This is a genomic window from Xenorhabdus stockiae, from assembly GCF_002632825.1.
In the GTDB taxonomy this organism is placed as follows: Bacteria; Pseudomonadota; Gammaproteobacteria; order Enterobacterales; family Enterobacteriaceae; genus Xenorhabdus; species Xenorhabdus stockiae.
In genome coordinates this window covers 60,726-114,885 of record NZ_NJAJ01000015.1, presented here as the reverse complement: position 1 = coordinate 114,885, position 54,160 = coordinate 60,726, and the positions used below count along the sequence as shown (strand labels likewise).

The 54,160-nt window shown below is 43.2% G+C and carries 52 protein-coding genes (1 of these 52 running past the window's edge); 45 read left to right on the top strand and 7 right to left on the bottom strand.

Annotation, left to right across the window (positions count from 1 at the left end):
- The first annotated feature begins 109 nt into the window (after nt 1–109).
- A complete protein-coding gene (locus Xsto_RS09685) occupies nt 110–625 on the top strand; it encodes a GNAT family N-acetyltransferase (RefSeq protein ID WP_099124931.1) in 516 nt (171 codons plus the stop codon).
- A 124-nt stretch (nt 626–749) separates the two neighbouring features.
- On the opposite strand, the gene Xsto_RS09680 is transcribed toward Xsto_RS09685, so the two are convergent.
- Complete coding sequence (locus tag Xsto_RS09680) at nt 750–1,796, bottom strand: hypothetical protein (RefSeq protein ID WP_099124930.1); 1,047 nt, start codon at nt 1,794–1,796, stop codon at nt 750–752.
- Between the two features lie 338 nt (nt 1,797–2,134).
- Entirely contained in the window at nt 2,135–3,043 is a 909-nt protein-coding gene (locus Xsto_RS09675) for an alpha/beta fold hydrolase (protein ID WP_099124929.1), read from the bottom strand.
- Nucleotides 3,044–3,508: 465 nt separating this feature from the next.
- Between Xsto_RS09675 and yhfZ the strand changes: the two genes are divergently transcribed.
- The 10 genes from yhfZ (at nt 3,509) to Xsto_RS09625 (ending at nt 13,240) form a co-directional block, all read left to right on the top strand.
- Nucleotides 3,509–4,417 carry a GntR family transcriptional regulator YhfZ gene (gene yhfZ, locus Xsto_RS09670; protein ID WP_099120378.1) on the top strand — a complete coding sequence of 303 codons (909 nt, stop codon included), beginning with the start codon at nt 3,509–3,511 and terminating at the stop codon, nt 4,415–4,417.
- Nucleotides 4,418–4,503: 86 nt separating this feature from the next.
- A complete protein-coding gene (locus tag Xsto_RS09665) occupies nt 4,504–4,866 on the top strand; it encodes a PRD domain-containing protein (protein ID WP_099109546.1) in 363 nt (120 codons plus the stop codon).
- A gap of 102 nt (nt 4,867–4,968) precedes the next feature.
- Nucleotides 4,969–6,141, top strand: coding sequence for a YhfX family PLP-dependent enzyme (locus Xsto_RS09660; protein ID WP_099124928.1), 1,173 nt, complete (start codon nt 4,969–4,971; stop codon nt 6,139–6,141).
- Nucleotides 6,142–6,292: 151 nt separating this feature from the next.
- Nucleotides 6,293–7,243, top strand: a complete 951-nt coding sequence (locus Xsto_RS09655; protein WP_099124927.1) for a phosphotriesterase-related protein — start codon at nt 6,293–6,295, stop codon at nt 7,241–7,243.
- A 45-nt stretch (nt 7,244–7,288) separates the two neighbouring features.
- Nucleotides 7,289–7,651: a DUF2620 domain-containing protein gene (locus tag Xsto_RS09650; protein ID WP_099109549.1), complete on the top strand. Its 363-nt coding sequence runs from the start codon at nt 7,289–7,291 to the stop codon at nt 7,649–7,651.
- A 10-nt stretch (nt 7,652–7,661) separates the two neighbouring features.
- Nucleotides 7,662–9,032: a YhfT family protein gene (locus Xsto_RS09645; protein ID WP_099109550.1), complete on the top strand. Its 1,371-nt coding sequence runs from the start codon at nt 7,662–7,664 to the stop codon at nt 9,030–9,032.
- Between the two features lie 18 nt (nt 9,033–9,050).
- Nucleotides 9,051–10,145, top strand: coding sequence for an aminotransferase class V-fold PLP-dependent enzyme (locus Xsto_RS09640; protein WP_099124926.1), 1,095 nt, complete (start codon nt 9,051–9,053; stop codon nt 10,143–10,145).
- A gap of 138 nt (nt 10,146–10,283) precedes the next feature.
- Nucleotides 10,284–11,669, top strand: coding sequence for a pyridoxal phosphate-dependent decarboxylase family protein (locus tag Xsto_RS09635; protein WP_099124925.1), 1,386 nt, complete (start codon nt 10,284–10,286; stop codon nt 11,667–11,669).
- Nucleotides 11,670–11,793: 124 nt separating this feature from the next.
- Nucleotides 11,794–12,330, top strand: a complete 537-nt coding sequence (gene abiEi, locus Xsto_RS09630) for a type IV toxin-antitoxin system AbiEi family antitoxin (protein ID WP_099109553.1) — start codon at nt 11,794–11,796, stop codon at nt 12,328–12,330.
- Nucleotides 12,320–13,240: a nucleotidyl transferase AbiEii/AbiGii toxin family protein gene (locus tag Xsto_RS09625; RefSeq protein WP_099124924.1), complete on the top strand. Its 921-nt coding sequence runs from the start codon at nt 12,320–12,322 to the stop codon at nt 13,238–13,240. The genes abiEi and Xsto_RS09625 overlap by 11 nt, the downstream gene beginning before the upstream one ends.
- A gap of 79 nt (nt 13,241–13,319) precedes the next feature.
- Here the strand turns inward: Xsto_RS09625 and paaZ are convergent, their stop codons facing one another.
- Nucleotides 13,320–15,383 (bottom strand): phenylacetic acid degradation bifunctional protein PaaZ, encoded by a 2,064-nt coding sequence (paaZ, locus tag Xsto_RS09620; protein ID WP_099124923.1) that lies wholly within the window; start codon nt 15,381–15,383, stop codon nt 13,320–13,322.
- A gap of 327 nt (nt 15,384–15,710) precedes the next feature.
- Here paaZ and paaA point away from each other — a divergent pair, with 327 nt between their 5' ends.
- The 13 genes from paaA to paaY all read left to right on the top strand — a co-directional run bounded on the left by paaA (nt 15,711) and on the right by paaY (nt 27,735).
- Nucleotides 15,711–16,664 (top strand): 1,2-phenylacetyl-CoA epoxidase subunit PaaA, encoded by a 954-nt coding sequence (paaA, locus tag Xsto_RS09615; protein ID WP_099109555.1) that lies wholly within the window; start codon nt 15,711–15,713, stop codon nt 16,662–16,664.
- A gap of 39 nt (nt 16,665–16,703) precedes the next feature.
- Nucleotides 16,704–16,991 carry a 1,2-phenylacetyl-CoA epoxidase subunit PaaB gene (gene paaB / locus Xsto_RS09610; protein ID WP_099109556.1) on the top strand — a complete coding sequence of 96 codons (288 nt, stop codon included), beginning with the start codon at nt 16,704–16,706 and terminating at the stop codon, nt 16,989–16,991.
- Between the two features lie 16 nt (nt 16,992–17,007).
- Nucleotides 17,008–17,811, top strand: a complete 804-nt coding sequence (gene paaC / locus Xsto_RS09605; RefSeq protein WP_099109578.1) for a 1,2-phenylacetyl-CoA epoxidase subunit PaaC — start codon at nt 17,008–17,010, stop codon at nt 17,809–17,811.
- Nucleotides 17,812–17,987: 176 nt separating this feature from the next.
- Nucleotides 17,988–18,539 carry a 1,2-phenylacetyl-CoA epoxidase subunit PaaD gene (gene paaD, locus Xsto_RS09600; protein WP_099124922.1) on the top strand — a complete coding sequence of 184 codons (552 nt, stop codon included), beginning with the start codon at nt 17,988–17,990 and terminating at the stop codon, nt 18,537–18,539.
- A gap of 11 nt (nt 18,540–18,550) precedes the next feature.
- On the top strand, nt 18,551–19,666 hold the full coding sequence (gene paaE, locus Xsto_RS09595; protein WP_099124921.1) for a 1,2-phenylacetyl-CoA epoxidase subunit PaaE: 1,116 nt from the start codon (nt 18,551–18,553) through the stop codon (nt 19,664–19,666).
- A gap of 55 nt (nt 19,667–19,721) precedes the next feature.
- The gene (gene paaF, locus Xsto_RS09590) at nt 19,722–20,495 is read left to right on the top strand and encodes a 2,3-dehydroadipyl-CoA hydratase PaaF (protein WP_099109559.1); all 774 of its coding nucleotides are present in this window, start codon (nt 19,722–19,724) and stop codon (nt 20,493–20,495) included.
- Nucleotides 20,496–20,498: 3 nt separating this feature from the next.
- Nucleotides 20,499–21,302, top strand: coding sequence for a 2-(1,2-epoxy-1,2-dihydrophenyl)acetyl-CoA isomerase PaaG (gene paaG / locus Xsto_RS09585; RefSeq protein ID WP_099109560.1), 804 nt, complete (start codon nt 20,499–20,501; stop codon nt 21,300–21,302).
- Between the two features lie 110 nt (nt 21,303–21,412).
- Nucleotides 21,413–22,990, top strand: coding sequence for a 3-hydroxyacyl-CoA dehydrogenase (locus Xsto_RS09580; protein ID WP_244590369.1), 1,578 nt, complete (start codon nt 21,413–21,415; stop codon nt 22,988–22,990).
- Nucleotides 22,983–23,474: a hydroxyphenylacetyl-CoA thioesterase PaaI gene (paaI, locus tag Xsto_RS09575; protein WP_099124920.1), complete on the top strand. Its 492-nt coding sequence runs from the start codon at nt 22,983–22,985 to the stop codon at nt 23,472–23,474. Before Xsto_RS09580 ends, paaI begins: the two co-directional genes overlap by 8 nt.
- A complete protein-coding gene (pcaF, locus tag Xsto_RS09570; RefSeq protein ID WP_099124919.1) occupies nt 23,471–24,685 on the top strand; it encodes a 3-oxoadipyl-CoA thiolase in 1,215 nt (404 codons plus the stop codon). The genes paaI and pcaF overlap by 4 nt, the downstream gene beginning before the upstream one ends.
- A 65-nt stretch (nt 24,686–24,750) precedes the next feature.
- Nucleotides 24,751–26,094, top strand: coding sequence for a phenylacetate--CoA ligase PaaK (gene paaK, locus Xsto_RS09565; protein WP_099124918.1), 1,344 nt, complete (start codon nt 24,751–24,753; stop codon nt 26,092–26,094).
- A gap of 80 nt (nt 26,095–26,174) precedes the next feature.
- The gene (paaX, locus tag Xsto_RS09560; RefSeq protein ID WP_099124917.1) at nt 26,175–27,107 is read left to right on the top strand and encodes a phenylacetic acid degradation operon negative regulatory protein PaaX; all 933 of its coding nucleotides are present in this window, start codon (nt 26,175–26,177) and stop codon (nt 27,105–27,107) included.
- A 31-nt stretch (nt 27,108–27,138) separates the two neighbouring features.
- On the top strand, nt 27,139–27,735 hold the full coding sequence (gene paaY / locus Xsto_RS09555) for a phenylacetic acid degradation protein PaaY (RefSeq protein ID WP_099124916.1): 597 nt from the start codon (nt 27,139–27,141) through the stop codon (nt 27,733–27,735).
- Between the two features lie 40 nt (nt 27,736–27,775).
- Here paaY and Xsto_RS09550 read toward each other — a convergent pair whose 3' ends face one another.
- From Xsto_RS09550 to Xsto_RS09540, 3 genes are all read right to left on the bottom strand, one after another.
- Entirely contained in the window at nt 27,776–28,315 is a 540-nt protein-coding gene (locus Xsto_RS09550) for a hypothetical protein (RefSeq protein WP_099124915.1), read from the bottom strand.
- A gap of 10 nt (nt 28,316–28,325) precedes the next feature.
- Nucleotides 28,326–29,168 (bottom strand): hypothetical protein, encoded by an 843-nt coding sequence (locus tag Xsto_RS09545; protein WP_099124914.1) that lies wholly within the window; start codon nt 29,166–29,168, stop codon nt 28,326–28,328.
- Nucleotides 29,169–29,392: 224 nt separating this feature from the next.
- Nucleotides 29,393–29,668, bottom strand: a complete 276-nt coding sequence (locus Xsto_RS09540; protein WP_099109568.1) for a PAAR domain-containing protein — start codon at nt 29,666–29,668, stop codon at nt 29,393–29,395.
- Between the two features lie 359 nt (nt 29,669–30,027).
- Here Xsto_RS09540 and Xsto_RS09535 point away from each other — a divergent pair, with 359 nt between their 5' ends.
- Both Xsto_RS09535 and Xsto_RS09530 read left to right on the top strand, forming a co-directional pair.
- Complete coding sequence (locus tag Xsto_RS09535; RefSeq protein WP_099109569.1) at nt 30,028–30,570, top strand: dihydrofolate reductase family protein; 543 nt, start codon at nt 30,028–30,030, stop codon at nt 30,568–30,570.
- A 340-nt stretch (nt 30,571–30,910) separates the two neighbouring features.
- Nucleotides 30,911–32,089 carry a M20 metallopeptidase family protein gene (locus Xsto_RS09530; RefSeq protein WP_099124913.1) on the top strand — a complete coding sequence of 393 codons (1,179 nt, stop codon included), beginning with the start codon at nt 30,911–30,913 and terminating at the stop codon, nt 32,087–32,089.
- A gap of 64 nt (nt 32,090–32,153) precedes the next feature.
- On the opposite strand, the gene Xsto_RS09525 is transcribed toward Xsto_RS09530, so the two are convergent.
- Nucleotides 32,154–33,041, bottom strand: coding sequence for a LysR substrate-binding domain-containing protein (locus Xsto_RS09525; protein ID WP_099124912.1), 888 nt, complete (start codon nt 33,039–33,041; stop codon nt 32,154–32,156).
- 118 nt (nt 33,042–33,159) lie between these two features.
- Here Xsto_RS09525 and Xsto_RS09520 point away from each other — a divergent pair, with 118 nt between their 5' ends.
- The 19 genes from Xsto_RS09520 to Xsto_RS09430 all read left to right on the top strand — a co-directional run.
- Nucleotides 33,160–33,558, top strand: a complete 399-nt coding sequence (locus Xsto_RS09520; protein WP_241537989.1) for a VOC family protein — start codon at nt 33,160–33,162, stop codon at nt 33,556–33,558.
- Between the two features lie 174 nt (nt 33,559–33,732).
- The gene (locus tag Xsto_RS09515) at nt 33,733–34,161 is read left to right on the top strand and encodes a hypothetical protein (protein WP_099124911.1); all 429 of its coding nucleotides are present in this window, start codon (nt 33,733–33,735) and stop codon (nt 34,159–34,161) included.
- 405 nt (nt 34,162–34,566) lie between these two features.
- The gene (gene treB / locus Xsto_RS09510; RefSeq protein WP_099124910.1) at nt 34,567–36,003 is read left to right on the top strand and encodes a PTS trehalose transporter subunit IIBC; all 1,437 of its coding nucleotides are present in this window, start codon (nt 34,567–34,569) and stop codon (nt 36,001–36,003) included.
- Nucleotides 36,004–36,030: 27 nt separating this feature from the next.
- A complete protein-coding gene (treC, locus tag Xsto_RS09505; RefSeq protein ID WP_099124909.1) occupies nt 36,031–37,695 on the top strand; it encodes an alpha,alpha-phosphotrehalase in 1,665 nt (554 codons plus the stop codon).
- Nucleotides 37,696–38,014: 319 nt separating this feature from the next.
- On the top strand, nt 38,015–38,578 hold the full coding sequence (locus Xsto_RS09500) for a hypothetical protein (protein ID WP_099111001.1): 564 nt from the start codon (nt 38,015–38,017) through the stop codon (nt 38,576–38,578).
- A 41-nt stretch (nt 38,579–38,619) separates the two neighbouring features.
- Entirely contained in the window at nt 38,620–39,189 is a 570-nt protein-coding gene (locus Xsto_RS09495; RefSeq protein WP_099124908.1) for a hypothetical protein, read from the top strand.
- A 151-nt stretch (nt 39,190–39,340) separates the two neighbouring features.
- Nucleotides 39,341–39,820, top strand: a complete 480-nt coding sequence (locus tag Xsto_RS09490; protein ID WP_099111003.1) for a hypothetical protein — start codon at nt 39,341–39,343, stop codon at nt 39,818–39,820.
- Nucleotides 39,820–40,146: a lysozyme inhibitor LprI family protein gene (locus Xsto_RS09485; protein ID WP_099124907.1), complete on the top strand. Its 327-nt coding sequence runs from the start codon at nt 39,820–39,822 to the stop codon at nt 40,144–40,146. The genes Xsto_RS09490 and Xsto_RS09485 overlap by 1 nt, the downstream gene beginning before the upstream one ends.
- Nucleotides 40,147–40,420: 274 nt before the next feature.
- Complete coding sequence (gene prlC / locus Xsto_RS09480; RefSeq protein WP_099124906.1) at nt 40,421–42,463, top strand: oligopeptidase A; 2,043 nt, start codon at nt 40,421–40,423, stop codon at nt 42,461–42,463.
- Nucleotides 42,464–42,733: 270 nt separating this feature from the next.
- Nucleotides 42,734–43,009 (top strand): helix-turn-helix domain-containing protein, encoded by a 276-nt coding sequence (locus Xsto_RS09475; protein WP_099124905.1) that lies wholly within the window; start codon nt 42,734–42,736, stop codon nt 43,007–43,009.
- Nucleotides 43,002–44,246 (top strand): type II toxin-antitoxin system HipA family toxin, encoded by a 1,245-nt coding sequence (locus tag Xsto_RS09470; protein WP_099124904.1) that lies wholly within the window; start codon nt 43,002–43,004, stop codon nt 44,244–44,246. Before Xsto_RS09475 ends, Xsto_RS09470 begins: the two co-directional genes overlap by 8 nt.
- Before the next feature lie 126 nt (nt 44,247–44,372).
- Nucleotides 44,373–46,415: an oligopeptidase A gene (prlC, locus tag Xsto_RS09465; RefSeq protein WP_099124903.1), complete on the top strand. Its 2,043-nt coding sequence runs from the start codon at nt 44,373–44,375 to the stop codon at nt 46,413–46,415.
- Nucleotides 46,416–46,432: 17 nt separating this feature from the next.
- Nucleotides 46,433–47,176, top strand: coding sequence for a 16S rRNA (guanine(1516)-N(2))-methyltransferase RsmJ (gene rsmJ / locus Xsto_RS09460; protein WP_099124902.1), 744 nt, complete (start codon nt 46,433–46,435; stop codon nt 47,174–47,176).
- 207 nt (nt 47,177–47,383) lie between these two features.
- Nucleotides 47,384–47,539: a XyeA family cyclophane-containing RiPP triceptide gene (gene xyeA / locus Xsto_RS09455; RefSeq protein WP_099111011.1), complete on the top strand. Its 156-nt coding sequence runs from the start codon at nt 47,384–47,386 to the stop codon at nt 47,537–47,539.
- A gap of 62 nt (nt 47,540–47,601) precedes the next feature.
- Nucleotides 47,602–48,780 (top strand): cyclophane-forming radical SAM/SPASM peptide maturase XyeB, encoded by a 1,179-nt coding sequence (gene xyeB, locus Xsto_RS09450; RefSeq protein WP_099124901.1) that lies wholly within the window; start codon nt 47,602–47,604, stop codon nt 48,778–48,780.
- Between the two features lie 18 nt (nt 48,781–48,798).
- Nucleotides 48,799–49,713: a retropepsin-like aspartic protease gene (locus Xsto_RS09445; RefSeq protein WP_099124900.1), complete on the top strand. Its 915-nt coding sequence runs from the start codon at nt 48,799–48,801 to the stop codon at nt 49,711–49,713.
- 202 nt (nt 49,714–49,915) lie between these two features.
- Entirely contained in the window at nt 49,916–50,959 is a 1,044-nt protein-coding gene (locus Xsto_RS09440) for an HlyD family secretion protein (protein WP_244590368.1), read from the top strand.
- Nucleotides 50,931–53,096, top strand: coding sequence for a peptidase domain-containing ABC transporter (locus Xsto_RS09435; RefSeq protein WP_099124898.1), 2,166 nt, complete (start codon nt 50,931–50,933; stop codon nt 53,094–53,096). The genes Xsto_RS09440 and Xsto_RS09435 overlap by 29 nt, the downstream gene beginning before the upstream one ends.
- Nucleotides 53,097–53,466: 370 nt before the next feature.
- Nucleotides 53,467–54,160, top strand: partial view of a lipase family protein gene (locus tag Xsto_RS09430; RefSeq protein WP_099124897.1) — the 5' portion only. Its footprint extends 197 nt past the window's final position; only the first 694 of its 891 coding nucleotides appear in the window; the start codon lies at nt 53,467–53,469; the stop codon falls past the right edge of the window.

Sequence of the window (54,160 nt, the reverse complement as noted above, 5' to 3'; positions counted from 1 at the left end):
AACTGCTCAGTAATGTGAAAAAATTCTTGAAAAAATCTGCAAATAGACTCTTTCAGAGAAAGTAAATCGAGTGTCTCACTATTATGAAAAGTTATTTAGGAGATAATTTATGTTAACCATTCGGGAAGCCACAATAAAAGAACCCCAACAATTATCCCAAATGCTTGAAGAAAGTTACCGTTTTCATTTTTCTTATTTATGGAAAGATAAAGATGAGTTAGAGGAATATATTGCCGAAGAAAGTTCCCCAGAAAGCATAGCGAATTCGCTCAATACCCCCAATCATAAATGGTTTATTGCCGAGACTAACCGTCCTATTGGATTTATAAAAATAGTTGTAAATAAAACTATTCCGGATAGTGAATTAACAGGACTATATTTACATAAACTCTATCTGCTGCCACACCTGACCGGGCAAAATTATGGTCAGAAAATGTTTGACCATGTTGAAAAATTAGGACAAGAACAAGGCCAAAAATGGCTTTGGCTGGAAGTGCTGGAAAGTAACAAGCAGGCGAAAAAATTCTATGAAAAAAATGAGATGAAATGGTACAGGGATATTATATTCACCAGTACTAAACAGCAAAGCACACTGCATATTATGATTAAAGAAATTTCTCGCTAAAAACCCCTTCCTTCACCTTCTAACTGCAAATTGATTGACTAAGCTTACTTACTTTCAGTCAAATAGCATAAAAAAGGTGAAGGATATATTATATATAAACACATATGATTAACTTGATGAATTATTATTTTTGCCTTTTAAAAATATCACTTGGGTAATACTCAATATTAAAAACACCAGATTGCGTCCCATACTCACTCCCAATTTTTTGTGATGAAGCTATCTGTGTAGTACCCGTTTCGCCAAGAAATTTTCTCTTAACATGCCTGTATTCTGAATCTGTAATAGGGCTATACAATGAGCCATTTGAAAATGTTTTTTGTTCTTTCCACAGTTTGGGCCGATTAATTTCCAGATCAATTCTATTTCTTTTTTCTGGCTGAGATAAACGATTATTATTAGTCAAATAATCCATGAGAAATATCCATCCACTAATAGGAGAATCTGGTTTTTCTGATTCTACCTTAATCCACTCCAACGATAATTTAACTAACTTCCTAATCATTCTCGTCTGAAGGGATACCGAAAGCAAATTATTGGTGTGTAAATTTAAACCACCATATTCAACTTCAGTATTATTTCTATTTTTACTCCTCTCTATCTCTGCTAATTTACTTAATAAATTACTATCACTTTTTTTATATCCCTGTCTATTCCCTTCCCTATGCTGGCTCATAAAACGACTAATTGATTCCATTTTATCATTATCAAAATTTATTTCATTATAAAACCTGTTATCTTTACTAAAGCTAAATATTGAATTTTTATTCAACATTTCAGTAAGATATTTTTTCATTCCTGCATTACTATTTTTTTCTAAATTAATATGTTTATCTAATCTGCGATAGATTGATAATTCTTCCGTATTTTTAAATAAAAAATGCACCCACGATATCAACAAGTACTCGGCAATTTCCGGGAATTTTCTCAGATTTGGATCACGCAAAAATAATGGCTTACACATATCAGAAGTTATATAAGAGGATCGACTAATAAGCGATTGTAACCTCATTGGAAATTCTTCACCATCTTGACGCGTAATCCCTAATACATTATTTAAAGCATCAATTGTTAAATAAATATTATCATCCCGTTTTTCTTTTCTTAAATATGATATAAGTACACGACGGGCATCACCTTCTCCATAAACAAATATTACATTCTTATTCATATAATTAACTCCTATATTAATCTATCACGATGGTTAAACACTTATCCGTTACGAAAGAAACCCGTCCTGATATCTATCGTTAGTAAAACTTGATCCCTTACTTTCCCAAAATATATTTGATTCTGATTTATCGCATTGAGCATGAATAATATGTCCAATCTCATCGACAATAGATGCAACTACTTTAATTGACAATTCAGGAGGAAAGGAAGACCGATGTGATGATTTCATTTTTTCATATACGATATCTGGTACACCAAGTGGACCAAATTTGCCAAAAGATGTCCGGTGATCAATCGGTTTACTCGACCCTCCTCTCCTCATAGAAAGTGTATATTTTATTCTGTTTCTTCCACATCATTCAGAAACGGAATAATTTCCTCAGTCATAGCCTGCATAAACGATGGTGGAAAAGTGTGCCCCATTTGCTGCACTGGTAAGAACTTAGCCCCGCTAATACGTCTGGCGGTATCTTCTCCACAGGCCATCGGAATTAAAGGATCATCCTCACCATGTACAACCAGTGCAGGGCAACTAATCCGGCTCAAAAGCTCAGCCCGGTCAGAATCTGCAATTATCGCCAAAATCTGCCGGATGAAACTTTTGGGATAATAGCCGCCACGACTAAGAGCCATTCTCAGATGCTGAGTCTGTTCATCAATATTTAGTGGTTCAGAAGGAGAAGCAATAAGCCGGATAATTCTCAGTTGATGGGCCACCAGCTCTTCTATACGGGTATCGGTGGGTTTAGATAACAACGCTGCCATTACCTCCGGCTTTGGCAAAGGAAGCCCCTGAGCACCACTCGAACTCATGATGCTCACCAGACTTTTTACCCGCTCCGGGTAGGTTGCCACCAGTCTCTGGGCAATCATGCCTCCCATTGAAGCACCGATAATATGGGCCTGAGGGATATTCAGCGCATCAAGCACCCCCAGAGCATCATCAGCCATATCCTGCATACTATAAGAAGCGCGAACAGGTAAGCCCAGACGAAACCGGATTTTCTGCCACAATAAAGAGCGCTGTGGGATATGATCAAATCTCTGGCTCAGCCCCGCATCACGATTATCATGCCGAATTACCCGAAACCCGGCCGCAACTAACAGGTTTACTATGTCATCAGGCCAGTCAATAAGCTGCATTCCCAGACCCATGATAAGCAACACAACCGGTCGCTTCTCACCATTAGCTCCTTCACCGCTATCTTCTATTTCAATTGGGACATCATTTGCTATAACTTTCATAAGAAATAACCTCATGATATATCAATGAAAAATAAATAATTGGCCTGATAAATATACTACCCTGTCTTTTATTGCAGCAGGATAGAATAAAATTTAATAGTAATGAAATAAAAAAAGATAAAACTGTTTAGTTGATGACTCTATATTGAGGTAAAGAACAAAATACCATCAAATTGTTTCATACTGTGACAAATAGTGTAGCAAAAATCACCATACAGACAGAAAAATACAGCAGACATAAGGGTAGGAATCAGGCTATTTCCCTATATTCTCCCATGATGCTTATTTTTATATCTTCAGGCCAAAATAATGATATATCTTCAAAATATTGATAATATTAGTTTTTATCATTTTTTAAATTTTCATTTATTCTGTAATTGTGATATTACTCCCTTTTCTTTAATTCGCTGGTTGCGGTTTATGTTCAAATTTATGAAGATAAATAAGAATGGATAAAAACTTGTAATGATGAGTCAAACATTCATTAAAAAAGAGGGGATTGCGCAATCATTTCTGGCTCGTTATCTCCTCTCAGAACAATGTGGCAATCGCCTGAAAACCATAGAGTTACTGGCAAAAGAGTGTGGGTTGTCCGTGGGTTTAATGCAGGCAGCATTAAAATCTCTCGAGCAATCGCAGGCGGTTGGAATTAAGCGTCGTGGTAGGAATGGCAGCTTTCTCTCGCAGATTAACCATAAATTACTATTGGAATATGCCGATATCGGCAATGTAGTCTGCGCAATGCCCCTTCCCTATACCCGTGCCTATGAGGGTCTGGCCAGTGGTTTAAAAGCATTGTGTGCAGGTGTTCCTTTTTACTTTGCACATATGCGTGGCTCAGATATCCGCATTGAGTGCTTACTGAATGGCGTCTATGACTTAGCAGTAACATCAAGACTCGCCGCAGAGCAGCATCCAGATAATAAAGATATATATATTGCGCTATCACTAGGGACCCAAAGTTACACAGACAGACATCGGTTAATCTTTCGCCAGGGGGAAATGGAAACTATCCGCCGCGTAGGGTTAGACAGCACCTCAGCTGACCAGAAAATAATGACAAAGCAGTATTTTGCAGGAAAAGAAATCGAACTGGTCGAGGTCTCTTATCATGAATGTCTGAATCAAATCATGAAAGGCCACATTGATGCGGCTATCTGGAACGTTGGACAAGGCCATGAGCTGATTGCACAAGGCCTGATGACCCAACTTCCCGATGACGGTGAGTGTTTTATCAAAGCCTCCGAAGCGGTTATCCTTGCCCGCAAGGATAATATCCCTATCCAGCAACTCTTACATACCATGGTTGACAGAGAAGCACTACTAACCCATCAGCAAAACGTGGTATCAGGCATAATCGAACCCATTTACTGAACCTTAATTAGCCCCAAATAAGGTCTCAGCCAAAAACAGACTCAGACCAAACATAATCAATTAAATCTGACGTGTAACAAAAAGCGATGGTAGAACAACGGCTAACTATCCTGTTGCAAGGTGGTGTCATCGATCAGGATATCTACGATAATATGCTTGATGTCGTGCATATTCTGGAGGAGTTCTGGCTGATCCCAGTCCGCCATCCACAAGGTGAAATGGCGCTTACTCACATGGCAAGTGCTTTTATGCGATCACGTCGTGGAGAGATTGTTTCCCCTATAGAAAAAGACATTCTGGACAAAATAAAACAATCCGGGAATTATTCGCGGTTACTCAAAATTCATCATTCCCTGTTGGAAAAATTTACTCTTACCCTACACCCCAATGAGGAAGGCTATCTGTTAATAAATTTATATGGTTTAATACTTGCAACAACAAGTTACTGATTTTTACACATCATAAATATTCAAAAAAATGAAGATTAAGAAACTTCAAGCGTTTTTATTTTTCGCACACACGTACTGCTTTGCAGCTACAAAGAGAAACCTATGTTTATTAATGCGTTAAAAAAACAGAATCCTGAACTAATAGAAGTAGCAAAAAACCTTTGGCAACAAGGTACGATCCTACCAGATACTTACGTCATTGATGTCGATCAGGTATTAAAGAATGGTCAACATTTACTGCAAACAGCAGAGCAATATGGTATCGAACTCTACCTGATGACCAAACAGTTTGGCCGCAATCCGTGGCTGACCAAGAAACTGATTGAACTTGGCTATCCCGGTGTGGTTGCGGTGGATTTCAAAGAAGCCTACAGCCTGAGTCAACATGGTATTCCTCTATGCCACATTGGCCACTTAGTACAGACACCCGCTCATTTGATAGAAACCATGCTCCGGTGTGATCCTAAAATTATCACTGTATTTTCGTTGGAGAAAGCTCAGGCCATATCGGATGCAGCCGAAAAGCTGGGGCGTATCCAGCCCATCATGCTGAAAATCTTTGCTAAGCGCGATATGGCTTTTACCTGTCAGGAATCAGGTTTCCTCTTTGAAGAACTAGATTCGGCTATTGATGCTTTAAAACAGATGGCGGGTATTAAACTATGTGGTCTGACTCATTTTCCCTGTCTGGCATGGAATGCTCAGTATCAGACCACGTTACCGACCGTTAATTTGCAGACGCTGATCAGAGCACGAAATAAACTCAAGCAACGCGGCATTTCTCTCTCTCAAATCAATGCCCCCTCGGCAACTAGCTGCAACACAATTCCCCTGTTATCAAAATATGGTGCGACTCATTTAGAACCGGGTCATGCCCTGACCGGAACAATCCCTGCAAATAGTATTGGCCGGGAGCCTGAACAGATCGCGATGGCTTATGTCACGGAAATATCTCATCACTATGAGGACAAAAGTTATTGTTATGGTGGAGGCTACTACCAACGCAGCCACATGAAGCATGCTCTGGTTTTTCCAGAACACAACAGTTCATACAAAACAGCACGGATATTACGGTTAGGTGAACCCTGTATTGATTACCACTTCTCTCTGTATGGATTGCACCCTATTGGTAGCCCGGTGATCATGTGCTTCCGGACTCAGATTTTCGTCACCCGCAGTGATGTCGCCCTGATCTCAGGTATTCAGTCAGGAAATCCAAAGCTTGAAGGCATTTATGACAGTCAGGGCAACTGGAAAAACAACGGTTACTCTTAATAATTACTCAACATAGGTATTACATTTAATATTATCTTTCCCTCAAATAATGTTATTTTCGCTCTAGTCAATTTACCGCATGATGCTGCGCGACTATTTATTTACGGAAATAATTTTTACGGAATAGTTATGCTTTATTTATGGAATAGTTATGGAATGCCAGAAAAAGATCAGGAATACACCCATACATTCCGCTCTGTATTCCCCATCCAAGATTGATACATCAGGCTACACCTATGTTCATGAGCACTTGCATATTGATCTGTCCGAAGCCAAAGGTACCCTTGACTGTCGTCTCGATCAGTATGAACTGATTGTTGATGAACTTCGCCATCTGCATGCGCTTGGTCTGCGCAATATTGTGGAGGTGACCAACCGTTACATGGGGCGCAATGCCTCCTTTTTACTGAATCTGGTGCGTGATACCCACATCAATATCATTGCCTCGACAGGCTATTACAAACGGCCATTCTTCCCCGATCATTTCAGCACATTAAGCATTCAGGACATTGCTGAAGAGATGATTACTGAAATTGAGACAGGCATTGACGGTACGGCATTAAAAGCCGGTATTATTGCCGAAATTGGCTCCAGCCTTGGGGAAATTACCGAAGATGAGCAAAAGGTCTTTGCCGCAGCCGCTCTCGCACATCATGCTACCGGATGCCCCATATCCACCCACACCACCTTAAGTACAATGGGACGTGAGCAACTGGCGCTCCTCAAGGGATTTGGTGTTTCTCCTGAATCTGTGGCGATTGGTCATTGTGATCTGAAAGACAATCTGGACACGATTATTCCCCTGCTTGAAGAAGGTGCCTGGGTACAATTCGATACCATTGGTAAAAACAATTACTATCCTGACAGCAGGCGCATTGCAATGTTACAGGTGCTTGCCAGCCGAGGGCTACTCGACAGAGTCATGCTCTCTCAGGATATAACCCGCCGTTCTCACCTGAAAAGCAACGGAGGAATTGGTTTCGATTACTTACTCACGGTATTCGTTCCGATGTTGCTGGCTGCCGGCTTTACCCAAACACAGATAGACCGAATGTTACGCGATAACCCTGCCCAATTCTTCCGGCACCGCTTTTCCAAATAACTAAGCAATAATTCGACAGAAAATAAGAAAGAGAGGGATAACAGCATGAAATTTGTCGTTGGTGGACAAATAGAAAAAGAAAAAATTGCCGAATGTATCCGGCAACTGGCCGGAGACAAAGCCGCCTCCGTCGTCATTATGAATGACATTGAAGCCTCTATGGCGATTAAAAATGGCGATGCCGATTATTATTTTGGTGCCTGTAATACGGGCGGCGGCGGGGCGCTGGCTATCGCGATTGCCCTTATCGGTCTGGATCTCTGCGCCACCATTGGTATGCCGGGAAAAATCTTATCCGACGATGAGATTATTGCTCATGTAAAAACAGGCAAAAAAGCATTTGGCTTTACGGGGCAGGATATCGACATTGTTCTTCCGGTGATCATTAACACGATCATTTCTCAATAAGGAGCCTGCCATGCAACATTTTCATGAGTTCCTGATGAGACTGATGGAAGTCGATCCTTTTAAAGCGGGATTACTGGCTTCAATTGGTGCGATTGCCGCCATGATGGCAAACCGTGGTATCGCCGTTTTCCATGATGGCCTGCGTCCGCTGCTCCCTGAATATCTGGAAGGACGAATGAGCCGTAAGGCACTGGCAGCAACAAGTTTTGCCCTGAGCATTGGTCTGGTCGTCGGGTTTGGTATCCCCTTCTCGCTGACAGCACCTATCGTGCTGGTTCACAGCCTGTTGCTCGGTACCGATATGATTGGGATCTGGTGTGCCAACAGCCGCAGAGGATTCATGGCTTCCGGTATCATTGGAGCCTTATACGCCATTGCCTTACTGGCCGGATTACGTTCCGTTGTTGAGCTGTTTGCGATGCTGCCGGTTAATTTCACCGATGACCTGAAAAAAGTCGGTGATCCGATTGTCGCCTGCTTTGCTCTGTTCCCTGCGATGGTCGTCGGCTATCAATATGGCTACCGCAAAGGGCTTTTAGTCATGCTCACCGCTTTAGTCGGCTATGTAGCGACGAAAGCCGCTGGCCCGCTCAGTTTTGGAGGACTAATCGAAAAGCCGGTCAGTGTCGATCCGAATGGTGCGGCTTTGTTGCTGTCGATGATTGCCATGTTCTACTTCGCCATGCGTGAACGTCCGGATAATGCCCCATCCGCCAATCAATCCTCCGCAGCACCAAAAGGCGCTAATGAAATGTTAGTCGGGCTGTTCTCAACCCGCATCGAACGTATTCAGAAAAACAAATGGCTACTAATCCTTTGTGGCGGCCTGACTGCAAGTGCAGCGACCATGTCTTTCAGCCTGCTGGCAGAAGGGCCGGTATCCCTGCAATTGATGGCGCAGGATGAGCAGACGAGTGCCCTGCTGGTGGCGCTGGCACGTGCCATCGGGTTTGTCCCGCTGGTCGGTACAACGGCAATCGCTACTGGTGTCTACAGCCCCAACGGGATGAAATTCGTGTTTGTGGCAGGTCTGGCAACCAGCAATCCGTGGCTGGCCTTTGTCGCCGGTGGCCTGACGATGTTTATCGAAATCCAGCTACTGGCAAAAATTGCTATCTGGCTGGATAAATATCCCGGCGTCAAAGCGTGTAGCGGCCATATTCGTACCGCGATCACCAAAATGCTCGAAGTCGCCCTGTTGGTTGGTGGTATGATCGCTTCCAACGCCATTCTGCCGGGTATGGGCTTTATGATTGTTGCGGGGATTTATCTGCTTAACCGCACGTCTAAACGTCCTTTGGTTGAAATGGCAATCGGCCCGATCGCAACCATTGCCGTAGGTATTCTTGCTAACGTACTCTATTTAGTCGGAATAAATTAACAGGAACAAAGTGAGAGAATGAAAACAGCACCGTTACAAAGCATGACGATGGCACAGGCCCAGAAGCAGCAGTTTAAGCTGGTGGATATCATCTGTCGTCACTTTCCCGGCGCTGATTTTCTCTCACAGGGAGATCTGGGTTTAGTCCCGGGTCTCCAGCAACCCAGAATGACGCACCGTATTGAATCTGTTCTCGCCGAATATTTTAACGCAGAAGCGGCAGCTTTTGTGAATGGTGCCGGAACCGGTGCCTTGCGGGCCGGGCTGGGAGCAATACTTCGTCCTTGTGAGACATTACTTGTCCATGACGCACCGATTTATCCCACGACTAAAACATCAATTGAACAAATGGGTCTTCATGTCGTTTATGCAGATTTCAACTGCACAAAGCAGCTTGAAACTGCCATACAACAGCATAAGCCCACAGCTTGTCTTATCCAGCATACACGGCAGAAAATTGATGATCGTTATTCTTTGAAAGAGGTTATTTCCATCCTGAACAAGCATCACATTCCTTCACTGGTAGATGACAACTACGCAGCCATGAAAGTCCCCCACATCGGCTGTGAATATGGCGCAACGCTTTCTACTTTTTCCTGCTTTAAATTACTTGGGCCACAGGGAGTAGGCTTAGTTATCGGTAAGCAGACAATCATCGAGAAACTGCGTCACAACATGTACTCCGGCGGTTGTCAGATTCAGGGCTATCAGGCGATGGAAGCACTACGTGGGCTGGTATTTGCACCGGTCATGCACGCAGTACAGTCTGAAGTAAATGAAGAATTAGTGCTTCGGCTGAATCAGGGGGAAATACCTCAGGTAAAACAGGCTATGATTGCCAATGCCCAGTCCAAAGTAGTTTTAGTCGAATTCCATGAACCCATCGCGGATACGGTACTGAACATCGCGCATACATTGGGCGCATTACCTTATCCCGTTGGGGCAGAGTCAAAATTTGAAATTCCGCCCCTCTTTTACCGAATTTCCGGCACATTCCGCCAGACCGATCCCACGCTGGAGAAACGTATGATCCGCATCAATCCCAATCGTAGCGGAGCCGAAACCATCATGCGTATCTTGCAGGCAAGTTGTCGGAAACAGACATCCGGCTGATATTCTGCCAGTCAGGACTAACAACCAGCCATCAAATATTTTCCCTTCTGGATCAGCCATCACTCTTCCCATAGAATCAATGATAGCTATCCAATTGAATAAATTACATAAATGATAATAAACAGGGAAAATATTTTGATGGAAGAACCGATTCGGGAAACCTCTCTTGCTGCGGTTAAAACAGCCAGCAAAATCGCATACCAATATGTCAGTGAAATTCGAAATCAACGTGTCTATCCCGATTCTGATGCTTTACTGGGCCTGCAACATTTTGACAGGCCATTACCTCAGAATGGCACTGATTGTCAGGAAGTACTGGCCCAACTTCAAAAATACGGCTCACCGGCCACAGTTGCCAGCACGGGCGGACGCTATTTCGGGCTGGTTGTCGGCGGCTCAACACCGGCTGCGATGGGAGCTAATATTGTTTCCAGTGCCTGGGATCAAATAGCGTTGATGGAGTCCTCTTCTCCCGTTGCTCATCAATTAGAAAAAATTGCCGGGCGCTGGGTATTGGAGCTTTTGAATTTACCCTCAGATGCATTCGTTGGTTTCGTCTCCGGCACCACGATGGCACATGTCAGCGCATTAGGTGCTGCGCGCCAGTACCTGTTTCAAAAACAGGGCTATGATCTGGCAGAACATGGTTTACAGAATGCCCCACCGTTGAAAGTTGTTCTGTCCGAAGAATCCCACGTTTCGGTTTTAAAGGCACTGAGGTTACTCGGCTTCGGTCGTTCACAGTTCATTTTTGTACCCTGTGATAATCAGGGGCGCATCATTGTCAGCGCTGTACCTGAACTTTCAGATAATATGATTCTGGTATTACAGGCCGGTAATGTGAATTCCGGCAGTTCTGATCCTTTCCAGTCCCTGATTCCACAGGCCAAAAAAGCAGGCTGTTGGGTGCATGTCGATGGTGCTTTTGGTCTCTGGGCACGGGCATCAAAAGAAAAATCTGAATTAGCCGAAGGTGTTGAAGGCGCAGATTCATGGGCGGTAGATGCGCACAAATGGCTGAACACGCCCTATGACTGTGGCATGTGTATTGTACGCAACAAACAGGCACTCAGAGATGTTATGACAACCTCTGCCGCCTACGTTGAGACTCAGGAGGAGTGGCAGGCAAAAGATATGTTGCCGGAATTCTCCCGCAAAGCCAGAGCTGTAGAGGTGTGGGCAGCTATTTCTGAGCTGGGTGCTCAAGGGATTGAAGCATTAATTGATCGCTGCTGTCTGTATGCAGAAATGCTGGCTGATGGTCTGAAATCACTGGGTTTCACTATTCTTAATGATGTTGTTCTAAATCAGGTAGTGGCCTGTTTGCCTGATATCACTTTGCAGCGCAGGATGCTGCAACTGGTTCAGCAATCCGGTGAATGTTGGTTCGGGCAGACGACATGGCAGGGTCAGGAAGCCATAAGGCTCAGTGTCAGCTCGTGGGCAACCACAGAAGCCGATATTCAGCGTAGCCTGAAAGCAATTGCAGCCGCAATTGATGAGGCAAATAAAGACATCAAATAAATAAGAATACCTCTATCAAGTGTACACAAAGAACACATATATGTGATATTTGTGTATACTTAATTAAGTATATTATGTATACATAAACCTCATTCAAAAGTGATATAAATGTAGACTTAATACCATGAATCACATGACTGCTATTCAATATCTGAATAAATTTGATCAGCAAGGTCGCTACGTCTTTACCACTAAAGATCTCGCTAAAGTTTTTTCAGAAGATAGTAAAAGAGCCTTTGAAGCCGGTCTGAATCGCCTCGTGAAGCACGGGGTGTTATTACGAGCCTGTAAAGGCATTTATGTATTCGCACTGTCACAACATAATGGGCTAGATACGCTGGAATTAATCGCCAGAGCGATGAGGCGAGGTGAGTACAGCTATGTCAGCCTAGAATCTGCATTATCTGAATACGGTGCTATTTCCCAAATCCCGATTGATCGACTGACTGTAATGACAACTGGCCGTGAAGGGACTTATAGAACACCTTTCGGCACCATTGAATTCACACACACTAAAAGATCCGTACCCGATATTATTAACAACATTAAAGAAATTGGTAGACCACTCCGCCTGGCCAGTAAACAAACAGCTTACCGGGATCTAAAACGAGTCGGCAGAAACACTCATTTAGTTGAGAAGGAGGTTATCAATGAAGATTAATCGTACTGATTTCTCACAACTGGTTGACATCGCAATGCAAAATGATCAGGTGACACACATGAGACCTGTTGTCGAAAAAGAACTTCTTCACTATGACATCTTATTTTGTCTTGAGCAGGGCGGGTTACTGGATGAGCTTGTTTTTCAGGGAGGGACATCCTTACGACTCTGCTACGGAGGCAGCCGCTTTAGTGAAGACTTGGACTTTGCTGGTGGAAAAGATTTCTCATCCAGTCAATTAAAGGACATGAAACAGTGTATTGAAGATTACATTGGAAAACGATATGGCTTAGAAGTAACGGTAAAAGAACCGGATATCTTGAAGCAACAGCCCGAGTATTCTGAACTGAAAATCAATAAGTGGCAGATTTCTATCATTACATCTCCCGGCAGAAAAGACTTACCCAAACAACGCATTAAGATTGAAGTTGCCAATATTCCTGCTTACACCCGAAATATTTTGCCATTACGTAACAACTACCCTTCTCTGCCGGATGGTTACAATGACACATTGATACATGTAGAAACCTTAGATGAAATCATGGCGGATAAATTGATTTCATTACCTGCTACCAGAAATTATGTTCGCTATCGTGATATTTGGGATTTAGTTTGGTTACAACAACAAAATGCCAGATTAGATGCTGATTTGGTGATGAAAAAAATCGCTGACTACAAGCTAATAAACTTTACTACGTTATTAGAGCAGCGCCTCCAGTCCTTACCTGAAATCATCACAGGTAAAGCATTTATCGCCGAAATGGAGCGCTTTCTGCCCAGTGATACCTTTGCACGTACTTTGGGAAATAAGAAATTTATCCCTTACTTAATTTCAAACTTAAAAGAGTTATTTCAAAAACTGCAAATATCACTCTCCGGCAATGATAACCACCCCAAATTCAGAATGTAAAAAATAGCCTGAGGGATACCACTTATATTGCTTTTCACCTCAGGCACTTTCTTATTCAGAAAAGGTTAACAAACGCGGATTAAACATAATCCCTCAACTGCCGTTCCACCAGCGTGAGAATGCTGTAAAGCGCGACAGGCTGTTGCTCCTGATTTAAAACCTGCACATCCCACATAACGACACCATGTGGTTTATCATCCGGCGTTTTCTGCACTTTCTTGATCTTCTTCTTACAGGTCAGCCGAACCTGAATAGTATCGCCAATCTTCACTGGTTCAATAAAGCGTAGGTTTTCCATGCCATAGTTCGCCAATACCGGCCCAACGGGTGCATCGACGAATAAGCCGGCGGCGGCAGAAACTACAAAATAGCCATGTGCTACACGCTCACCGAACAGGGATTCAGCCGCGCCAATTTTATCCATATGAGCATAGAAATGATCACCGCTCAGGCAGGCAAAATTAACGATATCCGCTTCCGTCACCGTCCGGCGGGCGGTTAGCAGACTTTCACCGATTTCAATTTGTTCGAAATATTTGCGGAACGGGTGGACAGGATCTTCCTTCACTTTTGCGCCACGTACCCACTCACGGCCAATTGCTGTCAGCATACTCGGGCTGGCCTGAATTGCCGTGCGCTGCATATAGTGTTTCACAGCACGTAATCCGCCAAGCTCCTCACCACCACCTGCGCGTCCCGGCCCGCCATGTACCAGCATGGGTAACGGAGAACCATGCCCGGTTGATTCGGCAGAAGCCGCTTCATCCAGAATCAGCATACGGCCATGAGCGCAGGCGGTTGCACGGATGACCTGCATCGCAATCTGCTCATCTGACGTAACCAGCGAACCCACCAGACTTCCCTGCCCCATTAAAGCCAGCTCAATCGCCTGTTCAGTCTCCTGATATGTCATCAAGGTGGAAACCGGGCCGAAAGCTTCTGTTTCATGTACAACCTGATTGGTCATCGGATCTGCGCAATAAAGCAGAGTTGGCGGGTAAAATGCCCCATTACTGTTCGTCTTATCCGCCAGTTGCAGTTTAGCTAAAGAGCCACCATGCAGTAATTCACAACCACTTTGTAGCAGTAAATCCACTTTGGACTGAACTTCATCGCGCTGTTCAAGGCTGATTAATGACCCCATACGGACATCCGGTAAAGCCGGATCGCCTACCACAACACCGGACAAACGTTTAATCAACGCCTGCTGAACCGACTCAAGCTGGCTTTCCGGTACAATAATACGCCGGATAGCAGTACACTTTTGCCCGGCCTTTACCGTCATTTCACGGACAACTTCCTTAATGAATACGCCAAATTCTGGCATATCCGGCGTCACATCATCCCCCAGAATACAACAGTTGAGAGAGTCAGCTTCCATCGTAAACGGAATGGATTTTTCAATCAGGCGAGGGTGAGACTTCAATTTATGTCCGGTCTGGGCTGAGCCGGTAAAAGTCACCGCATCCTGATAGTCGAGATGATCAAACAGATCGCCGATTCCGCCACAGATCAATTGCAATGCGCCTTCCGGAACCAAACCACTGTCGAGGATCAGTTTCACCATTGCCTGTGTTAACTGTGCTGAAGCGGTAGCGGGTTTAATAATGGCCGGCATGCCCGCCATCCAGGTCGGTGCCAGTTTTTCCAGCATCCCCCAGCAAGGGAAGTTAAATGCATTAATGTGCAGAGCAACACCGGGGCGGGAAGTCAGAACATGACGAGCGACAAACTGGGACTGTTTGGAAAGTGGGATCATCTCATCTTCCGGCCACAACACATCATCCGGTAGCTCACGTCCTGCCAGACCCGCATAGGAAAATAGCGTTGCAATGCCCCCTTCAATATCTACCCAGCCATCCGAGCGGGTCGCTCCGGTTTCTGCCGAGATAGCATATAAAGCTTCTTTATTGGCAAGCAGATGCTTTGCAACGGCTTTCATCATCTGGGCACGCTGCTGGAATGTCATGGCTGAGAGTGCTTTTCCACCTTTTTCTCTGGCATATCTAAGGCTATCAGCCAGTGGCAGATCATCTGAACAAACCTGATACAGCGCTGCACCACTTACTGCATGATGAATAGTTCTGGCGTTACCATTTCCATAAACCCACTCACCACAAATATAACTGGTCAATTGTTGCATTTTTTTCTCCGCCGATATCATTAATGAATCACCATTAAAACAATATGCAATATTTATGTATCACATAATCCAGACAAAAAACCACCCAAAAAATTAACAAAAGCGAACATTTTCTGGGCTCTACATATCAATCCCCTTACTTATCCATAACAATAAAAATTAATTACAACTTTTTGAAAAATAAATAACATAAATTGTGATGCGCTCAACAAATATACAAATAAAACGTTTGATATTTTTGTTATCAGTTTGTAGATTTAAGGTTGCATTAAGTGATTCGTTTTTACTATATATTTTAAAAAATAAGAATCATATGTGGAGCGTTATATGACAACTGATCAACCAGATCATCAACGACAGGCGCATTTTGACGCCAAGATCGAGGCAGATATCACCATTGAAGCTAAGGATTGGATGCCCGATGCCTATCGCCAAAACCTGATACGTCAGATCGGTCAACACGCACACTCGGAAGTTGTCGGCATGTTACCGGAAGCCAACTGGATCACCCGTGCTCCAACTCTGCGGCGCAAGGCTGTATTACTGGCAAAAGTGCAGGATGAGGCAGGCCACGGGCTTTATCTCTACAGCGCCGCAGAAACACTGGGCTGTACTCGTCAGGACATCTATCAGAAATTGCTGGATGGAACGATGAAATATTCGTCAATTTTCAACTATCCCACCTTGAGCTGGGCAGACATTGGCGTAATTGGCTGGCTGGTGGACGGTGCTGCGATAGTCAATCAGGTCGCTCTGTGTCGTGCCTCTTACGGCCCTTATGCCCGCGCTATGGTGAAAATCTGTAAAGAAGAGAGCTTCCACCAACGTCAGGGATATGAAGCGGTTACCGTGCTGGCAAAAGGGAGTGAAACTCAGCGGGCCATGCTACAGGATGCCATTAATCGGTTCTGGTGGCCGACGTTGATGATGTTCGGCCCTAATGACAGTGATTCCCCCAACAGCGCCCAGAGTATGGCCTGGAAAATTAAACGGTTTAGTAACGATGAGCTGAGACAGAAATTCATCGATAACACCGTTCCCCAATTAGAGGCACTGGGTATGACAGCCCCTGATCCTGAACTGGCCTGGGATGAAACAACAGGGCATTACCGTATTGGTGACATCAACTGGGACGAATTCAATCAGGTGATCAAAGGCTACGGCATATGTAACCACGAACGTCTGGAGGCCAAACGTCGGGCATGGGAAAACGGAAGTTGGGTACGTGAGGCAGCTTCCAGCCATGCCAGAAAAATGGCTGCCAAAAAACAGGCTGCTTAGTCCACTGTATTTAATAACTGATGAAAACGGAGGCAAGATATGAACAATACCGATTGGCCACTGTATGAAGTCTTTGTTCGCAGTAAGCAGGGGCTGGCTCATCGTCATGTCGGCAGCCTCCATGCAGCGGATGATCAGATGGCGCTGGAAAATGCGCGTGATGCTTATACCCGGCGCAATGAAGGCTGCTCTATCTGGGTGGTGAAATCCATCTACTTGGTTGCATCACAACCGGAAGATCGCAGTGCTTTTTTTGAACCGTCGGAAGATAAGATTTACCGTCATCCGACGTTCTACACGATCCCTGACGGCATCAAGAATATGTAAGGGGGAAAATATGAACATGCCTCATACCGCTTCCCTCGATCATAACCTTCTCAATCATAATCTTTTCAACTACGTACTGCGTCTCGGAGACAGCCCGCTGATTCTGGCGCAGCGCCTGTGCGAATGGTGTGGTCACGCGCCAGAACTGGAAATTGATTTGGCTCTGGCTAACATCGGTCTCGATTTGCTGGGTCAGGCACGCCATTTTCTCAGCTATGCAGCCACACTTGACGGAACTGATGCTGAAAAAAATAGAGAAAGTGATGAAGACCGGTTGGCTTTTGGTCGTGATGAGCGGGAGTTCCGCAATCTTCTGCTGGTGGAGCAACCTAATGGCGGCTTTAACGATACGCTGGTGCGCCAGTTTTTTATCGATGCCTATCACGTCTTACTTCATCAGGCATTAAGGCAGAGCCGTGATACTCAATTAGCCGCTATCAGCAATAAGTCATTAAAAGAGGTGGAATATCACCTGCGTTTCAGCCGTGGCTGGATGATCCGTCTGGGGGATGGCACAGAACAGAGCCACGAGAAAATGCAGCAGTCTGTCAATCAGCTGTGGCGCTTTACCGGCGAACTTTTCCATTGCGATGAAGTAGAGCAGCAACTTGCTGAGGCGGGCATTGCGGTTGATCCCCGGACACTGCATGAACCCTGGCAGCAAATGGTCAAAGACACCTTTGCTCAGGCCACGCTGGAAATACCGCAGGAACCCCCTTACCGGCAGGGCGGCAAGCAAGGGCGGCATACAGAACATCTCGGATACATACTGGCAGAAATGCAGTTTTTACAGCGGGCATATCCAGACAATAACTGGTGACCGCAGCCAACAAAGAGGCAGCTCGAAAGACGATATGTATATACCCAATGGATTTCGAGTTGCATCGCGGCGGCAAGGAAACTCATCCCCTGGAGCATAGCTAACTATGTGACCGGGGTGAGTGACCGCAGCCAACAAAGAGGCAGCTCGAAAGACGAAGGGTATAGGAGGGTAGGATGGAACAGCAACTTAGTTCCTTACAATCAATAGCGTTGCAATCAATAGCATTGCAGCAACCCGAAATCCACCAGATCTGGCAGTGTCTGCATCAGATTGCCGATCCAGAACTGCCGACGTTATCGATTACCGACCTCGGTATGATACGAGAAGTCACCGCTTTCCAGAAGGAGCAGAACGGTCAGAAGGGGTGGCAAGTGGTATTCACTCCCACTTATTCAGGCTGCCCGGCCACGGATTTTCTCATTCATGAAATCCGGACAACACTGGCTCATGCCGGTTTTTCCCCTGTACATATTGACGTAAGCCTGAGCCCGGCATGGACGACTGACTGGATGAATGCCGATGCCAGACAGCGTCTGCGGGAATCCGGTATCGCGCCACCACAGGGAGCGGCCTGCGAAAAACCCGCAGACACCGAATCCATTACCTGCCCGCGTTGTGGCAGTCATCAGACAGAAAAAATCAGTGAGTTTGGTTCCACCGCGTGCAAAGCACTTTATCGCTGTCAGCACTGTCTGGAACCTTTCGATTATTTCAAATGTATTTAAGGGAGCAGCAGATGGCTATTCTTCCTCATCCCGGTTCTCAACAAAAGCAGTCTCACCGGACACAGTTTCATCGCTTACGCATTGCTGCTATTGAGCAGGAAACGTCAGATTCTGTAGCGGTCACACTGCACATTCCCGATGAACTGAAAGAATATTTCCACTATCAGCCGGGTCAGCATCTGACACTCAAGGCAGAGGTTAACGGGGAAGAACTGCGCCGTTGCTACTCCATCTGTAGCTCACCACTGGATGACACACTACAAATTGGTGTCAAGGCTATCTATCAGGGGCGATTCTCTACTTTTATTAATCAACAATTGAAAGTTGGGGATGAGCTGGATGTCATGCAGCCACAAGGTAATTTTGGTCATCACCCTGATACCAGCAAACCGGGAAATTATCTGGCGATTGCGGCCGGTTCGGGCATTACGCCTATCCTGTCGATTATCAAAAGCACACTGGCTCTGGAGCCAGAGAGCACTGTTACGCTGATTTATGGCAACAGTACCAGCCGCTCTGTGATGTTCAGGGAAGCACTGGCTGATCTCAAAAACCGCTACCTGCAACATTTTCAGGTCATGTATCTATTCAGTCAGGAAACCACTGACAGCCCGCTGCTCAACGGTCGTATCAATACCGAAAACCTGCTGCGGATCGGCAAAATACTCCTTAATTTTTCCCAGTTTGATCACGCTTTTCTTTGTGGGCCTGCAACGATGCTGGATGATGCCAAATCAGCACTTGAGCAGGCCGGCATGGCGCCTGAACACATCCATAGTGAACGTTTCAATACCGGTAATCATCCACTCTACACTGCTTCCCGTCCTGCCAATCTGGCCGGACGCAATGAAACAAGTGTCGAAATTCATTTAGATGGTCGCACTCTGAATATTGTGATGAATGCTGAGGATAACAGCATTCTTGATGCGGCCCTGCGTCAGGGCGCAGATTTGCCCTACGCCTGTAAAGGTGGTGTTTGTGCCACCTGTAAATGCCGGCTCAAATCCGGTGAAGTGGATATGGGGGTGAACTACAGCCTTGAACCGGATCAACTGGCCGCCGGTTATATTTTAAGCTGCCAGTCATGGCCGAAAGGCGATGGTGTTGTTGTTGATTTTGATGTCTGAAATCTCTCATTAATCAGAAATATTCCAGAGATAAGAGTGCAAATCAGGAGATACCATGAATCAGGAATGGGTTTTAAGTCTTCAACAACAGCGGGTACGCACACTGACCCTCAACCGCCCAGAAGTACGTAATGCCCTCAGCAATGACTGTCTGGAACTGCTCGTACAACATCTGGAACAGGCAGATGCCGATGCCGGAACCGGTGTCATCATCATTACCGGCTCACTACGCTGCTTCGCCGCCGGGGCAGACCTTAAAGAACTACAGCAACAAACCGTTGCCAGCGCAATAACTGATCGTCGCCCCCAACTCTGGCAGCGGCTGAACAATATCAGCAAACCGATGATAGCCGCCGTTAATGGTTATGCCCTCGGCGCGGGCTGTGAACTGGCACTGGCCTGCGATCTGGTGATTTGTGGTGAAAACGCCAGCTTTGGGCTGCCGGAAATCACGCTGGGGTTAATGCCGGGAGCGGGAGGAACACAACGGCTTATCCGCAGTGTAGGCAAAGCTCTTGCCAGCCAGATGATATTAACCGGCGAAGCCATTAACGCTCATCAGGCGCAACAGGCAGGGTTAGTGAGTGAAATTTGCATCGATAACCTGACGTTGAAACGTGCACAACAGATAGCAGACCGCATCAGTGAATTTTCGCCGCTGGCTCTGCGGGCGGCTAAGGCTGCGCTCAAGACTGCATACGAAACCAGCCTGTCACAAGGGCTGTCCGCTGAACGACAACACTTTGTTGCCTTAGCAGGTACAGCCGATCGTCAGGAAGGTATTTCAGCCTTCCTTGAAAAACGTAAACCAACATTTAAAGGATGCTAGTAGATGGAAAATGAAAATATACCCACGATACTCACTGAAGTGAAAGCAGGTGTCCTTAGCATTAAACTCAATCGTCCTAGGCTGATAAACAGCATCAACGAGGAAATGCACCTGCAACTCAGTGAAGCTCTGAAAATTGCAGAACAGGATGAATCGGTGCGCTGTGTACTGATTTCAGGAACCGGACGTGGTTTCTGTGCTGGTCAGGATTTAAATGATCGTAGTTCTGTTATCAACGTAGGTGGCGTTCCTGATCTCGGCTATTCCCTTGAAACTTACTATAACCCGCTAATCCGCCGTCTGACCACCCTGCCCAAGCCGGTGATTTGCGCTGTTCATGGCGTGGCAGCGGGAGCGGGTCTTTCCCTTGCTTTGGCGGGTGACATTGTGCTCGCCTCCCGCAATACAACCTTTATTCAGGCTTTCTGTCGTATTGGCCTGACACCGGATGCAGGCGGTAGCTGGTTCCTGCCCCATAAAATTGGTCATGCCCGCGCGATGGGAATGGCAATGCTGGGAGACAAAATCAGTGCTGAACAGGCACTGGAGTGGGGCATGATCTGGCAGGTCTTTGAACCTAAAGAACTGGAAGAAAAAGCATGGGAAATCGCCCAACGTCTGGCAACTCAGCCGACAGTCTCCCTTGCGTGCATCAAAAAATCCACTTACGCCGCCGCAACCAACACGTTGGATCAGCAGCTTGAGCTTGAGCGCGATCTACAACGCCAGTGTGGGCATACAGAAGATTTTCAGGAAGGCATTCGTGCGTTTATGGAAAAGCGCGAACCACAGTTTAAAGGAAAATAAATATGAATATGCCAATACATCATCGCCCGACATTCAGTGATTCAACAGATAACGAATCAATTAATGAATCAATACCAGAAGGCCCAATCGCTGTTATTGGCGCGGGAACGATGGGTATCGGCATTGCTCAGGTTGCAGCACTAGCAGGACATTCCGTCCTGCTATTTGACGCTAATGATGAAGCCGCACAACGGGCGCTGGATACACTCCATATCCGCCTGCATCAGCGTGTCGCAGCAGGTAAAGCCGATGCAGACAAAACTCAGGCGCTATTGCAACGCATCACTCTGGTTGACTCATTACAGGCATTAGCTCCCTGTATACTGGTGATTGAAGCGATTATCGAGCAGCTGGAAGCCAAACAAAAACTATTCCACCAGCTGGAATCCCTGTGTTCAGAACAAACCATTTTTGCCAGTAATACCTCATCGCTGTCGATTACGGCTATTGCCCGTGTTCTGAGTAAACCTCAACGCATGGCCGGGCTGCATTTTTTCAACCCTGCTCCGCTAATGAAACTAGTGGAAATCGTGCAAGGGCTGGAAACCTGCCCACAAATTATCGCAACGCTTAAATACCTCATGATCAACTGGCAAAAACAGCCAGTCATTTGCCGCTCTACACCCGGTTTTATCGTCAACCGCATTGCGCGGCCTTTTTACGCCGAAGCCCTGCGTGCACTGGAAGAGCAGATCGCATCACCTGCGACACTGGATGCCGTCATAAAGGATGCCGGCGGCTTTGCTATGGGGCCATTACAGCTGACTGATTTAATCGGACATGACGTTAATTACGCTGTTACTGAATCCCTGTTTCACGCGTTCTACGGTGATCCCCGCTTTCAGCCATCATTACGCCAAAAAGAACTGGTGGAAGCTAATCATCTGGGGCGTAAAAGTGGCCGGGGGTTTTATCTCTATTCCGACACCAATAATGCAGAAAAAAATAGCACAGATAAAAAACCGCAATTACTTCCTGAGATTGAAGAAATACAAGCCGCTGAGCCGATCACATCAGCACAAATAAATGCGAGCGGAGACTGGTCTGCCCTGCCGCATTTTGCCGCTCTGTTACAGGAAAAATTACAGGAAAACGGGGTATTCTGCGGGGAAAAATACAATATCCCATTATCTTCACCTGCATTACAGATTGATGATGTTCTATTTATGCTGGCAACCGGAAAAACCAGCTCCCAACTGGCTGATGAAATTCAGGCTCCGGTCGTACAGTTTGATCTGTCTGCCAATCATCATGCAGCTCCGATAATCACAATAAGTGCAGCCAGCCAGAACACTCAACAACAAACGGCAAAAGTCGCCCGTTTTCTCCATTCTCTCGGCAAGCAGGTCATTTTACTGCCGGATTATCCGGCCATGCTGACGATGCGGACTGTGGCAATGCTGTGCAACGAAGCGCTGGATGCGCTTAATAAAGGCATTGCCAGCGCGGAAGATATCGATCTGGCAATGTGCCGTGGTGTGAATTATCCCATCGGGCCACTGGCATGGGGAACTCAGCTCGGCTGGCAGCATATTTTCAATACACTGGAAAACTTACAGCAGTTTTACGGGGAAACCCGTTATCGTCCGTCTCCCCTGCTTCGGCAGCTGGCGGCGGGCCATGTCACATTACAGTCTCCATCTCTCCGGCAACATGAATATCAACATAAGAAGAAAGATCATGCCTAATAAAACGAATACTTCCCCGAAGCAACTTGCCCGAAACTGTATTGAGACCATGTATACCAAAGATGCCTGCGCTAATCATATGGGAATGCAGATTGACTATATCGACATCGGGATTGCTCAGTTAAGCATGACCATTGTACCTACCATGCTTAACGGTCATAAGACCTGTCATGGTGGCATTATATTCAGTCTGGCAGATACCGCATTTGCCTATGCCTGCAACAGTGAGGGAATTGCGGCTGTCGCTTCCGGCTGTAATATCGATTTCATCCATCCGGTTTTTAATGGTGACCGGCTTACTGCTAACGCGTCAGTGCAGCATCAGGGCAAAACTAACGGGTTATATGATGTCAAAATTACCAATCAGAATGGCAAAACGGTGGCCTTTTTCCGTGGTCACTCTCACCGTCTGGGTCATTCTGTTTTAGAAGAACCCGCCAAAACAACGACTCCTACTAAAGCAATCAGGAAAGAAAAATCATGACCCATGCATTTATTTGTGACGGAGTGCGTACACCTATCGGCCGTTATGGGGGAGCCCTCGCCAACCTGCGCCCTGATGATCTGGCCGCTCTGCCGCTACGGGCATTGCTGGCACGTTATCCCGGACTGGACGGGCAAACGATTGATGATGTCATTCTCGGTTGTGCAAATCAGGCCGGTGAAGATAACCGCAATGTCGCTCGCATGGCGACATTGCTGGCTGGCCTGCCATATTCCGTTCCCGGCACAACTCTCAACCGATTGTGTGGCTCCGGTCTGGATGCACTGGCTTTTGCTGCCCGCAGTATCAAAGCAGATGAAGCTCAGCTGATACTGGCTGGTGGTGTGGAATCCATGACCCGTGCCCCATTAGTGATGGGAAAAGCGGAAACGGCTTTCAGCCGTCAGGCTCAGATATTTGATACCACAATTGGCTGGCGTTTCATTAATCCGCTGATACAGAAACAATTTGGTACAGATTCGATGCCGGAAACCGCAGAAAATGTTGCGGCCCTATTTGAAATCAGCCGGGATGCTCAGGATGCTTTCGCGCTGCGCAGCCAGCAACGTACCGCTAAAGCGCAGCAACAAGGCATTCTGGCCGAAGAGATCACCCCTGTTACCCTGCCTGATCGCCGGAAAAAAGGGGAAGACACGCTTATTTCACAGGATGAACATCCCCGCCCTGAAACAACATTAGCGCAATTACAAAAGCTGAAAACACCATTCCGGACTGAAGGCACCGTCACTGCCGGTAATGCTTCCGGCGTCAATGACGGAGCCGCCGCCCTGATTATCGCTTCAGAAGCCGCAGCATTAAAACACGGGTTGATACCTAAAGCGCGTATTGTGGCAACCGCAACCAGCGGTGTTGAACCGCGCATTATGGGGATTGGGCCACTGTCAGCCACGAGCAAAGTGTTAGCACTCACCGGGCTGAGTCTGAATCAGATGGATGTGATCGAACTGAACGAAGCCTTCGCAGCTCAGTCACTGGCCGTGATGCGCCAATGGGGATTACCGGATGATGCAGAACATGTGAACCCGAATGGCGGTGCGATAGCACTGGGGCATCCGCTGGGAATGAGTGGTGCCCGGCTTGCACTGACAGCAACGCTTGAACTGGAACGGCGGGCCGGACGCTATGCCTTATGCACTATGTGCATCGGCGTTGGGCAGGGAATTGCCATGATTATTGAACGTATTTCATAACCAACACCTGCATATAACAATAAAAACAGCCTGATACAGTTAAACCAACAAAAAGGGCGGGAATTATGAGCAACAACGTACAGCACCTCAACTCAAGCTTCACTCCACATCCCGAGGCCAATCTCGATTCTGTTGAATTTGCTTCACGCGACGAAATTCAGGCGCGACAGTTTAAGCAGATGAAATGGACATTGCATCATGCCTATAACAACGTGCCAATGTATCGCCGTAAATTTGATGCGATTGGTATTCACCCCAATGATTTCCGGCAGCTTGAAGACATCGCTAAATTTCCTTTCACCACCAAACAGGATCTGAGGGATAACTACCCTTTTGATACCTTTGCCGTTCCGATGGAAAAAATTGTGCGTATTCATGCTTCATCCGGAACGACAGGGCGTCCGACCGTTGTTGGCTATACTCAGCAAGATATCGACAACTGGTCTGATCTGATCGCCCGTAGCCTGCGTTTTGCCGGAGCAACAGCCAAAGACAAAATACATGTCGCTTACGGTTACGGCCTGTTCACTGGCGGTCTGGGAGCACATTATGGCGCTGAGCGTCTGGGGGCTGCCGTGATCCCGATGTCTGGCGGGCAGACAGAAAAACAGGCACAGCTGATCTGCGACTTTAAACCCGATGTCATTATGATGACACCCTCTTACTGCCTGACACTATTGGATGTATTGGAACAGCAAATGGGAGGCGATGCCAGACAATGCTCTCTGCGGGTCGGTATTTTCGGGGCTGAACCGTGGACTGAAGGGCTTCGGCATGAAATTGAAACTCGTATGGGTATCAAGGCGCTGGATATTTATGGTTTGTCCGAAATCATGGGGCCGGGTGTCGCCATGGAATCACTGGAATATGCCGATGGCTCGACTATTTGGGAAGACCATTTTTATCCGGAAGTGATCGACCCTGACAACCTGAATGTATTACCGGACGGCGAGAATGGTGAGCTGGTTTTTACCACACTCACCAAAGAAGCCATGCCGATGATCCGCTACCGTACCCGCGACCTGACACGCCTGTTACCGGGAACCGCCCGCAATATGCGGCGCATGGACAGGATTACCGGACGTTCCGACGACATGCTCATCATCCGTGGCATCAATGTCTTTCCATCACAGGTAGAAGAACAGATCACGCGTTTCAGCGAGTTGTCGCCACATTATCAACTGGAAGTGAACCGCGTTGGGAATTATGACAGCCTGTCCGTCAAGGTCGAACTGAAAGATCCAGCGCAACTGAGTATCCAGCAACGCTGCGATATCTGCCACCAATTACGCCATCACATCAAGGCCATGATAGGGATCAGCACCGAAGTCAGTATCGTTAACTGCGGGGATATTCCACGTTCCGAAGGCAAAGCGGTTCGGGTTCTTGACCACCGTCAGCAGAAATAATATTCCAACAATACAATAACGACTGGGATACCTGTTTATGCTACTGTCATGACTCATTTGCGCTCAGACAATAACAAAATATGACACACAAACTCGACGATTTTATTCGACATGCCCTTGATGCCCAGCCGATTAGCGGAACATCGCTGATCATTTCCCTGTATGGCGATGCGCTCAGCCATCGGGGAGGTGAAGTCTGGCTGGGTAGTCTCAGCCTTCTGCTGGAACCACTGGGGTTCAGTGACCGTTTTGTCCGGACATCTGTATTTCGTTTACAAAAAGAGGGTTGGCTGGAGGTAGAGAAAATAGGTCGTCGCAGTTATTACCGCATCACTGAGCGGGGCATGAACCAATTCCGTCATGCAGAAAGTAAAATTTATCTCAGAGAACAACCGGCATGGGATGGCAAATGGGATTTATTGCTGTTGGAAGAAACCGGTAAAGAGGAGCGTACCCGCCTGAAAAAAGAGCTGAACTGGTTTGGGTTTGGTCAACTCAACAGCACATTAATGGCAGCCCCCAGCAGTTCACAAAGTGATATTCCGGCCCTGCTCGGAGAACTCAACGCCAGTGATTCCGTGATCTACTTCCGGGCAGATTATCCTTATCCCCGCTCCGAACAGAGCCTGAAAGAACGGGTATCAGCCAGCTGGTCGCTGGAGCAGGTTGCTGAGCACTATCATGAATTTATCATCACATTCCGGCCCTTGATGAAACTCTTGCAAGATTGTAATGCAGACGAACTGACACCAGAGCGCTGTTTCCAGTTACGCCTTCTGCTTATCCACTTTTACCGCCGTGTTGTACTGCGTGATCCACTATTACCGAATGCACTGTTGCCTGCACAGTGGGAAGGCCAAATCGCCCGGAATTTATGCATCAACATCTACCAGCGTATTGGCCCTGCCGCAACACGATACATTGGTCAACAATGTGAAACCACCATAGGTAAATTGCCCCAGCCTGCTGCTGCGTACTATCGTCGTTTTGGCGGATTACACAGCGGTTCTTAGTAACGTCTGACAATTGTTTGAGGAAATACTTATGCCTGTATATCAACTTGATGGTTTAACTCCGGTTATTGATCCCAGTAGTTATGTTCACCCTACCGCTGTTCTGGTCGGTGACGTCATTATTGGCAGGCAGGTTTATATCGGCCCGAATGCCAGCCTGCGTGGTGATTTCGGTCGGCTGGTGGTGATGGATGGTTCGAATATTCAGGATAATTGCGTCATGCACGGTTATCCTCAACAGGACACAGTGGTTGAAGAAAACGGTCATATCGGGCATGGGGCGATACTGCATGGATGCCAAATCCGGCGCAATGTTTTGGTTGGCATGAATTCAGTTGTGATGGATGGCGCGGAAATTGGTGAAAACTGTATCGTGGGAGCAATGGCCTTTATCAAGGCAGAAGCAATTTTTGCCGCCAATCAGCTGATCGTCGGCACCCCCGCCCGCGCTTTGCGTACTTTGACCGAGCAGGAACTGGAATGGAAGCGGATCAGCACTCGGGAATATCAAGATTTAGTAACACGTTGTAAAAATACATTGAGGCAGGTAGAACCGTTGACTGAAATAGAACCGGGACGTAAGCGGATGGTCTTTAGTGACGATTTTGTGCCTAAGAATCAATTGTAAAATGGTTCCTACTGCTCGCTGGCTGCGAGCAGCCTCAATACTATTTAATATCAACCACCTCAGAAGGTTTTATCGTTATTTTTTGACCATGTAACTCACAATCTTCCATCATCTGAATAACACCTTCTTTTGCCCATAAAGCCTGCGCGCCTTCGGCTTCTTTGTAAGGGACAACTGAATCTTTCATATCAATGAATGGCTTACTAAATAAAATTGCCTTATAATTATAGTTATCTCCACTATCTGGTATAACCCAATCAATCAGATAATTAGCATTTTCCCAAAAAATAATAACGCTTTCAAATTCATCATGTCCTTTTGTTTTATGAAATTGATAACCAATTAAACAGTATTTATTATCTTCATTTCTCATATCAAAAGAGTTAATAAGATAACTCAATGATGGAAGATAATATTTTTCGTATTTTTTTATTTTTAATGGGTTAAATCTATTGTCTGGGTTTTTATAATATATTCCCCAACCACCCGTTTTTTCCCAAGTATTGAAATCCAATTCATCTTGATTTGAAAAAACTGATAAAGAAAAAAACATCATGAAAGTAAAGATAAAACATTTCATATTAAATTCCTTACTTAAGGTAACCTTCTGATAATTTGTAAAAATCCTGTCCCTGCAATGAAAACATTTTTATGAAGTTTTTACCAGGAGAAGTACGGTTTGCTGTTCTCCATGCAATAACTTCTGTATTAGAAACCTTATTACTTTTTGCTATGCTGATAGCATTTATAATTAATCTACGATAAGCTAAAAAATTATCGTGAGTTCCATCATTTGCAGTAACTAACATACCATTAATTCTATTTTTTATACCTGATTCAATGTTGGGATATTGACTAAAACCTTTTATTGTTCTAGGGCCTGAAATTAATCCAATTAATTTATTTCCGTGTTTTGGAACATCAAGCTCATGTGATTTAGGAGACTTAACTCTGTTTAATAATACATCATGCATATACTGCATAGTGTCTTTAGCTTCTTTTTCATCATACTTTCCACCGATTGTATCTGGTGATGTTGTTTCTGCCAACAACACCATCAGCATTGCTCTCTGCTCAGCAGTAAGATCAGCGGGGATCGATATTTTAGGTACGATATTAATCGTTAAATGTGGAAAGCAATCTTCAGCAACACCCTGAGCAAAATTAGGACAGAAATCAATATTTGTATCAACCGCCTTAACTTTACTTACTCCTATATTAATCGCCGTTATTTGCAATGTTTGCTCTCTCATCTGAGGATTATCACGCTGAAAAATAGTTACCAAACCATTCTCTGACAGAAACTTAAGGTGCTTTCTGGTATTGAGGTTTAAGCCATCAATCTTTAATGTCAGTGTATTACCCGGAGTCAGATGAAACTCAGTTCCGAGAAGCGCTTTTCCGTTATTCCGTGTAACAATAAATCTAGACATAATTTGTTATCCTTTCTATTTTGGTTAAATCCGTTTTCTGCCCTATCTTATTCAATAAGAGTAATCCTATAAACAAATTAAACAACAATCCAATAAGACACCTCTTATTTTTGGTCATATCTTTTATATTTTAAAAGCTAATTGTCAATAACATAAATTATTTATTTAATCTCTTAAATGCCATCGGAGATATTTGCAATGGCATAATTAGTTACAAACCGTCATTATTTAGCATAGGAATCAGGAATAGACTGAATCAAGCCAGCCTGACAAGGGCAACTACTCTGGCTATCCAGCGTTCCTGCCATTCTTTGCTGATAATTGATAAAACCACTGACACCGCCGATAATCCGGTATTTACCGGCAAATCTGCCACAACTGACCTCTGAACCTTCAAGAGCAGACGGCTTACCGTAAAAAGTGACTGTACTACTGCCCGTTAAAATTGCACCACCACATGTTGTTTTATCCCCAACAACTAAGAAGTATCCAATAGCCATCATTTATCCTTAACGTGAATTTAATGTGATTGATTAATCAATATATTATCGATAAAAACTGGATGATTAAAGCAACCATACTGCATGGTTACAAATCAATTTATTCATCCTGCTTTATTTAAAATTTGTAGTAGTTGTGACAGTTAATACATAAAAAATTATAGACAAACTCTTTATTTCAAAACTTTATGTGACCAACATCAATTTTAAACATGCTGTTCTAAAATATTACTTTAAAAAGCTAATCCATTTTCGATTCCCCTGATAGAGTTATTAATAATGTAACAAAAAAAATTATCTCAACACCAACTGGGTTTTCCAAATATTCATAAATCCTAAAAAGTAAAATGAGGAAAGATATGTCAAAGCTCATTTATTATGTTGCTGCAACAATGGATGGTTATATCGCTACAGAGAATCATGAGTTAGGCTGGCTGGAGACATTTGCTCTCAGCGATGATGCCACACCTTATGAAACCTTTTATCAGGGTATCGGAGCAGCCATTATAGGGGCTGGAACTTATGAATGGATTATGAAGAATACGGCTGGTCACTGGCCATATCAGAATATCCCTTCTTTTATTCTCTCCTCCAGAAATTTACCCGTTCCGGCAGAAATTAATGCCGTTGTCACTCATGATCCTGCCAGTGAAATTGCCGCCAAAGCGCGGGCTGCCGCTAAGGATAAAGACGTATGGATTATTGGTGGTGGAGAAACGGCAGCATTCTTTGCCGATGCCGGAGAATTACAACAACTGTTTATTACCACGGTACCGGTGTTTTTGGGCTCAGGTATCCGAGTCTTGCCAGTCAACCATTTGATTGAGGCTGTTCCTAATAAACAGCGTCTCTTAAGCAGCGGCGCCATTGAAACTATTATGGATATCAAACCAACAGCATAAACTGAATGATATTTTGCCCCATTACAGGAAGCCGATCTTTTATAAGTTCAGGGTCGGTTATACTCTCAGCATTAAAGATCCTTTATTGCCCCCATCTGGATCAATACGATCTCTCTTACAATCAGTGATCGTGTCGATGCACTGTTGTTCCCGCTCTATATCCTAAAATGTAGTGTCTCATCCATCACATACGACAACCCCCCTAGATCTGACGATAAGAAAAAGAAACCGAGAAAAAATATTATGGCAAATGACCATGCTTTTCATGATAGTTTCTATTTATTACCTTTTTTCGATACTTCTTTCATGACTCAAATAAATTCAGCGTAAAAGGGGTTAGATAATGAATAAATATAATGTCAGCGATACGCTATTTTCATTAGAACAATTCAGCAAAAAGACTCGTCAGGATCTCCATAAAATTCCTGAACTATCCGGTCGTGAGTTTAAAACGTCAAAATATTGCCTTGATTTAATGAGATTCTTTGGTTACACCATCAAAAACTATTCAGATTATACTGGTTTTACTGCCGATTTAATTATTGATCCAGCCAAACCTCTGCTTGCATTTCGTACCGATATGGATGCACTCGCAATGCCCGATCTGACCAATAATGACCACAGCTCTGTTCATGAAGGCTGTGCGCATAACTGTGGTCATGACATCCATATGACAGTTGCACTGACTGCCGCCAATTACCTGTCACAGCATCAGCATGAGATGAACGTCAACGTGCGCTTTATCTTCCAGATGGCAGAGGAAGATATGCGCATTCCGGGCGCAGATAAAATGGTTGAGCTGGGGTGTATGGACGGTGTCAGTGAAGTCTATGCCTTGCATAACGATGGTGCTGAGGATACAGGCACTATCGCTCTGACAAGCGGCACCCTTACCTCGTGGGGGACGACATGGACTCTGGATGTCTACGGTATTTCTGCCCACGGCTCAGCACCACAAAAAGGGCTGGATGCCATTCGGGAGATGTGTCGCATTATTGATTATATGGACTATATTGTCGCGAAAAAGACAGATCCGTTCAGCCCGGCAGTACTCACTTGCGGCATGATTAACGGCGGAACCATTCCCAATGCCATCGCAGCCCATGCTCAGGCACAAGGAACCATTCGGACGATGGATAAGGAAACTGACCAAATCCTCAAAAATGGTATTCAGGAAATTATTGCCCGCAGCGAAGCGGGCGGTTTCAGAACTACAGTAAGCTACGCAACTTACCCAGCAGTGGAAAACCATCCTTACGCTTACCAGCGTATCATCGAAGCGGCCGGCAAATTCCTGCCCTCAGAAAATATAATCGCTAACATCCGCCCAGCAACAGGCAGTGAGGATTTCAGTTACATGATTAACACCACCAAAGATCGCAGAGGTGCCATGTTTTTCCTCGGTAGCGGAAATAAAGAAAAAGGAATAGACAACTTCCCGCATTCCAATCCTTATTTTATTGACGATGACTGCCTGCTGGTTGGAGCACAAATATTTATTAATCTTGTTACGCATTAATAATATCTGGCGTCCGGTAGGGAATATCGGACGCGATAACATTGAAATAAGTATATTTAACCCATTATTTTAATTTCATTTTTCCCATAAGCCATTGACAGAAATATTCAATTACTCTGGTATGTTTGCTATTCTTATTCCCCATTACATAGTACATAGCACCCGGTAGTTTATTAACAAAAGGCACTTCCAATACATTAGCCCGTAGCTCCCTCTGAATCATTAAGCGACTAGTAATGATTGCTCCTTCGCCCGCTATTGCAGCTTGTATAGAATGAGTTTCATCAGTGAATCGTGCTCCATGAACAATTTCCAATTGTTTGGGACCAAAACAGGAACGCCAGATATCCCAGTCTGGAGATGGTTGTGGAATACGACGGCCATCAGTATGAATCAAAGGTACATTATGAAGATCTTCCAGTGATTTTATTTTGAAAGTTGGGCTAGCGGCCAAAACAAACTCATCCTCCAAAATTATATGGATATTTAAAGTATCTCTGGGTGGATAACCATAGCGAATAGCCATATCGATTCCGGTAGCGTCTAAATCAACAGGACAATCATCTGCATGTAGCCGCAGATCAATATCTGGAAATTGATGACGTATTTCAGCCAGATGAGGAATCAACCAACAAGTAATAAATGCTGTAGTCGTAGTTAGGGTAAAAGGTGAAGAGCTATGTAACAACCTCATTTCATTAATAGCAGATTGGAGTAATAAAAATACCTGACTCGTGGCTTTTTGTAATATTTTTCCTTCCTCAGTCAAAGCAACATAACGTGGCGAACGTTTAAGAACACATATCGCTAACTGCTCCTCAAGCAGCCGTATTTGATGACTAATAGCTGTAGGAGATACATTTAATTCTTCCGCTGCTAATTTAAAACTTTTTAAACGAGCAACAGCATCAAAAGCACGTAGAGTTCCCAAAGGTGGTAATCGTCTTTGCATATTAAGTTATTATCATCTTTTGCTGAAAATAATGACCTTGATGGTATCAGATTTATAATGATATTTTCTTATCTATTCGAAAATATCAATGATAAAAATTCATGTTTGGCGGAAATATATGATGATAAAAAAAACTGTAAAAGAATTACGTTTAGTTGTAATGACTGAGAATTTTGACGAAGCACTTTCTTTCTATCGTGACATCCTAGGACTAAATGAAATCAACTCAGTCCCTCCAGATAATGGGAAAGTTGCCATATTAGAAGCAGGGAAGGCAACTCTTGAACTTGTAGAACCTTCTACTGCTAATTATATCGATAAAATTGAGGTCGGTAGAAAAGCATCAGGCCGGATACGAGTAGCATTTGAAGTTGATGATGTTATTGAAACAACATCTCTTTTGCAAAAATCTGGGGCAGAGGTCATTGGATCCCCACGCCAAACGCCATTTCACTCTATTAACAGCCGATTAGAAGCTCCGGCAGGGCTTCAAATTACGTTATTCCAGCGAAATTAATTTTACAGATTAATATTTACAACAAGGAGATGGTATTAACTGTGGTGGTGGCGGTATCGTTATTGATGAAAATAGCATGAATATTGGGTACTATCCTTAAATTGGTTAATCAGATAATGACGTATAATTCTCTGATTAGCCAAATCATGAAACAAAAATGTATGGATATATAAAATGATAAAGTATGCCCTAAAATCTATTATATTTACTTTGGTAATATCAATCCCTTATTCTCATGCAAATCAAAACCAAATCGAAGTAATCAACAATCCTGTTTTAAAAATATCTGAAAATTATAGCCGCACTAGCCCTAGTGATAATCTTCTTATAGAGGAGTGCAAAAAATGGAATTTAAACAAAAAAGTCATAGATAAAATTTTTAAAATAAGCGAGCAATATGAACATTCCCCCTATCGGGAGTTTTACCAAACTCCCTGCGATATAGTTGGCAGAGCGAAATTAAACAACGAAATATGGGACTTTCATATCAATGGTGGTGGCATAACCACGTTTACCAATGATGAAAAAATCATTTATCTCGGATGTAAAGCGAAAGAGTGCGAACCTTTTTTTATAATACCTTATGATGGAATGGATCCATAAACAATACCGAAATAAATAACCAACAGCCCGTTTAACCTATATGCTTTCCAGTGAAACGGGTTTTCATACCAGTAAAATCATAATATTAAGTTTCATTTGATAATTAATAAAAAATAAATATAAAAACAACAAAACCCATAAATCAAACACATTAATTCTTAGGTGAATTAAAATTCCTGAAACAATAAATTAAAGTAATATGAAAATTATTATATTTTCAATTTAGTAGAATAAAATGTGATCCAAAACTCAAACAACGTATCTTTTCATATTCAAAATTCTGAAATCTGACTAGGATGGGCTGGTTATTAATTCACTCTATGAATTATCTCATCATAAAAGTAATCATTCTGTTAGTACCTATTTCCGTTATTTACTACTCCTGCCATAGAAAGGAGAAAAGGCATGAAGAAAAAATCAATAAATCAAAAGGATGTTGATAATCTTATTAGATTAGTCGGAGGGCAGGAGAATATTGCCTCCGTAACCCACTGTATCACCAGGCTCAGATTTGTTCTTAATACCCCGGAAAACGCTGATGCTAAGGCCATTGAAGAGTTACCAATGGTGAAAGGCTGTTTCACTAATGCCGGGCAATTTCAGGTCGTCATCGGAACGAATGTCGATATTTATTATAAAGCCCTGCTTGCCGCAACCGGTAAACAGTCAGCAAATAAAGAAGAAGTTAAGCAGGCTGCACGACAAAATATGAAATGGTATGAAAATGCAATTTCACATTTTGCTGAGATCTTCTTTCCATTATTGCCAGCCCTTATCAGCGGCGGTCTGATATTAGGCCTTCGAAATCTGATCGGCGGCATTCCATTTAGTGACGGAAAACCCCTTGCCGATATATATCCAATCTGGCAAACCATCTATGATTTCCTCTGGCTTATCGGTGAAGCCATATTTTTCTATCTCCCTGTCGGGATCTGCTGGTCTGCCGTTAAAAAAATGGGTGGAACGCCCATTCTGGGGATTATTCTGGGGATCACACTAGTCTCCCCACAATTAATGAATGCCTATCAACTTGGGCAACAAATCCCCGAAGTCTGGAATTTCGGTTGGTTTACCATCTCCAAAGTAGGTTATCAGGCACAGGTTATTCCTTCTCTGATGGCTGGGTTAGCCTTAGGCTGGATTGAAATACGCCTGAAGAAACTGGTGCCGGATTATCTTTATCTGGTGGTTGTTCCGGTTGTTTCCCTGCTGCTGGCCGTTTTCCTTGCCCATGCAATTATCGGCCCGATTGGGCGTTCAATTGGTGATGGTGTGGCCTGGTGCGTCAAAGGGCTGATGACCGGCAGTTTTGCACCTATCGGTGCTGCCTTATTTGGCTTCTTCTATGCTCCTCTGGTGATTACCGGTGTACATCAGACAACGCTGGCGATTGACCTGCAAATGATCCAAAGCACGGGCGGAACCCCTATCTGGCCGATTATTGCCCTGTCTAATATTGCTCAGGGTTCCGCAGTTATCGGTATCATCTGGGCAAGCAAAAAACAAAATGAGCGTGAGCTTTCCGTTCCTGCGGCAATTTCAGCCTACCTCGGCGTTACTGAACCAGCCATGTATGGTATTAACCTGAAATATCGTTACCCGATGTTCTGCGCGATGATTGGAACGAGTCTGGCTGGCTTGCTATGTGGGTTGAACCACGTGACTTCCAATGGTATCGGGGTCGGAGGTATACCGGGTATTCTGTCCATCAAACCTCAATTCTGGATGATCTACCTTCTCGCTATGCTGATTGTAATTATTGTACCAATGGCACTGACTGTTCTGATGTATCGCAGGAACGAACGCAAAGAAGAATTGATCAACAATGAAGCCGCGGGTTAATAGGATATAGTTTTATAAGGTATTGTTATGACTGAACAACAACCGTGGTGGTTAGACAGCGCTATCTACCAGATTTATCCAAAGAGTTTTCAGGATAGTACAGGAAATGGTACTGGTGATATTAACGGGATCACCCAACGTCTGGATTATTTACAGCACCTCGGAGTAGGTGCTATCTGGATCACCCCTATTTATCCCTCTCCACAGGTGGATAATGGTTATGATGTTGCCGACTACTGCGCAATTAACCCTGAATATGGCACGATGGAAGATTTTGATAATTTGGTGGAGAATGCCCATCGCCGTGGTATTCGCATCATTTTAGATATGGTTTTCAACCATACTTCAACGGAACATCCGTGGTTTAAAGCCGCGCAGGACGCCAATAATCCTTACCGTCAGTTTTACATCTGGAAAGAGGGTGGCGGGCAGGATAATCCCCCTAATAACTGGAAATCCAAGTTTGGCGGCAACGCGTGGCAATGGCACGCAGCGAGCCAACAGTATTACCTCCACCTGTTTGCCGCCGAACAGGCTGATCTGAACTGGGAACATGAACCCGTTCGTGCTGAGCTGAAAAAAGTCTGTGAATTCTGGGCTGACCGTGGTGTTGATGGACTGCGGCTGGATGTCATTAATCTTGTCTCAAAACAGCAGGACTACCCTGACGATGATCGTGGTGATGGGCGCCGTTTTTATACCGATGGCCCACGGATACACGAATTTTTACAGGAAATGAGCCGTGATGTTTTCCAGCCTAAAGCGTTAATGACCGTCGGTGAAATGTCTTCCACGAGCCTTGAACATTGTATTCGTTATAGCTCACTGGATGGGAATGCACTCTCCATGACATTCAATTTTCATCACCTGAAAGTTGATTACCCGAATGGGGAAAAATGGACACATGCAAAACCAGATTATATTGAACTGAAAAAGATCTTCTCGGTCTGGCAGCAAGGGATGCATCAGAAAGCATGGAATGCTCTTTTCTGGTGTAATCACGATCAGCCCCGCATTGTTTCCCGATTCGGGGATGAAAAACAGCACCATAAAGCATCCGCCAAAATGTTAGCCATGGTGCTACACGGAATGCAGGGAACACCTTATATCTATCAAGGTGAAGAGCTTGGTATGACCAATCCTCACTTTAAATACATTGAAGAATATCGGGATATTGAAAGCCTGAATATGTATCAGGAACGCATTGAACAAGGTATGTCTTCAGAAGAAATACTGACAATTCTGGCGCAAAAATCCCGTGATAATAGCCGAACGCCAATGCAATGGGATGACACTGACAATGCTGGGTTTACCTCTGGTACTCCGTGGATAGCGACCAGCGATAATTACCGTGAAATCAATGCAGAATCCGTATTACAGGACAAAGATTCTGTATTCTACTGCTATCAGGATTTAATTCAGTTAAGAAAAACACAGCCCATACTGACTTATGGTGATTATCTGGATCTTTTGCCTGAGCACCCGTCTCTGTGGTGCTACCTGCGACGTTGGCAGGATCAGACTTTACTGGTTATTGCCAATCTTAGTGACGAAACACAGCTTTGGTCACCAGAGCCTGAACTTACACAAAAAGAATGGCAGGTATTAATCAGTAATTATCCATCACCCGTCACCGTGGAAAAAGAAATTAAGATCAAACCTTATGAGTCGGTTTATTTAATTTCAACATAGCAATATTTTTTATGTATTTTGATAATACATAATACATTGTTTATATACCACTTAAAACTTCATGCCTCACAGAATAAAAGTGAGGCATGATATAAACAACAAACAGAAATAATAAATAAACCATCATCCTCCCACCAGAAAAAAATAAAATCCCAAATCAAACTTTACCTTTATTAATCCCTGCTATACTTAAATAAAAAAATACAACTATCTATTTTAAAAATCACAGCTTTTTAATTTAAATCTCTTGTTATTATACTAACTTACTCCCTTGTGAGTAATTTTAAAAATCAACACAAATAATAAATAGGAAATCAATATGAAATCATTTAAAATACAAAACATACATACCTTGTCTTTAATTTTATTATTATTTTCTAATTTTTCTTTAGCTCAAAACAACACAACACAATCTTTTCCTAAGCCAGAAAATAATATCAGTAAACCCTCTGTGTTTTCTGCATATTATAATATGCACATTAATAATAAGAGCAAAACTGCCAACGTAAACATTATACGTAAAACGTACACGTGTATGTATGAACCAGGGCCAGAGAATATCTCTTTACCCCCTCAAAACAAAAGAGATTTTAGGTTAGAAGATGATGATAATGTCCTTCATCATTGTAATCGAGAGAAAAAAATAGAAACATGGACTATTGAATATATTAAGCCAGACTCTGAAAAAACAACCTGTAGTGCAACACTACTCACAAAACCTGCCGGAGGAATATTTGCAGGGTGGCTAACCTATCTTACTCCTGAAAAGGGTACAGAATGCGATGTTCCTGTTAAATTTATCTGTGATGGTAATACTGCACATTGTCGGGATGGTTTTTCAAGTCATGATGGAGCACAGTTCACTATGGAAATAACTAATTAAAAAATATAATTTTCTAATTAGATTCATAGGGGGAAATAAGAATGAAATTACTAAAAAGACATATAGCTTATGCTTTATCTTTAAGCCTGATAATTATTTCTAACTACGCTTTAACAAAAGAAAATATCGTCCAAGGAATTCATAAAACAGAAAATAAAAGTACAACGAGTAAGCCATCTGTATACTCTGCATATTATAACATGTACGTGTTAAATGCCAGTGAGACCGCTGTGGTTAAAATTAAACGTGATCAATATGAATGTATGTATGGTGCCGGGCCAGAAGATGAGTTTACTTTATCTCATTATGAGGAAAAACACTTCAATTTAGAAGATGATGATAATATATTTCATAATTGCAATGCATCAGCTAAATGGGTGACATGGAATATTGAATATGATGCACCAAACGGAGAAAAAAAATATTGTAATGTAAAATTGTTGACTGACTATATCGATATGGAAGATGGATGGAGAACTTATTTTTATCCAACACCGGGGACAAACTGTCAGGTTCCGGTTAACTTTGTTTGTGATGATAGTGAGTCAAATTGTCGTGATGGTTATGTCAGTCATGATTCATCTGTAAATACTTTGGTGATAACCAAATAATTTATATATGAATTAAGATGATTTATATATAATTGAGTTAGCACATTCTATATATACACTATACGACAAAGATATGGACACAACATAAGTATGGCACAGCCTGAAAACCTGTGCCATACTTATTTCGATTACCTATTCGGAGTATCTTGCCATGTATTATGCAAAATATTTAACCTGTCTTGGTATCAGTTGTCTGGTTTTCTCTTCTACCATACAAGCCGAATCTTCCCCAGTTCAATTATCTCAGAATCAGCAAAAATACCTTCAGCAACAAATTGATAAACAAGTTATCGATAAATCAGCACTAAAAGATATAAATAAGTGGTCAGATGCAAAAAAAATCGCTGAATTTATTTGCCGTCCTTTTGCTTTACCGATTATTCAACAACATCACAAAGATGCTGATAAAGTTTTCCTTGGTGATGTATCACCAGATAGCATCAAATTAATGAATTCCTCAGAATTAGTCGGGGCTGGTATGTATCGGACCGATAATGGCTGGAAAGATATTCAGTTTTCCTGCAAGCTCGATGCAACCGGTAAACCACAATCCTTCAATTATGAAGATGCTAAAGTACCCAAATTACCAATGGGGCCGGGGCCTGTCGTTCCTCCGGATAAGGAAGAATAATGCGGTATATGCTGTTTTTATTATTCCTGCTGTCTCCACTCAGCCTAGCTGCCAGCTTTGATTGTGCAAAAGCCAAAGCTCCTGATGAAAAGGCAATTTGTGCCAGCCAGAAGTTGAATGATTTGGATGTAGAGATGAGTGTGAAGTATCACTTCCTACGCGGATTATTTGCAATGGGTGTATCAGGAGAGATGTATAATAGTCAGCAGGCATGGCTGAAACAGCGTCAGCAATGTGGAGCTAATATATCCTGCCTGACCAATAGTTATCGCCAACGAATTAATCAATTGGATACGCTTTATAACTCAATAGAGAAACCTATCTAAAATCAGATTTATTATTTAATAAATTTTTATTAAGCCAGCATTTAAATTTGCTGGCTTTTTATTTTCCCTGCCACTTAATTTATTCTGTCATTTAATTTTATTTTTTATTCTTATAACATCACTTCGCAGATCACTGATATAAAAAGAGCATTATTATTCAAAGAAAAATGCGGCTTTTAAATTTAACTCACGATATCTTATCCCCGTCTTTCAACAACAACTCCTTGGGACATCGGTATTACCCAATTACACTAATACTAATAAGGTGCTCATTATGACTAATCCATTATTAGATTTTTCTGGACTACCAAAATTCGCTTCTATTAAAGCAGAACATGTTGTACCCGCGGTGAAAGAAATGCTGGCTAAATATCGTCAGGTAATTGAGAAAGTGGTGAACGAAAATAGTCAATTTACCTGGGATAATTTATGTCAGCCAATCTCTGAGGCAAGAAATCAGTTTGAGCGCGTCTGGTCTCCTGTATCTCATCTCAATTCTGTCAAAAATACACCAGAATTCCGGGTGGCTTATGAACAATGCCTGCCAATGAATTCTGAGTTCTCAACCTGGATGGGTCAACATAAAGGGTTATATCAGGCTTATAAGTCACTGAAAGAAAGTCCTGAGTTTGAAAAACTGTCTCAACCGCAGCGTAAAGCTGTAGAAGATAAGCTGCTTGATTTCACTCTTTCCGGCATTGCATTACCGGAAGAGAAACAAAAACGCTACGGTGAAATCACGGCTCGCTTGTCTGAGCTGAGCGCCCGCTTCGGCAACAATGTGTTGGATGCCACAATGGGATGGACAAAGCTCGTCACTGATGTCTGCGATCTGTCTGGTTTACCTGAAAACATAAAAAGTTCAGCCAAAGCTGCCGCTAAAGCGAAAGACTTAAAAGGCTGGTTACTGACGCTGGATCCGCCAGTCTACAGTGCAGTGATGAGCTATGCCGATGACTGTGAGCTGCGTGAAGAAGTCTATACAGCTTATATGACTCGTGCTTCTGATCAGGGTATGAATGCCTGTAAGTGGGACAATAACCCGATTATGGAAGAAATTCTCGCGCTGCGTCATGAACTTGCTCTGCTGTTAGGCTTTAAAAACTACGCTGAAAATTCTCTCGCAACCAAAATGGCGAAGACAACTAAGGAAGTGCTCGATTTCTTAAACGGTCTGGTTGACCGCGCCCATGAACAGGGTGAAAGGGAGATGGAAGAACTTTGCGAGTTTGCCCAATCCCACTACTGTGTTGATGAGCTGGAAAGCTGGGATGTAAGGTATTACAGCGAAAAACAAAAACAGCACGATTTCTCTTTTGATGAAGAGCAACTGCGTGCTTACTTCCCGGAAAAACGCGCCATTGAAGGGCTGTTCGAAGTTGTTCACCGCATTTATGGCATCACGGCCAAAGAGCGTAACGATGTAGATACCTGGAATTCTGATGTCCGTTTCTTTGAGCTTCATAATGATAAAGGGGAACTGCTTGGTAGTTTCTATATGGATCTCTATGCCCGCGCAGGTAAAAAAGGCGGAGCATGGCAAAGCAGTTATGTTGACAGAATGCGCCTTGCTTCCGGCGAGTTGCAGAAACCCGTTGCTTTCATTAACTGTAACTTCAGTGGGCCTGTAGGCGGTAAACCTGCGCTGTTTACACACTCTGAGGTTTCAACGCTGTTCCACGAATTTGGACACGGCCTGCAAACACTGCTGACTACGATTGAAACTCTGGATGTTGCCGGCACTAACGGCGTACCGTGGGATACCGTAGAGTGCCCGAGCCAGATTATGGAAAACTGGTGTTGGGAAGCGGAAGCACTGGAATTTATCTCAGGTCATTACGAGACAAATGCACCTCTGCCGAAAGAAATGCTGGATAATATGCTGGAAGCGAAGAATTATCAGGCAGCCATGAAGATGCTGCGTCAATTGGAGTTTGGCCTGTTTGATTTCCGCCTGCATGTTGAATATGACCCGGAAGAAGGGGCACAGATCCTGCCAATACTGGAGTCAGTGAAAGAACATGTTTCCGTCGTTCCGTCATCAGACTGGGAGCGCTTCCCGAACTCTTTCAGCCATATCTTTAATGGTGGCTATGCAGCGGGCTATTACAGCTATATGTGGGCTGATGTACTGGCAGCAGATGCTTATTCACGCTTCTCTGAAGAAGGTATTTTCAACCGCACAACCGGTCAGTCATTCCTTGATGATTATCTGGGGCGCGGTGGTTCAGAAGACCCTCTGACACTGTTTATCCGCTTCCGTGGCCGCGAACCAAAACTGGATGCACTACTGAAAAGACTGGGCATTACCGGATAATTATTTTTTAATCAATAATAAGGCGCTGATAACAGTGCCTTATTTAAGTTATGAATAAATATGATCCGCACCATATATTCAGATCACTATTATCAATGAGCCAGTACAGTCATCTGCTGGCTTTTTTTATGATGACTATTTTCCCTGTGTTGCCACCCAAAACAGGCCGCATTGACTCTATCAATAAAATGCTACTATTATGACAAAATCATACGAAATAGATCACATTTTTGCTACAGTAGTAGCAAAATTAGCAATAGAGGTATTCGTATGTTTTCTCTCTACACCGCCTATGATGTGCAACATGAATTAAAAGATTTTATCAAGCGGCAACGGAAACAACAAAAATCGTCTGTTGAAGAGTTAGCCAACCGTTCCGGCGTACCGTATAGCACTATCAGAAAATTTGAGCGTACCGGTAATATTTCATTACGACAATTCCTCATGTTATTGGAAGCAGTGGACGGACTGCATCCCCTGCATGAACTCACCAAAGAACATCCGCGTGAACCAACCACCATTGCTGAGGTACTGAAAAATGCTTAATACCCCTCTGAATGTCAGGAGAAAATTGTCCGATGGTAACAGCGTGCTAGTCGGGCAATTAGCAGAGAATAAAACAGGAGTTTATTTTCAATATGATGAAACCTATCTTACAGCTCATCCTAAATCTCTTTCTCCATTTTTGATTAACGCGGATACTTCATTACAAAAAGCCCCCAAAGAACCTCATTATGGATTACATGGCGTGTTTGGTGACAGCCTGCCCGATGGCTGGGGGCTGTATTTAATGGACCGTGTGTTTCGGGAAAATGGCTATAATCCCAAAATGGTGACAGCATTGGAACGGCTGGCGTATCTTGGTGAGCGGTGCTCTGGAGCGCTTTATTATGAACCTGCTACGCACGCTTTCAGTCCAGATGAAAGAGATATCGATATTATTACGCTTGGCAAAGAAGCCGTTAAAGAATTTGAAGGTATAGACTCTCATTTTCTGCATTCTCTGATAGATGCCAGTGGTTCAGGTGGCGCTCGTCCCAAGCTCAATATGACAAAATGTACAGATGGTCGATTTTCAACCCGGACTGATGCCATTGGGGAAAAGCTGCTTATCAAACTAACCTCTGCACAATTTTCTTTGAAATACTCGGAAAGCCTTGTTGAATATGCCTATATGAAAATGGCCAGAAATATTGGGATCGAAGTACCTGATTTCGAATTACTGGATGTGGGAAATGGTCACTTCTGGTTACAACAAACACGTTTTGATTGTTGCCCGGGACAAGGTCGCTATCACATGATTTCAGCGTGTGGGCTGCTGGATGCACCGTTCCGGGAGCCGTCTTTGGATTATGTTGATTTAGTTAAAGTCACAAGACATTTATGTGGTGTACAGGAAGCTCAGAAACTAGTGAAACGTGCTCTATTTAATTATCTGACCGTCAATCAGGATGATCACGCCAAAAATTTTGCTTATTTGGCTGACGATGCTGACAACTGGCGTATTTCGCCATTTTATGATGTTGTGTATATGCCATCTCCTTATGGTGAACATATGACTTCATTTAATGGTAATGGTAAAGTCATTACTTCTTCTGCATTAGAACAATTGGCAGGGCAGGCTGGATTTTCTTCTATTAATCCGTTAATAAACATGCTCGAAGAAATTTATGCTGAAACACGCCGTTTTCCGATAATTGCTCATGAGTTAGGCATTGATAATGTCGTAGCGACAACAATTGCCCTGCATATGGAGCAAAAATGGCTGGATCTAAAACTATGACATTAGCGGCATACGCAACTAAGCATTGAACTCACGCTATTTTATCCCCATCTATCCTCAATACCCCATAATGGGATATCAGGCTGATAACAGCTTATACCCCTATACAAAGATAAGGCGCTCATTATGACTAACCCGTTACTGACATCTTCAGTATTGCCTAAGTTCGCTGACATTAAACCTGAACATGTCGTTCCTGCCGTAAAAGAAACGCTGGCAAACTACCGTCAGGTCATTGAGAAAATTTTAACTGAGAACTCCGCTTTTACCTGGGATAGTCTGTGCCAGCCGCTTTCTGAAGAGCAAGATAAACTTTCCCGTATGTGGTCGCCAGTCGGGCACCTGAATTCTGTCAAAAATAGCCCAGAGCTTCGTGAAGCCTATGAACAAAGCCTGCCTCTGCTCTCCGAATTCAGCACTTGGCTTGGGCAACATAAAGGGCTATATCAGGCTTATAAGTCACTAAAAGAGAGTGAGACTTTTAATTCACTGTCCCAGCCACAACGCAAGTCTATCGAAGATACTCTGCGTGATTTTGAGTTATCCGGCATTGGCTTACCGGAAGAAAAACAGAAACGCTACGGTGAAATTGCAGCTCGTATGTCAGAGCTTGGTTCCCAGTTCGGCAATAATGTACTGGATGCCACGATGGGCTGGTCTAAGCTCATCACCGACGAAAACGTTCTGGCTGGCTTACCTGAAAGTGCCAAAGCTGCGGCCAAAGCCGCCGCAGAAGCCAAAGAGCAGGAAGGCTGGTTACTGACGCTGAATATGCCAAGCTATCTTCCCATCATGGCATATGCTGATAACCGTGAACTGCGTCAGGAAATGTATTACGCCTACACGACTCGTGCATCCGATCAAGGGCCGGATGCCGGGAAATGGGATAATAACGCTATTATGGCGGAGATGCTGGCATTGCGTCATGAACTCGCTCAATTGCTGGGTTTCGCAAGCTATGCAGAAAAATCCCTTGCTACCAAAATGGCGAAAAACCCTCAGCAGGTACTCGATTTCCTGAATGATTTGGCTAACCGTGCGCATGGTCAGGGCAAGAAAGAGCTGGAAGAACTGACAAACTTTGCCCGTTCACATTACGGTGTTGATAAGCTGGAAGCCTGGGATGTCACCTACTACAGCGAAAAGCAGAAACAGCATCATTTCTCCATTGATGATGAGCAACTGCGCCCTTATTTCCCTGAACAACGTGCCGTTGAAGGGTTGTTCGAAGTTGTTCGCCGCATTTATGGCATCACCGCCAAAGAGCGCCACGATGTAGAAACCTGGCATTCTGATGTCCGTTTCTTCGAGCTGTATGATGAAAAAGGGGAACTGCGCGGTAGCTTCTATTTAGATCTCTATGCCCGTGAACATAAACGTGGTGGCGCATGGATGGATGACTGTGCCGGCAGAATGCGTTTTGCTTCCGGTGAATTGCAGAAACCAGTTGCTTACCTGACCTGTAATTTCAATAAACCCGTGGGTGACAAACCTGCTCTGTTTACTCACGATGAAGTGATAACGCTGTTCCATGAATTTGGTCACGGCCTGCACCATATGCTGACCGAAATCGAAACACTGGATGTTGCCGGCATTAACGGTGTTCCGTGGGATGCGGTAGAACAACCAAGTCAGTTTATGGAAAACTGGTGCTGGGAGCCGGAAGCACTGGCGTTTATCTCCGGTCATTACGAGACGAATGAACCTCTGCCACAGGAAATGCTGGATAACATGCTGGCAGCGAAGAATTATCAGTCCGCAATGTTTATCCTTCGTCAGCTGGAGTTCGGGCTGTTCGATTTCCGCCTGCATGCTGAATATGATCCGGCAAAAGGCGCTCAAATCCTGCCAACGCTGTACTCCGTGAAAGAACAGGTTTCTGTTGTACCATCACCAGAGTGGAACCGTTTCCCGAACTCTTTCAGCCATATCTTTAACGGTGGTTATGCCGCGGGCTATTACAGCTATTTGTGGGCTGACGTGCTGGCAGCAGATTCCTACTCCCGTTTCTCTGAGGAAGGTATTTTCAACCGTACAACTGGCCAGTCATTCCTCGACAATATCCTGTCCCGTGGCGGTTCTGAAGATCCAATGACGCTGTTCGTCCGCTTCCGTGGCCGCGAACCCAAACTGGATGCCATGCTGAAAAGTGCTGGGATCACGGGATAATTTGTGTGGAAACTCGCGTGAAAATTTGTTTGATTTGCGAACAGGGCGCTGATAGCAGCGCCTTATCTCATTTGGCTGAACGCTGGAGTCTGGTACACGATGAAGATTCCGTTATGGCCTTGGTTCTGACTCCTGAGCGGCTGGAGCTACGTAAACGCGATGAGCCGAAGCTGGGCGGAATTTATGTTGATTTCGTGACCGGAACAATGGCGCATCGCCGCCGCTTTGGTGGCGGGCGCGGTGAAGCCGTTGCGAAAGCAGTCGGCATCAAGAAAGATTATTTACCCACAGTCGTTGATGCCACAGCAGGGCTAGGAAGGGATGCTTTTGTTCTGGCCTCAATCGGTTGCCATGTCAGAATGCTGGAACGCAACCCGGTCGTTGCGGCATTGCTGGATGATGGCCTACAACGCGGTTATCAGGATGAAGAAATCGGCGAGTGGCTGAAAGAACGCATGACCTTAATCCACGCTTCAAGTATTACCGCCTTGACAGATATCACTCCGCAACCGGATGTGGTTTATCTTGATCCTATGTATCCGCATCGACAAAAAAGTGCTCTGGTCAAAAAAGAAATGCGTGTATTCCAGTCTCTCGTGGGTGCTGATGAAGATGCTGATGCACTGTTAGGACCAGCCCGTGCTCTGGCAAAGCGCCGTGTTGTAGTGAAACGGCCTGATTACGCAGAACCAATGGCAGGAGTGAAAGCATCCGCCGCCATTACCACCAAAAACCACCGGTTTGATATTTATCCTTGTTGATGACACACCATCTTCATTAAATATATTTATTTTTCAGGTATTCATACCTGAAAAATAAATACGTCACAGTTATGTTTTAAATAAGAAATAAAACAGTATATCAATTGTTACACTGTTGTTTAGCGTTCGTATAAATAACTAACTCTATACTCCGGAAGTCATCACTATTTTAGATATGACATCTCATTTGAAAAATAAGGAGATACCATGAGCAAATTACAACGTGAAATAGCAGAAAATAAATCTCAAATAATCAATTCAGATAAAAATAAAACTCAGCGAAAAGAACTCGTTGATAGTCTATTAGATACAGTTTCCGGTGGCTGGGTGAATGCCTTTGGAAATTGGAGTAAGTCTCTGTAATAATCATAAAATAAATAGGAGAGAAGCGTTTATCTCTCCTATTTATTCATGGAGATGTGATAATGACGATAATAAAGCGAGAGAAGATTAAACATCTTGAAATAATTCTAAAAGTCAGTGAGCGATGCAATATTAATTGTACTTACTGCTATGTATTTAATATGGGCAATACATTGGCTGCTGACAGTGCTCCAATTATATCTCTTGATAATATAGCGGCACTGAGAGGATTCTTTGAACGCTCTGTAATAGAAAACCATATTGAGGTGATTCAGGTAGATTTTCATGGTGGCGAACCACTGATGATGAAAAAAGAACGTTTCAATCAAATGTGTGAGATTCTCCGCGAAGGTAACTATGGTAACTCTCAACTAGTTTTGGCATTACAGACCAACGGTATTCTGATTGATGATGAATGGATTGCTCTTTTTGAAAAACACCAAGTTCATGCAAGCATATCTATAGACGGACCAAAACACATCAATGATAGGCATCGATTAGATCGAAAAGGAAAAAGCACTTACGAAGGAACAGTTAATGGCTTACGTATGCTCCAAAATGCGTGGGCGAAAGGACGTATTCCGGCAGAACCAGGAATTCTCTCTGTGGCAAATGCTAACGCTAATGGAGGAGAAATTTATCATCACTTCTCAAAAGAACTCAAATGCCAGCGTTTCGATTTCCTCATACCTGATGATCAACATGCTGATAGCACTGACGCCGAGGGAATTGGCCGATTCCTCAATGAAGCGCTTGACGCCTGGTTTGCTGACGGTCAACCAAATATTTTTGTCAGGATCTTTAACACATACCTGGGCACAATGCTTAATAGCCAGTTTAACCGTATCATAGGCATAAGTGCCAATGTTGAATCGGTTTATGCTTTCACTGTAACTTCTGATGGTCTGCTCCGTATTGATGACACCCTGCGCTCAACCTCAGATAAAATATTTAATCCCATTGGTCATGTCAGAGAATTAACTCTCTCAAGTGTGCTCGAATCAACTAATGCTAAAGAATACTCTTCACTGAATAGTGAATTACCTGAAGATTGCAATGACTGTATATGGAGTAAAATCTGTCATGGTGGTCGTCTGGTTAACCGTTTTTCACCAACCAATCGCTTTAATAATAAAACCGTTTTCTGTCCATCCATGCGGGTTTTTCTCAGTCGCGCTGCATCACACTTGATTGAAGCTGGTGTTAGTGAAGAAACAATAATAGAAAATATCCAACAATAAAAATAGCGAATTCCAACAATGATAAGATTTAATTATTGGTTATCTACGCTTTCATTTTTTGCCTTAGCCATTTTATCAAATAACTCCATCGCTAATAATTCTATTGATAATTTAGAAAAACCTATAACTCTAAAGCTGAGCTTTGATAAATATTCCGTTCCCTATTCAACATTTATTATTGATGGACAACCAGTATATGCAATGATTGATACAGGCTCTTCTATGGGGTTTTATCTTTACGAATCTCAGATAAATAAAATTAAAGGACTCAAAAAAGAAAGTATTTATTACAGTACAGATTTAACCGGTAAGGTTCAGAAAAATATAAAATATTTAGTCAGCTCCTTAAACGTAAACAATATAGAATTTAAAAACGTGAGCATTACTCCATTTAAACCGTGGGGACTGCTAGTTTATAAAAAAGGAAATTTACCCGATAAACCTGTTGTGGGTCTTGATGCTTTCAAAGATAAACAGATAATATTAGATTACATCTCTAATTCACTCACAATAACAAATAGCGTTACCGATAAAAACAAGCCACCAAAAGGGTTTACAGAACTTCCTTTCCAAAGATCTTCCAGTGGAATGGTTTTTGATGTCGAGCTATCTGGTCATAAATACCACATGATCCTGGATACCGGTGCTACCGTATCTATGATATGGCGTGAAAGACTTAAAGCCTATACGCCAACAAGTTGCCTCGCGGTTAATCCGAAAATGGATAATAAAGGATGTGAAGCCGCAATGCTGACAGTTAAATCGGTGACCGGAAAAGCAGAACAGTTCGGGGCTGTAATTGTTGATGGACATTTTCAGCATATGGAAAAAATTGATGGCCTTCTCGGAAACAGCTTTCTCCGAAATCGGAAATTAATCATAGATTTTAAAAATAAAAGGGTCTTTTTTTCCAATGAGCACAGAAAAGCATGAAAACTCAATCTATCGTGCCGAAGCTCTGCAACATAAACAGGAGGGATGGCTTGGCGTATCTTATCTGGATATTCCATCCAGCCTCTCCATTTGTATTCTGACAGGCATGCTGACTGTTGCTTTTATTGTCTCAATCATTATCTTCGGCTCTTATAGCGAAAGAGTTAACGCCTCCGGTAATGTCATTTATGATCCTCCGGCTGTGTCACTCATTGCACAAAACAATGGCATAATTATTAATTCAGTCGCTTCAGAAAAAAAACTCATTAAGCAAGGTGAAGTTATTTTTTCTGTGAGTGATGAAACTGAAACTAATCTTGGTGCTACCAAATTTGAAATAGAAGAGAGTTTGAAAAAACAACGGAACATACTGTTGAAAAAAATTAATATTATCACCACCGAAGCTGAGGAAAATAAAAATTACTTTATTGAGCGAATAAAAAATAAAGAACAGGAAATAAATGGTTTAAATATCCTGATAAAAAATGCGGAAGAACAGAGGAAATGGTTCGAAAAAAAATCCAGCTTATATGAACAATTACGCAAAAAAGGCCTTGCGCGTGATTCTGAATTTATTGACAGGAAGAAGGATTATTATTCAGCCATAGTAAATCTCTCGTCTGCAAGGGTAAAAATAATTACCCTGCAAGGAGAGTTGCTGGATTTTAAAAAGAAAATATCAGCGACTGATAGGGAGGCGGATTCAGCGAAAAAATTAATTACAGCTGAAATTGCTGGCATAAAACAAAAGATTCTGAATATAGAAAAGCAAAGAGAATATCTGATTGTCGCCCCATTTAATGGAAAGATAACCAGTGTGACAGCCCATAAAGGAGAGAGAGTAAAAGCAGGCCAACAAGTCGCCGTCATCGTCCCTCTGGCTGCAAGGCCAAAAATTGAACTGCTTTCTTCATCCGATTCTCTCGGCGATGTGGCTGATGGACAACAGGTAAAAATGAGGATAGCAGCGTATCCATATCAGTGGTATGGAAAGGTTGCAGGAGTCATCGAAGCAATCTCAGAAGCCCCGGTCAATATCCCTCCATCAGCTCAGACTAATAGTGAAGGTAAAGCGCTTTTCCGCATAACGGTACGGCCAGTTATGACAGAACAACAAAAATCACTTTCCCTTCTGCCGGGTATGAAAGTAGAGACAGAGATATATGTAAGAACCAGAAAGAATTACGAATGGCTCTTTATGCCAGTGAAGAGGGTATATGAAAGAATATGTGACAACACACAATAAGGATACACGATATAAAATCAGTGGCTTTTTCGAGTTTTTCACTAAAAAACTACCTGTAATCCTGCAAACAGAGGTAACAGAGTGCGGATTAGCCTGTTTAGCCATGATTGCAAGCTGGCACGAACGGGAAACGGATGTTTACAGCATGAGGAAAATTTTCGACGTATCAAACAATGGCATGTCATTAAGACAACTCATCACAGTAGCAGATAGAATAAATATGAATGCCAGAGCCATACGCCTTGATCTCGAAGAACTCAGAAACGTCAGGCTTCCATGTATTCTGCACTGGTCCTTTAATCATTTCGTCGTGCTAAAAAAAATCACAAAGAAAAACGCCGTTATCCATGATCCTGCCTTAGGGAAAAAAATCATTTCCCTAAAAGAATTGTCAAATAAATTCACGGGAATAGTTCTGGAAGTATGGCCACGGTCTGATTTTAAAAAGGAAAAAGTGAGTGAAAGTATCACTATCACAGATATGTTCCGGGGTGTAGCTAACCTTAAAATCACACTACTAAAAATCATTCTGATATCACTTTTTATTGAGGGGCTAGCTCTCTCAATTCCCCTCAGCTCTCAATTTATTATTGATATTGTTTTGCGATCCAGTGACTTCGAAATGCTGAATCTGATTGTTATTGGCGTTATTTTTCTACTTATTCTCCGCTCTGCACTCAGCATCATCCGAGCCTGGACTCTGATGGCAATGCGCTACTCTTTGGGAATACAGTGGAGTATAGGCTTTTTTAACCAGTTGCTGAGCCTTCCGTTAACATTCTTTGAAAAGCGTCATGTAGGAGATATAGCGTCTCGGCTGACATCACTCAATGAAATTAAAGAAGCCTTCACCGCAGAAATGCTGACTTCCTTGCTTGATGTGCTCATTCTACTAACACTGATAACTCTGATGTTTTGTTACAGCGCACTTCTGGCTGTTATTTCCCTGCTCATCATCTTTATTTATCTCAGCGTAAAACTTGCGCTCTATAACACATACAAAAGTGCCCGAGTTGAGGCCATTCACAATGAAGCATTACAGTCATCTCATTTCCTTGAAACAGTTCGAAATGTGGCATGTGTCAAAGTATTTTCCCTGACAGAAAATCGGCGTATGACATGGCTGAATAAAGTTATCAACACAGCTAATGCCCGAGCGCATTTATTCAAGATAGATCTGATAAACCAAACCCTGTCAGGATTTCTTACAGGGCTTTCATCAGCAACGATTTTATTCTTTGGTGGTAATCTCATGGAACATGGCGCAATAACAACAGGGACTCTATTCGCCTTTATGCTCTACGCTGATATGTTCCTTACCCGCTCTATTAAAGTGATTAATTCACTTTTTAATTTTCGCCTTATATCAATACACTCAGATCGCCTAACAGACGTTGCAACCGCAGAAACAGAGGACGCTTGGTATTCAAAAAACTTAGTTCCGCTTGAGGTTGTAGAAGGTCGGATAACGCTCAATAATCTCTCCTATCGTTACGGTGAAGCTGAGCCATTTATTTTTAAAGATATCAATCTGGAAATTAATGCAGGCGAGAATATCGCAATTATCGGGGCGTCGGGTTGTGGTAAATCCACTCTTCTCAGAATAATGGCGGGCTTAGCCATTCCCCAATCAGGAAGTGTATTGATTGATGGAACCAGCATACGACAGATTGGTATTGACGAATATCGGCGGCATACCGCCTTTGTGATGCAGGAAGACAAACTTTTTGCGGCCTCTCTGATGGATAATATTTCCTCTTTTGATCCTCAGCCCGACCTTGAATGGATGTATGAGTGTGCCAAAGCAGCAGCAATACATAACGAAATTATCGCTATGCCAATGCAGTACGAAACAATGATAGGTGATATGGGAAGTATTCTTTCAGGAGGACAAAAGCAGCGCGTATCTCTGGCCAGAGCACTTTATAAGCGCCCACGAATCCTTTTTCTTGATGAAGCAACGAGTGACCTCGATGTATTTAATGAACGAAAGATCAATAACGCTATAAAACAGATGCCCATTACCCGCATTTTTGTAGCACATCGGCCTGAAACGATTGCTGCCGCGGATAGAATATATAATCTAAAAGAAAAAACTTTTACGGAATTTTCCAGATCCGGCACTGTTTTATTCTGATTGTACTTAAGATTCAAAAAAATAAGCCCCATTCAACATGGGGTTTATTCGTAAAAAAATTAGTTAACTTTATATCTTAATTATCACTTTTCATTCTGGATAAAGAATTGACGAAGTATCGATAGCTTGAAAAGAATTCATATTTAAATTAATATATTAATAATTTAAATTATTAATATAATATAACTTTCTAATTAAATGATTAGATTAAACCCACCAAAAAAAACCAATCAATATTAACCTGAATAATAAAAAATTAACAAATCAATAAAATAAAAACACTTACTAATTTCAGGAAAATTTTAAAATTTGAAATATACTTTAATTATCACTTTAATTTTTATTATACCAATAAGAATGGGACTGGACTATGTTTACAGTAAATTACAACGATAGTTTTGCAGCACTAATTCTATATGCATCAGATATGTATGAACGATATCCTGATAACCTTACGCCACCTCCAGACCCGCGTATAGAAAAAGATGGTTGGAAACTGAAATGCTATATTTATAGTAATGATTACAATATTTTTATGAATCCAAAAACGAATAAAAAAGAATTAATGATTTTGGAAGAAAGAGTTAACTTTGGATATATAGTAGAGAGAATAACTAACCCCGGAGAATACGTTCTTACTATCCGTGGGACAAAAAATATTACCGAATGGATAAAGAACCTTGATGTAATACCTATATCCCCTTGGCCTGATACACCTGATCAAATAGTTTTTGACGGTTTTTATTCAATGTATAATTCTTTGCGTCTGATTGTTCCTGATAACACAACAGGGATTAATTATCAGAGCCTCCCACTAGCAGATGCCATCACACAATTTATCGGAACAAATGGTTATTGTACTATCTCCGGTCATAGCCTTGGTGCTGCAATGGGGACTTATCTTATGAGGGATATTTATGATAAAGCACCTAATTGCAGATCTTGCTTATTTGCCAGTCCAAATGTAGGAAATTATGAATTTGTAACATATGTTAATCAACATTTTCGTGATAATGTCGTTATTAATTATGTAGAAGATATCATTCCTTCATTACCACCTAACT

Coding starts and splice junctions, on each gene's coding strand:
- Xsto_RS09635 (WP_099124925.1), top strand. CDS start 10,284: ATGGAAGAACCGATTCGGGAAACCTCTCTTGCTGCGGTTAAAACAGCC.
- Xsto_RS09550 (WP_099124915.1), bottom strand. CDS start 28,315: ATGAAATGTTTTATCTTTACTTTCATGATGTTTTTTTCTTTATCAGTT.
- Xsto_RS09445 (WP_099124900.1), top strand. CDS start 48,799: ATGATAAGATTTAATTATTGGTTATCTACGCTTTCATTTTTTGCCTTA.
- pcaF (WP_099124919.1), top strand. CDS start 23,471: ATGACCCATGCATTTATTTGTGACGGAGTGCGTACACCTATCGGCCGT.
- paaZ (WP_099124923.1), bottom strand. CDS start 15,383: ATGCAACAATTGACCAGTTATATTTGTGGTGAGTGGGTTTATGGAAAT.
- paaI (WP_099124920.1), top strand. CDS start 22,983: ATGCCTAATAAAACGAATACTTCCCCGAAGCAACTTGCCCGAAACTGT.
- Xsto_RS09515 (WP_099124911.1), top strand. CDS start 33,733: ATGATAAAGTATGCCCTAAAATCTATTATATTTACTTTGGTAATATCA.
- abiEi (WP_099109553.1), top strand. CDS start 11,794: ATGAATCACATGACTGCTATTCAATATCTGAATAAATTTGATCAGCAA.
- paaY (WP_099124916.1), top strand. CDS start 27,139: ATGCCTGTATATCAACTTGATGGTTTAACTCCGGTTATTGATCCCAGT.
- Xsto_RS09680 (WP_099124930.1), bottom strand. CDS start 1,796: ATGAATAAGAATGTAATATTTGTTTATGGAGAAGGTGATGCCCGTCGT.
- Xsto_RS09645 (WP_099109550.1), top strand. CDS start 7,662: ATGCAACATTTTCATGAGTTCCTGATGAGACTGATGGAAGTCGATCCT.
- paaC (WP_099109578.1), top strand. CDS start 17,008: ATGCCTCATACCGCTTCCCTCGATCATAACCTTCTCAATCATAATCTT.
- prlC (WP_099124906.1), top strand. CDS start 40,421: ATGACTAATCCATTATTAGATTTTTCTGGACTACCAAAATTCGCTTCT.
- paaX (WP_099124917.1), top strand. CDS start 26,175: ATGACACACAAACTCGACGATTTTATTCGACATGCCCTTGATGCCCAG.
- Xsto_RS09535 (WP_099109569.1), top strand. CDS start 30,028: ATGTCAAAGCTCATTTATTATGTTGCTGCAACAATGGATGGTTATATC.
- treC (WP_099124909.1), top strand. CDS start 36,031: ATGACTGAACAACAACCGTGGTGGTTAGACAGCGCTATCTACCAGATT.
- paaA (WP_099109555.1), top strand. CDS start 15,711: ATGACAACTGATCAACCAGATCATCAACGACAGGCGCATTTTGACGCC.
- paaE (WP_099124921.1), top strand. CDS start 18,551: ATGGCTATTCTTCCTCATCCCGGTTCTCAACAAAAGCAGTCTCACCGG.
- Xsto_RS09655 (WP_099124927.1), top strand. CDS start 6,293: ATGGAATGCCAGAAAAAGATCAGGAATACACCCATACATTCCGCTCTG.
- paaG (WP_099109560.1), top strand. CDS start 20,499: ATGGAAAATGAAAATATACCCACGATACTCACTGAAGTGAAAGCAGGT.
- Xsto_RS09470 (WP_099124904.1), top strand. CDS start 43,002: ATGCTTAATACCCCTCTGAATGTCAGGAGAAAATTGTCCGATGGTAAC.
- Xsto_RS09435 (WP_099124898.1), top strand. CDS start 50,931: ATGAAAGAATATGTGACAACACACAATAAGGATACACGATATAAAATC.
- Xsto_RS09685 (WP_099124931.1), top strand. CDS start 110: ATGTTAACCATTCGGGAAGCCACAATAAAAGAACCCCAACAATTATCC.
- treB (WP_099124910.1), top strand. CDS start 34,567: ATGAAGAAAAAATCAATAAATCAAAAGGATGTTGATAATCTTATTAGA.
- Xsto_RS09540 (WP_099109568.1), bottom strand. CDS start 29,668: ATGGCTATTGGATACTTCTTAGTTGTTGGGGATAAAACAACATGTGGT.
- prlC (WP_099124903.1), top strand. CDS start 44,373: ATGACTAACCCGTTACTGACATCTTCAGTATTGCCTAAGTTCGCTGAC.
- paaF (WP_099109559.1), top strand. CDS start 19,722: ATGAATCAGGAATGGGTTTTAAGTCTTCAACAACAGCGGGTACGCACA.
- Xsto_RS09525 (WP_099124912.1), bottom strand. CDS start 33,041: ATGCAAAGACGATTACCACCTTTGGGAACTCTACGTGCTTTTGATGCT.
- Xsto_RS09490 (WP_099111003.1), top strand. CDS start 39,341: ATGTATTATGCAAAATATTTAACCTGTCTTGGTATCAGTTGTCTGGTT.
- yhfZ (WP_099120378.1), top strand. CDS start 3,509: ATGATGAGTCAAACATTCATTAAAAAAGAGGGGATTGCGCAATCATTT.
- Xsto_RS09485 (WP_099124907.1), top strand. CDS start 39,820: ATGCGGTATATGCTGTTTTTATTATTCCTGCTGTCTCCACTCAGCCTA.
- Xsto_RS09665 (WP_099109546.1), top strand. CDS start 4,504: ATGGTAGAACAACGGCTAACTATCCTGTTGCAAGGTGGTGTCATCGAT.
- Xsto_RS09625 (WP_099124924.1), top strand. CDS start 12,320: ATGAAGATTAATCGTACTGATTTCTCACAACTGGTTGACATCGCAATG.
- xyeB (WP_099124901.1), top strand. CDS start 47,602: ATGACGATAATAAAGCGAGAGAAGATTAAACATCTTGAAATAATTCTA.
- Xsto_RS09640 (WP_099124926.1), top strand. CDS start 9,051: ATGAAAACAGCACCGTTACAAAGCATGACGATGGCACAGGCCCAGAAG.
- Xsto_RS09580 (WP_244590369.1), top strand. CDS start 21,413: ATGGGTATCGGCATTGCTCAGGTTGCAGCACTAGCAGGACATTCCGTC.
- paaB (WP_099109556.1), top strand. CDS start 16,704: ATGAACAATACCGATTGGCCACTGTATGAAGTCTTTGTTCGCAGTAAG.
- paaK (WP_099124918.1), top strand. CDS start 24,751: ATGAGCAACAACGTACAGCACCTCAACTCAAGCTTCACTCCACATCCC.
- Xsto_RS09495 (WP_099124908.1), top strand. CDS start 38,620: ATGAAATTACTAAAAAGACATATAGCTTATGCTTTATCTTTAAGCCTG.
- Xsto_RS09520 (WP_241537989.1), top strand. CDS start 33,160: ATGATGATAAAAAAAACTGTAAAAGAATTACGTTTAGTTGTAATGACT.
- Xsto_RS09500 (WP_099111001.1), top strand. CDS start 38,015: ATGAAATCATTTAAAATACAAAACATACATACCTTGTCTTTAATTTTA.
- Xsto_RS09545 (WP_099124914.1), bottom strand. CDS start 29,168: ATGTCTAGATTTATTGTTACACGGAATAACGGAAAAGCGCTTCTCGGA.
- Xsto_RS09475 (WP_099124905.1), top strand. CDS start 42,734: ATGTTTTCTCTCTACACCGCCTATGATGTGCAACATGAATTAAAAGAT.
- Xsto_RS09675 (WP_099124929.1), bottom strand. CDS start 3,043: ATGAAAGTTATAGCAAATGATGTCCCAATTGAAATAGAAGATAGCGGT.
- Xsto_RS09650 (WP_099109549.1), top strand. CDS start 7,289: ATGAAATTTGTCGTTGGTGGACAAATAGAAAAAGAAAAAATTGCCGAA.
- paaD (WP_099124922.1), top strand. CDS start 17,988: ATGGAACAGCAACTTAGTTCCTTACAATCAATAGCGTTGCAATCAATA.
- Xsto_RS09660 (WP_099124928.1), top strand. CDS start 4,969: ATGTTTATTAATGCGTTAAAAAAACAGAATCCTGAACTAATAGAAGTA.
- xyeA (WP_099111011.1), top strand. CDS start 47,384: ATGAGCAAATTACAACGTGAAATAGCAGAAAATAAATCTCAAATAATC.